Genomic DNA, 57248 nt, shown 5'->3' with positions numbered 1-57248 from the left:
TTCGCCCAAAGTCGACCAGGCCGCGCATTGCTTCCTCGCGGGTGATCTGCATCAGCAAGTGGTCAGGATCGTATTTCAGCAGCGTGTCATAAAGGATATCCGATGAAAACGTGGCCTGACGACCGCTTTTGCGTTGCCCGCCTGTATTACGTTCGATCAGGCCTGCTATGGTCGCCGACGCGCGAAAGGTACGTTTCATGACTGCGTTGCCCGCCAACCACGTCCCAAGCCCGTCACGCAGCGCGTCCAATTGAAACAATGGGCGCGGGTCGGTTACGGCATCCAAACCCCAAATCAGCGTCGCGTAGTCGGTGGCAACGAAGCCCAGCGGGGCCAGACCGGTTTCTTCCATTCGTTTGGTCAGCAAAAGGCCCAAGGTCTGTTGTGCATTGCGTCCGGCAAATCCGTAAACGCATAGATGTTCGCGGCCATCATTGGGAAAGCTCTCGATCAACAAACGGTCGCGTTGCGGCAGTCGGGACATATCCCGCTGCAGCGCCAACCACTCGGCAGTGTGGGCGGGCAGTTGCGGCCAATCGGGTTGCGCGAACATGCGCAGAATGCGGTCGCTGAGTTGGGTCGAGGTAGCGAATTTGGTGCCCGAGAACGTGGCTATCTTGGGTTTCTTGTCTGCCCGGCGGGTAACCTCGACCACCATTTCACGCAGGCCTTCATAGCGCACGATTTGCCCGCCGATCAGGAACGTGTCTCCGGGCGTCAGAGAGGCCGCGAACGCCTCCTCCACCTCGCCTAAAGGCTTACCCCCGCGATTGCGTTTCAGGCGGACCTTCAGCGTGTCTGTGTCCTGTATTGTGCCCAGGTTCATGCGAATACGCTGTGCCGCACGGGGATCCCTTAACTGCCATTTCCCGTCTGGCCGCCGCAACAGCCGATTCCAGCGATCGTAGGCGCGCAGCGCGTAGCCACCTGTTGCGCAGAAGTCCAGGCAAGCGTCGAATTCCGCACGGCTGAGATCGGTAAATGGCCCGGCAGTTGTCATCTCGGCGAAAAGGGCGTCTGCATCGAATGGTCCAGCCGCGGCGGCGATAAGCACGTGCTGGCACAGTACGTCTCTCGGACCCGGCCCACGCTGTTCGCCGTCCAGATCATGGGCCTTTGCGGCCTCAAGCGCGGCGACGCATTCGACCACTTCAAATCGGTTCGCCGGTACCAAAAGGGCTTTGGACGGTGCGTTGTAGCGATGGTTGGCACGACCAATCCGCTGTACCAGGCGCTTGACGTTCTTAGGCGCACCAATCTGGATCACCAGATCCACATCCCCCCAGTCGATGCCCAAATCCAGACTGCCCGTACAGACAATTGCGCGCAGGTCACCGCGAACCATCGCGGCTTCGACCCGTTCACGCTGTTGCCGGTCTAAGCTGCCGTGGTGGATTCCAATTGGCAGTCCTTCGTCATTGGCAAGCCAAATATTGTGAAAGAAAATCTCGGCTTGGGCGCGGGTGTTGTGAAAGATAAGCGTGGTTCTGTGCCGTTTGATCTGCTCAAGCACCGCAGGGATCGAATAGGCCGCGCCGCCGCCGGACCAGGGTGGCATTTCCTGTGTCTTAAGCATTCGAATGTCAGGATCGGGGCCCGGGTCTGCCTGAATGATCTGACACGGATCAGGGTTGCGGGCCAGAAACTGTGCGATGGCTTTCGGGTCTTCAACTGTGGCTGAAAGACCGACCCGGCGAAGTCCAGGACATAAACTTTGCAAACGGGCCAGCGCCAGCATCAACTGATCGCCACGCTTGCTTTCGGCCAGGGCGTGAATCTCGTCCACGATCACGCGCTGTACCCCTGCAAACATCCTTGGCGCGTCCTCGTACGAGGTAAGCAAAGCCAGGCTTTCAGGCGTAGTCAGCAGGATATGCGGAGGATCCACGCGCTGCCGCTTCTTTTGCGTGGCCGAGGTATCACCAGTGCGGTCTTCAATACGAATGGGCAGGCCGATTTCATCCGCTGGCGCGCGCAGGTTTCGGCGGATATCGGCGGCCAAAGCCTTGAGCGGCGAAACATAGAGAGTGTGCAGGCCGGGGCGATCGTTTTGCGCCAGTTCGGCCAACGTCGGTAGGAAACCGGCCATTGTTTTGCCGCCGCCGGTTGGCGCAATCAGCAATGTGGCCGGATCCAATGCCCTGTCAAACATTTCTTGCTGATGTGGGTGGATGGACCAACCTTTGGCGTCAAACCAATCCGTGATCCGGGCGGGAATCTGCGTCATGAATGCAGACTACCCGGCCTGTCCCGGAAATGGCACGGCGTTATTTTACGATTGTCTCGTCTTTAACGAACATGTTTGCCCAGGCTCTGTCGATCAGGTCGGGGCTCATCTGATAGGGGATGCCTTCAAATTCGCAGATCGAAATCATCTGGTCGATCAGGAAGATCGGCTGATAGTTGGCATAGACGTTGTTGATGGTCGGGTATTTGACCTTCAACAAATGCACCAGAGCGGCCTCGTCCAATGGCATGCCGCGCTTGCGGGCAACCATTGCAAAGATTTTCAGGAAGTCTTCCTGAACGGGGCCACCGATCTTGATCTTGAAGAAGATCCGGCGCAGGGCCGCTTGGTCGAAGATCTCGTTCGGGTGGAAGTTGGTCGAGAAGATGACCAAAGTGTCAAAAGGTACTTCGAACTTTTCGCCCGATTGCAGGCCAAGAATGTCCTTGTTTTCTTCCAGCGGAACAATCCAGCGGTTGATTAGCGCCTGTGGCGGTTCTTGCTGACGGCCAAGGTCGTCCACGATGAAGATGCCGCCGGTCGATTTCAATTGCAGCGGCGCCTGGTAGGTCCGCGCGGTCGGGTTATAGACCAGATCCAGCATGGAGAGCGAAAGTTCACCACCCGTCACAACGGTCGGACGTTCGCATTGTACATAGCGTGTGTCAAAACGCTTGCGACGGCGCAGGCTGTTGGGGTCGTCGGCCTCCTGTTCGATCGCGGTGTGCACGATCGGGTCATAGACCGTGATGACCTGACCGGCATATTCGATGGCACGGGGCACATAGACGTTGTCCCCTAGTGCATCGCGAATCCCGTTCGAGATCGAGGATTTACCGTTACCCGGAGGGCCATACATCAGAATGGATCGGCCAGCACTGACCGCGGGGCCAAGGTGATCCAGCAGGCTGTCGGGAAGAACCAGATGGCCCATTGCACCGGTCAGCTGGTCGCGGGTCACCTGAATATTACGGATCGACTGACGCTTGACCTGTTCACGGTAGACGTCCAGCGGCACCGGCATAGCGCCAAAGTACTCAGACTGGCTCAGCGCGTCCAATGCACGGGCTTTGCCGGCATCGGTCAGCTGATAGCCCATTTCATTGCCACTGTTGGCGTTCAGGGTGCCGGTCGCTTCGATCAGTTTCTGCTCACGGGCAATGTCGACAAGTTCCTGCGTTACCGAACCCGGCAAACAGACCGCATCAGCAATTTCTGAGACTGTATCTACGTTCTTTCGGAAAATCGTCTTCAGCAGAATGTCCCGCATCATCACGATGGGCAGTTTCATTTCGCCCATACCCTTAGGGGCAGGGGGGGCCATAACCGAGGTCGTTTGCATATTCATAAGCGTTGCCCGTCTATCCACTAATCACGCCAAAAGCCCCACAAGGGCCGCTTGCAGAAAATCTTAACCCGCTTTGTGGCAGTACCAAGGCGGGGACAAGGCGGGTTAATGATAGTTTACGAGCCGTAAACAGTGCCCAGGATCAGATAGGCGGTAAGGCTGCCACCCAGAGAAAGACCCATCGGGATGTGTCTTTTGCGGTTCCAGCTTTCCCAATCAGGCGCGAAATTCTGCAAGGCCGAGGCGCGCGCCAACCGATGGGTGGTCCATGCGGCCACGTTCATCGTTGCGAGAACAAGCAGGATCAAAAAATAGTCGCCGGGCCAGATAAAGGGCGAGGCTGCGGTCATAAACTTGACGTCTCCGGCCCCCATTGCGCCCATCACGTTGAATAGGATGCCCACAAAAAAAACGGGCACGATATGCAGCAAATGCCAGACATAGAGCGGCAGATTGATGGTCAGCGGACCTATCGTGACCGCCGACCATTCAGTGGACCACGGCGGCAACACAAACAGGCCGACTACAACGAACACCGCAAGCAGGGCGCTCACCGCGTGGTTCTTAATTTTCATTTCACGCAGATCAGTGAGCGCCACATAAAAGCAGATCGGCAACACAAACGGCAAAAACCAGACGGCCGCCGTCGCGGGGATGTTCATAGATCAGGCCTCTTCAAGTGCGCGTAGTGAGCGAACTGCTTCCTCATAGTGCTGGGGATGCGTGGCGATGGCTTCGCGGAACAGGTTCTTCGCAGTTGTGATGTCACCCTGTTTGACCGCAGAAATACCCATCGTATTCAGCAACATGGCCCGTTCCACCTGCGTCAAAGGAACAACCGGCATGCTATAGTTGCCCTGTGCGGCCCGGGCCAGCACAAGGTTGTTCTTGGCTGTGAACAGCGATTTGTCCTGACGGATGGCTTCGGAAAACAGCCTTTCTGCGTCTGCGTAATCACCGCGCGACAGTTTGGAGTAGCCCCAGTTGTTCATAACGCCGCCTGGGCGTGTGGTTAGTCCGACGGCTGTTTCATAAAAATGATCCGCGCGTTTCCAGTCATTTCGGGAGTCCGCGACGACAGCCTCCAGGCGGTAACGTTGGAACGTCTCATAGGTTGGGGGAATGGAATCCAGCGTTGATTTGGCTGTTGCCCAATCTCCGGCGCGGACCGAAGCGGCGGCATATTCGACCCTGTCAACGTTGCTGGCACCTTTCATGGACGACACTTTTTTCCATGCTGAAGCGGCCTCGGTTGTGCGTTTAGCGCGCGTCAGGGAAATCGCGAGGCCCCGCTGTAGGTCGATCCGGCCAGGGTTCTTTGCGGCTGCGCCCTTAAAATAAGTTACAGCCTCGTTCGGATCAGCAGCGGTCAGGAGCACTTCGTTCAGGTTGGTTTCGTCAATGACGTTCACCTCCTGATAGGTGCGCTCGACCTTTTCTTCTTCGGTTTCTTTTTCACAGGCGGCCAAGACCATCCCGCAGATTACCATCGTCGGAATCAAGAATTGTTGGCGCATTTTTTTGCGTCCCTTACTGCTCTTGCCAATGTTACGGGAGCTTGCGCAGCTTGAATTGCCCGTCGCCTTGCTGCTCCAGTGTATATTCTTGTTTTTCCGGGCTAGTATTAACAGGATTTTCCATTTTTGCGAGTGCTAAGCGCAGATTGTCGAGGATTGCGTCACTTTCGCCATTGTCCAAAGCAAAGGCGCGCCTGAACATCTGTGCCGCCTCGGGGTATTCGCCCTTTTCCATCAGCACAACGCCCAGGTTATTCCACGCGACGGGCCACTCGGATTCATCCGCTACCGCACGACGCAGTAGTTCCTCTGCCTGACCCAGGCGCCTGAGACCCAGATTTGCAGTGCCCATCGATGCGAGGATCTGCGTTGTCATCCCCTGATCCAGAGCGGCGCGGGAAAAGGACGTCAGGGCCAGCTCGTATTCGCCCGACGCCATGAGCCGGTTTCCGACGGTCATCGGATCAACGCCTTCGGCTCTGGGGTCAATGCCAGGCGCATCCAGATCGTTTGAAAGGCCCGTTTCTGTGCAAGAGGCCACCACGGCGAGAACCATGGTGGCCTGAAACATGCGGCGCAGCCTGAAACTGGTACACCTGAGATTTAATTCCATCGGACGCTATCCACCGGATCCACTTTTTGCAAAGTCCGCGATACCTTTTGCCGACGGGCCTACGAGAATAACCAGCAACGGCGGTACCGTCAGCATCATTGTGGCAAGTGTCATTTTGGTTGGCAATTTATTCGCGGCTTCTTCGGCTCGCATTACGCGCTTGTCGCGCATTTCACTGGCGTAAACCCGCAGGGCTTCGGCGATTGATGTACCGAAGGTGGCGGATTGGATCATCACCGTTACAAACGAACTGACGTCCTGAACGCCGCAACGTGTACCAAAGTCTCTGAGGACGTTGTCTCTGTCCTTACCGGCTTTCAGTTCGTGCGCGACAACTTCGAACTCCGATGCGATGTCCGGGTAAGAGACCTTCATCTCGGCCGCGACGCGAACAATCGCCTGATCCAGAGACTGACCCGCTTCGACGCAGACCAACATAAGGTCCAGAGTGTCGGGGAAACCCGCAACAATGGCTTCTTGCCGTTCTGCAACGCGCCGTGTGATCCAATAGCGTGGGAGGAAATAGAACGCACATGCCGGGATCAAGACGCGCATACCCAACTGTGCCGGGGTAAATTCCTGATCACCGGCAAAAACTGTGACCAACAGCACACCAATTGCGACGCCGATCAAACCAAGTGCAAACTGGGCAAAATGGAAAAAGCGAACAGAGTCTTTGGACTGATATCCCGCCTGGCGCAGCTTGAGCTCCATCGCGGACAGTTCTTCCTTGTTCTGGGGTTCCAGGAAGTTCGCAAATTTCTGAAGTTGCTCGTTGCGACTTGCTTGCCGCAGTTTTTCTTTGTTGCCCTTCTTGCTTTCTTTGGGCGCCGCATTCGAACGCTGGAGCTTCTTAAGGGGATCCTCTGGCTGGTTCAGCATCAGTGGCAGGGCCACAAGGATCATGAACAATCCCAAAACCCCGACGACGATAAGTGGCCCGAACGGCCCCAAATTCTCGGTTAGGACTGCATTGATTTGGGAAAGAAATTCCATACTCGAGCCCTCAGACTTTGATGTTCGTAAGAACGCGCATGACGATAAGGTTCAAGGTCAGCATGATGCCGACAAAGAAACACAACGGAATGAACCATGGATGGTCAAGAACTTCGTCATAGTAGTTCGGAGACTTCACCAGAATGAACAACAAGCAGAACACGGGGAAACCAGATAGAAACTTGCCGGACCACTTGGCCTCGGCCGTGATCGCATTGACACGGCGGAATAGCCGGAACCGCGCTCTGATCACCTGGGCCAAACCAGCCAAAATTTCGGCTAGGTTACCACCAGCCTGCTGCTGAATACCAACCGCTACAGACAAAAAGCGCAAATCCTGCATTCCCAGACGTTCGGCCAAGTCTTTCAGGGCTTCACCGACGTCACGGCCATAGGCGCATTCGTCTGCGATGACGCCAAATTCAGTCCCAAGCGGATCCTGCACCTCATTGGCAACAATCTGAATAGTCGAGACAAATGGGTTGCCGACACGAAGCGAACGAACCATCAGTTCAACCGCGTCTGGTAGTTGCTCTTCCATTAGGCTCATGCGCTTCTTGGCTTTGCTACTCACCCACGCATACACACCGCCCACGCCAATCGCGATCGAAAGCGCAATCCGTAAAACGATCTCAGTTCCTGTGCCGATGCTCAACCCGACATAGGCAAAGCCAGAAACCAGCATCATGATCATGATCAGCTGGCGCGGCGAAAAGGCAATAGCAGCTTTTTGCGCCTTATCGGCCAACAGCGAATAGAGCGGAATGCTCTGGGACTTCATATGCTGCTGCATTTCTTTGCGCAGCTGTTCCAGAACCTGTTCGCGCCCGACGCCTTTCTCAAGCATATCCAGACGCCGGTTCACTCGGCTGTTCAGACTGATGGACTTGCCAAATGCCACAAGATAAATGCCCTCGACCAGGAGAAGAACTCCGACGAAGATTACAACATAGATTAGAGCCTCAACGGGCAGTTGCATATCCGGGTCTCCTTAAACGGCCGTAGGTTCGTAGATGGATGGAGGCAGATCAAAGCCCCACAGACGGAAGCGTTCGGAATAGTGGCTGCGAACACCGGTTGCCGTGAAATGGCCAATAATTTTGTTGTCCGGTGTCAATCCAACGCGTTGAAATTTAAAGATTTCTTGCATCGAGATCACATCGCCTTCCATACCGGTAATTTCGGTAATCGATGTCATTCGACGCGAACCATCCTGCAAGCGGCTGGCCTGAACGATCAGGTTCACAGCTGATGAGATCTGGCTCCGGACCGCCTTGATCGGCATCTCGATCCCGGCCATTGCGATCATGTTTTCAAGCCGCGAAATACCATCTCGGGCCGAGTTGGCGTGGATCGTGGTCATCGAGCCATCGTGGCCAGTGTTCATAGCCTGCAGCATGTCGATCACTTCGGCACCACGCGTCTCGCCCACGATGATGCGGTCAGGGCGCATACGAAGGGCGTTTTTCAGACAGTCGCGCGGGCTGACCTCACCTTTGCCTTCCACGTTGGGCGGACGGCTTTCCATTCGGCCTACATGGGTCTGCTGCAGCTGAAGTTCCGCGGTATCCTCAATCGTCAGGATGCGTTCGGCGTCGTCGATGAAGCTGGACAAAGCATTTAGCGTAGTCGTTTTACCGGAACCCGTACCACCCGACACGATAATATTCAGCCGGGTGGAAACTGCGGCCTGAAGGTAGGCGGCCATTTCCTCGGTAAACGCGCCGAAATTGACCAGATCGTCAATGCCGAGCTTGTCTTTCTTGAACTTACGAATGGAAACCAACGACCCGTCAACGGCGATAGGTGGCACCATTGCGTTGAAGCGCGACCCGTCAGCCAGGCGGGCGTCAACATAAGGGTTGGATTCATCGACCCGACGACCCACAGCGGATACGATCTTGTCGATAATCCGCATCAGGTGCTTTTCGTCCTTGAACGTAATGTCACTGATTTCAAGCTTGCCAGCCCGCTCGATAAAAATCTGCTGAGGGCCATTTACCAAGATATCGTTGACAGTATCGTCTTGCAGCAATGTCTCAAGCGGGCCCAAACCGGTGACTTCGTCATACAGTTCTTTGTTTAGCTGTGACCGGTCTTCGCGGTTCAGCACGATGTCGCGGGATTCGAGAATCTCGCTAGAGATCGCGCTGATTTCCGCTCTAAGCTCGGCTTCGCCCGCCTTTTCAAGTGCCGCTAGGTTCAGGTTTTCCAGCAGTTCCCGGTGCAGCTCGATTTTGATTTCACCCAACCGTTCTTTGCGCTTGCGGTCACGGTCCGAAGCGACCGGCTCGGCGGCCTTCTTTTGAAGTGGGCGACGGGCGACGGCGGTCGCTGTGGCCTTTTTTTCCGGGGCAGGCGTTTGCGCCGCAGCTTGGGGCGTTGGGGCAGACTCTACCGGCTGCGCTCCTGGCTGTTTCTTATATCTTGAAAACACGACGGCTACCCCTCTGAAATACTGTTACGCGGCCTCAGCGTTGCTGCTGCCCAAGCTGTGAAGCGATTTTGCAAGTTTCGCGATTTCTCGACGCAACGGATTCTTGGCGGCAGACTTTGCCAGCGGTAATCCGTGATCGCCGCTTTGCATGACGGGCTTTCCACCATCCGGCAATTGCAGATCGATTGAAATGCCCAGACTTTCGCCCATCCGCTTGACCCGACCTTTGCCGTTCAGATCAGTGAATTTCGGTGCTCGGTTCAGAGCGAACCGGAGCTTATTGAATGGCAGTTCCTCGGCTTGCAGGGCACGTTTCAAACGCAATGCGTTCTGAGCGGATCGCATATCCAGCTCGATCATTGCAAAATATACATGCGCAGCCTGCAGTACCGTTTCCGACCACTGAACAAGGGTCGTCGGCATATCGACAACGACGTAGTCGAACCGTCTGCGGGCCACCTCGATCACTCGCTCAATGTCCTCAGGCGTGATCAGGTCCAACGGAACCATGTCGGATGGCGCAGTCAGGACCTCAAGCTTTTCCTCATAGGTTTGAAGCGCCTGCGAGAATACATCGTCGTCCATCAAAGAGGTATCGGACAGCATCTCAAAAACAGTTTCCCGTCGGGGAAGGTCCAGATAGGTCGACACGCTGCCATATTGCAGATCCAGGTCGATGACGCATACGGAAGGTGCTTCTTTATCGGACGCGGTTGCCAGTTCCCAAGCTAGGTTGACTGCCATAGTCGTCGACCCTACGCCGCCCGCCAAACCATGGACGACAAACAGCGCGCCTTCCTTCGAATCACCCTGCGCTGCCGGAGCTGCCACCGCAGTGGTCGCTACCGGATCAGGTTTGTTCATGCGCTCAATGGCTTCCTGCAGTTCGCCTTCGGGAAGAGGGTAGGGGACAAACTCGTCGGCGCCTTTGCGAAGCAGCTGGTGCAAAGACGCAGGTGTAACGTCCTCGGCGATCAGAACGATCTTGATCTTTTTCTCTTTCGCCTGAGAGATGATTTCGCCCATCAGGGAAAGGTTGTCTTCATCCTCGCCGTCAATGGCAAGCGCAACGAATTCAAGACTTTCTGCCTCAGGCTGGCTGAAAAAAGCCAGGGCTTCGGCAAAGCCGAGGTCGCCCCAACGTTCGCCCAAAATAGTTTCCATGTCTTCGATCAGAAGATCGAAGTTTTGGACGTCACGGCTGATCGTGCAGGCCAGAATGGCAGTTCCGTCATCATGCGTTTTGGCGCTTGTCATTCACACAATCCTCGTCGTCAGAGCGTGCTTACTGTCCGAACATGTATGTTTCGGTTCAGTTCGCTGTTGCCCGGTCGCGGCCAATTCGGGCCACACTTCACCTAATTGTTGAAAAGATGTCTTGGAACTTAGGCAAGAATTTGGCGCAAAAGAACCAATTGTAGGGAAATGGGCGACGATGCCGCCCATTTCTTATGATTATTCAGAATCGCTGCCGCCAACATCGTCACGCTGGACGTAGCTTTCTCTGGTGGCGCTGTCGACGTATTCCCGGTACACGATCTCGGCGTATTTACCATCAAGTATCAACGGGTTGCGATCCATGAAGCCCGACACTTCTGTAACCGTGCGCCTGTTGCGGCGATCTCGGTTTGGAGTGTCGATCAGAGGTCGTGTTTTCCCAAAGGAAACAACAGCTTCCAAGCGGGATCGTGAAATCCCCTGTCGCGTCAGGAATGCAACGGCTGCGTTTGCACGGCGTTGCCCAAGCGACTGGTTATACGCAGTAGAGCCTACGGCGTCAGTATGTCCGTAGACGCGGAACCGCGCTTCGGGGAACTGCTTGATCCATGCCGCTTGCCGCAACAAGACGCGCTGCGCCGAAGCATCGAGCTGAGAGCTGTTGAACGCAAAATTGATCTGCGTCGGCACTTCAGCTGCGAACCGCCGGCCCAGGATTTGGGCGTATGTCAGCTCACCGTTCATGACCTGAACGTTGTTTAGCGTTGCGTTGCCAAAGGCGCCTTGGTCAACTTCGTACCCCGCTTCACGCGTACACGCGGCAACGGCGACTGACAGACCCAGTGTTATTATCCACTTCTGCATTGGTCCTATCCTCTCAATCATTCCAGGATGTAGCCGTATGAGCTGCCAAAGTCCTGTTTGGCGACTTCAGACGCAGCACCGGAACCAACGCGTGTTGTTCGCGCCGTTTTCCCGTTCAGGAACAAGTCAAACTCGGTAGGCGGTTTAACACGGTCAGTCGGTAGAGCCAGAGCTTCGCCACGTGTGGGTGATACCAGATGTGCTGTGACGATGACGACCAGTTCAGATTGCTCGCGCTGGTATTCCGCGCTGCGGAACAAAGCACCCAGCACAGGAATGTCGCCGACCCATGGGATTTGGCTGTTCAAGTCCGCGAAGTTGTCCTGGATCAGCCCTGCAATTGCAAAGCTCTCTCCGTCTCGCAATTCAACTGTTGTCTTAGTCTGACGCGAAATGAATGTCGGCACGTTGTTGCCTGCAATCGAAAAGTTGGAGTTCGGGTCAATCGTTGACACCGATGTTCCCAACTCGAGGTTGATCAGATCACCATCCACCACGCGGGGCGTAAAGAGAACCTGCACACCAAAATTCCGGTATTCAATTGCAATTTGGCCGTCATCGGCCGGAACCGGGATCGGGACTTGGCCGCCCGCCAGGAATTCAGCTTCCTGACCCGACAGGGCTGACAAGTTGGGCTCCGCAAGAGTTCGGGCAAGCCCTTTGGTTTCAAGCGCTTCCAACAGAAGACGTACTTGCGTTGAACCGGCGCCAAAGCCAAACAGGATGGCACCTGTATTTGTCTGTTGGATCGGAATGTTATTGTTAAGCGCGTTCGCCAACGAACCGGCATTGTTCAGTGTGTTGAAACCGCCGGTCACGTCGCCGCCGCCAAAGCCCAATGATGTGGTCAGGCTTTTAGCAACTGACCTGTTCATTTCGGCAAAACGCACTTTCAGCATGACCTGCTGAACGCCGCCAACCGACATCAGGTTCGATACGCGCTCGGGGGCGTAACGTTCTGCTAGTTCCAGAGCGCGGGCCAATTTGGCCGAGCTGGAAAGTGTACCGGAAAGAACGATGCCGTCATTGGCAGTGCGTACTTCAATGGGCTCGCCCGGCAGGATTTGCCGCAGTCTCTCTTTGAATTCAGACACATCAGGCGATACACGGACCCGAACATTGGCCAGCAAGTTGCCGGCCCCGTCGAACAAAGTCAGTGTAGTCAGGCCAGGTGCCTTACCCAAAACATAGATAGTGCGATCCGAAAGCGACGAAATGTCAGCGATGCCTGCGTTGGCGATGCTGAGTTCCGCAAAAGGGGTCTCGCTTTCAACGACAATTGCGCGGTTCATTGGAACGTCCAGCGTTTCCGCTGTACCGTTTTTAACCACGCGAAGGGTTTCAGCCTGGACAGCTGTGCTGGCCGAACTGATAACTAACGCCAACCCCAGAAGGGTTGCGCTGATCCAAGATTTTATTTTCATGTGACCTGCCTCTCCGATCACGCCTCGTTTTAGGTCTAATGCCTTATGTGCGATTACACTGCGCGAATTACGATTTTATTGCAATAATCAATGGTTTCTGGAATTTTCCTTATGTGGGTAATGGGCAACATCCAAAACGAAACAAGCCGCGCTGATCGCGCGGCTTGTGGCTTTAACGTTTTGATTTTACGTTAGTTTGTGCAGGGAGTTATTATTCCTGTATCGACAATCTCGCCGCCGCGGCGCGCCTTTACTGTGCAGACCTCTCGCTCGACTTTGACGGGCGCGGGTGCGGCCTCTTCGATTCCCAGCAGTTTTCTCTGGTCCACCTCAATCGCGGTCGCGATAGTTTCATCCTGCGCACCAACCAGCGCCAGTGACAGCCGCCCTGTGTTTTGGGCTTGGGCGAGGGCGGCAACCTGTTCCGGAGTAATGGCAACAGTTACCGTCCTGGCAATTGTTGTGCCAGTCACATCCGATCCGGCGGTCTGATCGATTGCGATCAGTTCAATGTTAGTTTGGATAAGACGCGTGATCTCTCCTTCGCCACCGGCACCTCTCAGGGATCCAGTCCAGTATACGTCGACATTGTCACCCGGTCGCAGAAAACCGGACACACCCGATGCTACATCAACGCTGATTGCAAAGGCACGCATGCCTTTCTTCAGGCGCGAGGTAAGTCCAGCTGATTCGCCAGGTTGCGTAACTTTGACTTCCAGAAGGGCTTCATCTTTTTCGATTGTACGAAGGATAAAGCGATCTCCTTTACCGTCCTCCGGGAACAAAACGGCCAAGTCCGTAAAGGTTCCTTCAGGAATCGCGTCCTCGGGCCACTGTACGAGTCGCACATCTTCTTCGGTGAGGCGCTCTCCATACTTCATGGGCCGGTTAACGACCGCGACGTCCACGGTCGGAATTGTTTTTACATTTGCCAAAGCGTTTTGGGTAGCCAGCCGCTCCCGCTCAAGTTCCGCCTGCGTTTGACTGATATAGTCTTTTGCCAAGTATACGGCACCACCGGCTAGAGCGACTCCAATAATCAGAACAAGTCCAAATACCGCACGCATCCAAGTCCCCTCACGTTACTCTATTCTGGTTTTGCGTCGCACAGAATACGACAACATTTGACCCCGGTGTAAATGTAAATTGTGTCGAAAAGGGGGACAATGTTGGATTTTATTCGTGCCCGTTGCGTGGGGTCGAATGGGTATCCAACTCGAACAGCTCTTAGTCGCTGAAACTTACCGTGATTTCCATAGTGTCAACTTGATCGGCGACTGTAAGCATCGCAGCACCGTTTTTTGTGTCGATATCTCTGACCGGGCCCGAAATGTAGATGGCTACTACGCTGGCCATAAATGCAACAAACGCCGTCAACACCACCCAGTCAATAGTCACAGCCCCGTCTTCACATTTGCAGAAATTTGAGATTGTTCTAAACATGGGAGCACCACGGCAAGTGTTTGAAAAGTTTCGGGGCCAAGTTTTACAACCCAGCCCCGTTACGTCTCGTCAAAACGATCAGACGCGTACTACGCCTCTGTCGGGTTGGCTATTAGTCAGCCGCCGCTGTTGGGTTGATTTTAACATCGCTCACAACGTTGCCTGCTGTGGTGGTCAGCGCACCACCGACACTGTCCGCAACACCTTTGGTGCCGTCACCGATTGCGGTGTATGCAACTGCGGCCAGGCCAACAACGGCTGCGGTCAGAACGACCCAGTCTACTGTTACGGCGCCGTCTTCGTCTTTGCGGAAGTTCTTGATGAACTTGATCATGTTACGTCCCTCCTAAAGGATCAAAAAAGTCAATTAAACCTCGGCGTCTATCAGAGCTTTCTCTCTCAGTCCGCTCCCGATCGTCTCGGTATGGCACTATGATTGACTGCTGTGCGTGGCAGGAATTGGGCCAAACCCTATTTTTTTTCGACGAAGTTTAACTTTTTGACAGGTTTTTATTTAAGCACATGAAAATAAAGGTAAAAAAATTTTTCTATAGAGAGGTTGCTTGGTTGGCCCGATGCAAATTTGCGGCAAATGAGGCGAAATTGCCCCATTTCATATTGTTTTTCTGGCCTTACGGGTGGAATCGCGGTTCATATCAACCAAAAGAAAATACATGAGGCAGGCAAATGAATCTCCGGTTAGCAATGACTTGCGCTGGTTTGGCGGCAATTATGCTGTCTGGCCCTGTGCCCGTCGTGGCAAACGAGGTCGAGCCAAGAGGTGTTTACAAACGCGTCAAGGCCCCCAAGCCTGGTACACGGCCGCGCGTCACGGTCCAGATCACGCCGGATGAGCATGCTAAGGCTCCGTCGGCTCCTAGTACCGGGGTAGAAATAATTGAACCAGAAATCATCGCACGCACGCGAGTCGTACCGCCAACCCTTCCTGGTGCGGGCAAGAAAAAGCCGGTTGGCTCTTACAAAGCCTTCTGGGAGCGGGTTTCGCCTTCATTGGCCGAGGCGGGATCCGGAAGGTTGAACGATGCAATGAATGCGTTGGCTGCGATCAACGTTGCGTCGCCCCGATTGCAGACCTTGCAGAACATCGCCAAACAGCGCCACGTAGATATTCTGCGTTCGACAGTTGGAACAAATGTTTCACCAGCATTGGTTCTGGCGGTCATTTCCGTCGAATCTGCCGGGCGCACTGATGCGGTAAGTTCGGCCGGTGCGCAGGGATTAATGCAATTGATGCCCGCAACCGCCAAACGGTTTGGCGTACAGGACAGTTTGCAGCCGTCGCAGAACATTGCGGGCGGTGTAAAATATCTGAACTGGCTAATGGAAGAGTTCGGTAATGACCCGATCCTCGTTCTGGCCGGATACAACGCTGGGGAAGGGGCCGTGCGCAAGCATGAGGGCGTCCCACCTTACGCTGAGACCCGCGACTACGTTCCCAAGGTTCTCGCGGCGTTTCAGGTGGCGCGGGCGTTGTGCTCGACGCCGCCTCAGCTGATCTCGGACGGTTGCGTGTTCCAAACGCAGAACTGAAAAAGGCCCACCCGGATCAGGTGGGCCTTTTCAATGGATCAGTTCAGTTGACGATATTGGCCTCGGTCGCGGCCCGGATTTCGTCTTCGTTTACGCCTTCGGCGATCTCGATAATCTTCAGGCCGCCATCTACCACGTCCAGAACACCGAGGTTGGTGATAATGCGATTCACCACCTTCTTACCGGTCAGCGGCAGAGTGCATTTCTTCAGCAGCTTAGATTTGCCGTGTTTGTTGGTGTGGTCCATCACGACGATCACGCGACGAACACCTGCAACCAGGTCCATCGCGCCGCCCATGCCCTTAACCAGCACGCCCGGAATCATCCAGTTGGCCAAATCACCTTCTTCATCGACTTCCATCGCGCCCAGAACAGCTGCCGCAATTTTGCCGCCGCGGATCATCGCAAATGAGGTCGCGCTGTCGAAATATGAGGTGCGGGACAGTTCCGTGATCGTCTGCTTGCCAGCGTTGATCAGGTCTGCGTCCTCTTCGCCCTCGAAAGGGAAGGGCCCCATGCCCAGCATGCCGTTCTCGGACTGAAGGGTGATGTCCTTGTCACCCACATAGTTCGCCACCAGCGTCGGAATACCGATGCCGAGGTTCACATACATGCCGTCTTCCAGTTCTTGCGCCGCACGTGCGGCCATCTGATTACGATCCCAGGGCATTATGCTTCCTCCTTCTTACGGGTGGTGCGTTGTTCGATGCGCTTTTCGTGCTTCCCCTGAATAATGCGGTGCACGTAGATGCCGGGCAGGTGGATCGCGTCGGGGTCCAGCGAGCCGCGCGGTACGATCTCTTCAACCTCGGCGATGCAGATCTTGCCGCAGGTTGCGGCGGGCACGTTGAAATTGCGTGCGGTCTTACGGAAGATCAGGTTGCCGGTGTCATCGGCCTTCCAGGCTTTGACGATGGCCAAATCAGCAAAGATGCCTTCTTCTAGGATGTAAGTCTCGCCGTTGAAGTCTTTGTGCTCTTTGCCTTCGGCGATCACAGTGCCCACACCAGTCTTGGTATAGAAGCCGGGGATACCGGCGCCGCCGGCACGCATACGCTCGGCCAAGGTGCCTTGCGGGTTGAATTCCAGCTCCAGCTCACCGCTCAGGTACTGACGCATGAACTCGGCGTTTTCGCCAACGTAAGAGCTGATCATCTTTTTGACCTGCTTGGTCTGCAGCAGGATGCCGATGCCGAAATCGTCGATACCGGCGTTGTTCGAGGCAAAAGTCAGATCTTGTGCGCCCGAGTCCTTGATCGCCTCAAGCAACAGTTCGGGAATACCGCACAGGCCAAAACCGCCGGCTGCGATTGTCATGCCGTCCGAGATCGCTCCATCGAGCGCCTCAGAGGCATTGGCATAGACTTTCTTCATGGAAAACTCCCCCAATGACATGGTGATTGCGCAGGTTGTGCCGCCACGTCACGGGGAAGTCAATAAAACCAAGGGGTAGGTGGTATTTCTACCTAACTCCCCTCAGGTGGCCGCCTTTTTGGCTGTTTTCTTGGCGGTAGCTTTCTTCTTGGGGGCTGCTTTTTTCTTACTGCCCTTTTTGGCCGCGCGTTCGTTAACCAGTTCAATGGCCATTTCCTGGGTCACGTCTTCGGGCTTGATGTCCTTGGGAATTGTCGCATTAACCTTTTCCCATTTCACGTAGGGCCCATAACGCCCGTCCAGTACCTGCATCGCGCCGCCATCGGGGTGCTCACCCAATTCCTTTAACGGTTTGGCCGCCGCGCGACGGCCCCGCCCAGGGTTGGCGCGCTTTTCGGCCAGAAGCTCGACCGCGCGGTTCATGCCAATCTCGAACACGTCGTTGGGATCTTTGAGGTTGGCGTAAACCGGTTTGGCCTCATCTGCCAACTGATGCATGAGATAAGGACCAAACCGCCCGAAATTCGAACTAATCATACCGCCGTCCGGATGTTCACCAATCTGGCGCGGCAGGCTGAGCAATGTCAGCGCCTTGTCCAGATCCATGTCATCTTTGCTCCACCCGCGTGGCAGCGAAGCGCGCGGGGGCTTTTTGTTCTCAGGCGTCGGCTCGCCACGCTGCACATAGGGGCCAAAGCGGCCGGATTTCAGCCAGATCTCATCGCCTGCATCTTCACCCAGAAGGCGTTCATCACCCTCGGCACCCTCACCGGCAATAGGGCGGGTATAGGTGCACTCAGGATAGTTGCCGCAGCCGACGAAACCGCCGGTGCGTGAAGTTTTCAGGTGCAACTGGCCCACCCCGCATTTCGGGCAGACACGCGGGTCGGACCCATCTTCGCGCGGAGGATAGAGCTGCGGCGCCAGCGCCTCATCCAGCTTGTCCAGCACTTCGGAAATGCGCAGTTCAGAGGTTTCGCCAATCGCGGCAGAGAAATCGCGCCAGAACTTGCCCAACAGGTCCTTGTAGTCCCGATCACCGGCACTGACGTCATCCAGCTGTTCTTCCAGATTGGCGGTGAACTCATAGCCGACGTACTGGCGGAAGAAATTCAGCAAAAAGATCGTGACGATCCGGCCCTTTTCCTCGGGGATCAGCCGGTTCTTGTCTTTGCGAACATATTCCCGGTCCTGAATCGTGGTTACAATCGAGGCATAAGTCGAAGGGCGCCCGATCCCCAACTCTTCCATCCGCTTGACCAATGTAGCCTCGGTATAGCGCGGCGGCGGCTGAGTGTGGTGCTGCAGGGCAAGCACAGATTCGTTTTCGGAAAGTATCGCCTGTTTCGCCGCCCTGTCGGAACCTTCGCTCGTTGCCTTCGCAAATTGATCGCGCAGCGAGGTCTTGGCGAAACGTGCCGGATCGCCCTGCATGATTTGGGGCAGGCGCTTCTCGTCGTCATCGGCGACGTCGTCGCGGCCTTCTTCGTAAACGCGCATGAACCCGTCGAACAGCACCACCTGACCGGTGGCGCGCAGGCCGACCTGACCATCATCGCTACCGATCTCGACCGTGGTACGTTCCAGCCGTGCCGCAGCCATCTGGCAGGCGATTGTACGCTTCCAGATCAGGTCATACAGTTTACGCTGATCCTCGTCTGTGACCTTTAGAGCCTTGGCATCGCGCGACATGTCCGTCGGGCGGATACACTCGTGCGCTTCCTGTGCGTTCTTGGCCTTGTTCTTATAGATACGCGGGCTGTCCGGCACGTATTCCGAACCATAGCGATCGGTGATTGCGTCGCGTGTGGCTGCAACGGCTTCGGGCGCCATATCAATGCCGTCGGTTCGCATATAAGTGATGTAGCCTGCCTCATAGAGGCGTTGTGCAACCTGCATCGCGTGACGAGCACCCATACCGAATTTGCGGCTGGCCTCCTGCTGCAGGGTCGAGGTCATAAACGGCGCGCTGGGATTTCGCGCAGCTGGCTTCGCCTCGACCGATGTGACGCTCAGCGCGCGGCTGGTGATGGCCTGCACCGCCAGTTCTGCCTGCGTAGCGTTGGCCAGATCATGCTTGTCCAGTTTCTTGCCAGCCAGGGTAACGAGCCGCGCCTCATAAGTCTGTCCGCGCGGAGTCTCGAACACAGCTTTCACAGACCAATATTCAACGGGCTTGAAAGCTTCGATCTCCATCTCGCGTTCGACGATCAGGCGCAGGCAGACAGATTGCACCCTGCCAGCGGATTTCGCGCCGGGCAGTTTGCGCCACAAAACCGGCGACAGGTTAAAGCCCACCAGATAGTCCAGCGCGCGACGGGCGAGGTAGGCCTCGACCAGTGGCATGTCGACCTCACGCGGGTTCTGCATCGCCTCGGTCACAGCATCCTTAGTGATGGCGTTGAATGTCACGCGGCTGACGGGCGTGTCTTTCTTGATCGAGCGGCGCTTGGTAAGCGCTTCCTGCAGATGCCAGCTGATGGCCTCGCCCTCACGATCGGGGTCGGTTGCAAGAATCAGTGCGTTGTCTTCTTTCAGGGCGTCGGCGATGGCTTTGACGTGTTTGCGACTGTCATTGCCCACCTCCCATTTCATCGCAAATTCATGCTCGGTATCAACAGATCCGTCCTTGGGCGGCAGGTCCCGGACATGGCCGTAGGACGCAAGAACCGTGTAGTCAGGGCCAAGATATTTGTTGATTGTTTTGGCCTTGGCAGGAGATTCTACAACAACTACAGGCATTTAAGGGAAAACCTCGCTCGACATAATGTGCGCCTTCTATGATCGTGCAAAATGTGGAGGGCAAGGGCGAATTGTCAATGAGTTCCTTTGAACACAGAAGTTATGTTGTTATTTCAATCACGTAGCCTGTGCACAAAAAGGGCTTGGGCAGGAACCGCTCGTCAGAGTTGGTATTTATGCGGACAATGACAGAAGTCCGCCGGGCTGCCGCTGGATCTGTCCTTCGAGTTCCAGATCAATCAGCGCCGGTCCTATTTCTCCGGCCGTTGCAGCAATGTCGCGGATCAACTGATCTTCGGCAATCGGGGAGGGGCCTAACCGTGACAAAATCGCACTATGCAACGCGGCACCTGTGATTGCTGGTTCATCAACTGCGATGGGTGGGGCGGGGGCCTCAACCTGAGGCGCTGTTACCTGTTTCGGAAGCGCTTCAATGATGTCTTCCGCGGTTCGCACCAATATCGCGCCGTCCCGGATCAACATGTTGCACCCCGCAGCCCGCGCATCGAAGGGGTGGCCGGGCACGGCCAGAACCTCGCGCCCTTGGTCCAAGGCATCCCGCGCCGTAATCAGGCTGCCGGACTTTGCTGCCGCTTCGACGACGACAACCGCTTGTGCCAGACCTGAGATAATTCTGTTTCTGCGCGGGAAATGGCGCGCCTGCGGCGTGACGCCCATAGGCTGTTCGGACACGCGCAACCCGGTTTCAGTTATCTTTTCTGCCAGTGCTGTGTTTTCGGCAGGATAGACAACATCCACGCCGCCCGCCATCACCGCGACAGTACCCGTTTCAAGCGCGGCCATGTGGGTCGCGGTATCTATCCCGCGTGCCAACCCGGACACAACGACGTATCCCTGCTTTCCAAGATCCGTGGCAAGCCCCCTTGCCATCCGAGCACCCAGCGATGAACAGTTGCGCGCGCCGACCATCGCAATCGACTGACGCTGCAGCAGGGAAGTATCTCCAATCGCCCAAAGCACAGGCGGCGCGTCGGACAGATCGTTCAAAGCAGCAGGAAAATCGGCGGACCCAAGGCACAAAAGCTTCGCGTTTGCGACTTTTGCGGCCCTGAGTTCCGCCTCAATCAAGCCGGGCGGGCAAACTTCATAACCATCGATTCCGGCAGCACGCGCCATTTCGGGCAGTGCGGTCAGCGCGTTCTGCGCCGAACCATGTTCCCGCATCAGCCGACGAAACGTCGCCGGACCAACCTTGCGAGAACGCAACAGGCGAAGCCAGGAAAACTGATCCTCTTCCGTGGTGGGTGGGAGTGTGGGGTGATAGGAAGAATGTTGCTCTTCGGTCATCCGATGCTCCGCCTGATTGCAGAACTGGTTTACGATTGCCGGGGTTAACAGCTTGTGAATCTGTTCAAATTATTCGGATAATTTTCGACGTCTGCAATCGATATCTGTCTAGCTAATTGAAATGTATGGGATAAAAATCCTCGCTTCTAACGCGACTACCCGCCAGCACGTTTAGGCGCAAATGCGTAAAAGGCGCAGTGTTAACCCCGCGCCTTCAGATTCCACGAAGCGATTCCCGGTTAAGCGGCCGATCCCCCGACTGTCAGACCGTCCATTAGTACAGTTGGCTGACCTACGCCCACCGGGACCCATTGGCCGTCTTTACCGCAAGTACCCATACCTGGATCCAGCGCCATGTCGTTGCCCAGCCCCCGAATACGGTTAAGAGCAGACGGGCCGTCTCCGATCAGGGTCGCGCCTTTCACAGGTGCGCCGATTTTACCGTTTTCAACGCGGTACGCCTCGGTGCAGGAGAACACGAATTTGCCGTTGGTGATATCCACCTGACCGCCGCCGAAACCAACCGCCCAGATTCCGTCTTTGATATCTGCCACCAAAGAGGCAGGATCGGCCTCACCGCCTAGCATCACTGTATTCGTCATCCGCGGCATGGGTTTGTGCGCATAGCTTTGTCGCCGCCCGTTTCCGGTGGGTGCGACGCCCATCAGACGCGCGTTCTGACGATCCTGCATATAACCGGTCAGGATGCCGTCTTCGATCAAAACCGTCCGCGAACTGGGCGTACCTTCATCATCCAGAGAGATCGAGCCACGACGATCCGGTATCGTACCGTCATCTACGACGGTCACGCCTTTGGATGCGATCTGCTGCCCCATCAATCCGGAAAATGCGGAGCTTCCCTTGCGGTTGAAGTCGCCTTCCAACCCATGCCCAATTGCTTCGTGCAACAGGATACCTGGCCAACCGGGGCCCAGCGCGACTTCCATCACGCCAGCTGGGGCGGGGATCGCGTCGAGATTGACCAGAGCGATCCGGAGCGCCTCGCGCGATTTGTCCTGCCAATCTTTCGGATCGATCAACCCATCCAGCCCGACACGCCCGCCGCCGCCTGCCGAGCCGCTTTCGCGGCGGCCGTTCTGTTCCACGATGACAGAGATATTGAGGCGGGTCATTGGCCGCACATCACGGACCAGAACTCCGTCCGGGCGCAAAATCTCGACCTCTTGGACGGCCGCGGCGATTGTGGCGCTGACCTGTACGACACGAGGGTCCAGATCGCGGGCATAGGCGTCGATTTCGCGCAGTGTTTCGATTTTGACCGGAAAATCAGCGGATTCAATCGGGTCTTCGTCGGTATAAAGGCGGGTATTGGTGGCGCGAGGGCCGTCAGCGAGCGTACCGCCACCGTCTCCGACCGCAAGGCGCGCGGTCTCAGCCGCCCGTTTCAGGGCCGGAATAGAGACATCAGTGGAATGCGCATACCCGGCAACTTCACCTTGCACGGCCCGCAGGCCAAACCCTTCGGAGGCATCGTAGGATGCGGTCTTCAGGCGCCCGTCATCGAAGACCAAAGCCTCGGATTTTCGCCGCTCGACAAACAGCTCTCCGTCTTCTGCCCCGTCGGTGGCAGATTGCAAAACTGCAAGTGCTTCGTCCTGCGGAATAGCGCTTTCAAATGGGCGAAACGGGTCATTGGACATCTGTTGGGACCTTCCGAGTTTGATCCAGATCAAAAATAGCGTCTGTTTGACGCAAGCATTTTGCTTTATCTACCCGACGGAATATGGTTTTTAACGCGGCCAAAGACAACGGGAGAGGTGCGACTGATTCACACCTTTTCGCCAGAGAAGCAAAGATCAGACGATCAGGACAGAAAATGAAGAATGCTTTGATGCTTTCGGGGCTGATGACAGCCCTCTCCAGCCTTCCCGCAATGGCTCAGGAGCTTGAGATTATTGGTAAGCCGGTTGATGGCGGCCTTGGGTTCCAGCCCGCGGCCACCAGCCTGGCTTCGGGGATTCATCGGCTGGATGCGATGATTCTGGTGATCATCACCGTGATCTGCCTGTTCGTTGCCGGTCTGCTGGTCTACTGCATTGTGCGCTACAGTGCGCGTAACAACCCTGAACCAGCGCGATTCTCGCACTACACGCCGGTTGAGATTGCATGGACCTTAGGCCCGATCCTGATTCTGGTCTTCATCGGTGCATTCTCGTTGCCGGTTCTGTTCAATCAGCAGGAAATCCCCGAAGGCGACATCACCATCAAAGTCGTCGGAAACCAGTGGTACTGGACCTACGAATATGTCGATCACGACTTTGCGTTCGACAGCTATCTGTTAGGTCACCCGGCGACATTGGATGAAGGCGCACGCCCGGCCGATGCGGACGTAACCCCGTTTGTTCTGGATGACGCGATGCGCGCCAAACTGGCAGATGCAGGCTACAGCGACGACGAATGGCTGCTGGCCACCGACACCGCCGTAGTCGTGCCTGTTGGCAAAATCGTAGTCATGCAGGTTACCGCCTCTGACGTGATCCATTCTTGGACCATCCCGTCCTTCGGCGTAAAGCAGGACGGTGTTCCTGGTCGTCTGGCCGAACTGTGGTTCGAGGCCGAAAAGGAAGGCATCTATTTCGGTCAGTGTTCCGAACTGTGCGGCAAGGATCACGCTTACATGCCGATCACCGTCAAAGTGGTTAGTGAAGAGGCGTATGAGCAGTGGCTGCAAGGCGCACTGGAAGAGTATGCAGGTCAGCCCGCAGCCTATCAGGTTGCATCCAAGTGATGACCCGCGCGGGCTGAAAGCTCGCGCCAAAGGTAATGCAGGCTGCGCGGTATCCGCGCAGCTTTCGCCCCAGAAGGACCGGAAATGAGCGACGCAAGCATCAATGCCAGCACTGTAAGCGCCCAATCCCACGCGGATGAGGCTAGCTTTGGCGATTTCTTTGCCTTGCTGAAGCCGCGCGTGATGTCGCTGGTCGTGTTCACCGCTTTGGTCGGACTTCTGGCGGCACCGGTACCTGTTCACCCATTTGTCGGCTTCTGCGCCATCCTGTTCATCGCCATCGGTGGCGGCGCATCCGGCGCTTTGAACATGTGGTGGGACGCCGACATCGACCGCGTGATGAAGCGCACCAAGGGTCGCCCAATCCCCTCTGGCAAGGTTCAGGAGGGTGAGGCGATGGCAATCGGGCTGGCCCTGTCGGGGCTGTCCGTCATCATGCTGGGTTTGGCAACCAACTGGTTCGCCGGTGCTTTCCTAGCCTTCACGATCTTTTTCTACGTCGTCATCTATACGATGTGGCTTAAACGCTCGACACCGCAGAACATCGTCATTGGCGGAGCAGCAGGAGCCTTTCCGCCGGTTATCGGCTGGGTTGCTGCAACCGGGTCGATGTCGATTGAGCCGTGGCTGATGTTTGCCCTGACCTTCATGTGGACCCCGCCGCATTTCTGGGCGCTGGCGCTGTTCATGCGCTCGGATTACGACGATGCTGGGGTTCCGATGCTGACCGTTACACATGGTCGCCGCGCGACACGCTGGCATATCCTTGTTTACACGGCGCTGCTGGCCTTGCTGGCCGTCGGCACCGCGTTCTCGGGCATTGGTGGTCCGATTTATCTGACCGTTGCCGTGGTGCTTAACGCGCTGTTCCTGCGCGGAGCTTGGCAGATATCGCGCCGCGATGAGGACGATTCCGAAGCCGACAACTTCAAGGTGGAACGCTCGTTCTTCAAGCTGTCGCTGCTGTACCTGTTCCTGCATTTCGGTGCTATCCTGACCGAAGCACTGCTGAAACCCTATGGGCTGGGAGGTTGGTCATGAGCCTGCGCAAGAGCCACGAACTTCACCAACGCCGATTCAGCCGTAACCTTGGGGTCGGCCTGACGCTGGCCGCCTTTATTGTGATCATATTCGGTCTGACGGTCGTAAAGGTTTCAGGCACGGATTTCAGCTTGGCGACGCAAGAGGTACAGAACTGATGGCGCTGACAGGTCCTCAGAAAACTGTTGCGCAGACAGTTGGCGTGGTTGTCCTTATGGGCAGCCTGGCCTGGGCATCCGTTCCGTTTTACGATTGGTTTTGCCGCGTCACCGGTTTTGGTGGCACCACCGGTGTTGCCGCGACCGCGCCGGAAGACATTCTGGATCGCAAGGTTACCGTCCGCTTTGACGCCTCGAAGGCAAAAGGCATGGAATGGGAATTCAAACCGGTCGCTCGCGAGATGGAAGTGCGTATCGGCGAAACCGGACTGGCCTTTTATGAAGCTTACAACCCGACCGACCGCCCCATCGCGGGACAGGCGTCCTATAACGTGACTCCGTATTCAGCCGGCGGGTACTTCCAGAAAATTGCCTGTTTCTGCTTTGAAGAGCAGGTGCTGCAACCGGGTGAACGTGTTGAGATGCCGGTCACCTTTTTCGTCGACCCTGAAATGGTCGAGGATCTTGAAGCTAAGTATGTTCATACGATCACGCTGTCGTATACATTCTACGAAATTGACCTGCCCGAGGGCGTTGCCGCCCTTGAGACGCAGGCTGATATAACAACGAACTAACGCCTGTAGGTGAGGGACGCTGATGGCACACGCAAAAAACCATGATTATCACATTCTGGCCCCGTCGATCTGGCCACTGATCGGCGCGATCGGGGGCTTTGTGATGCTGTTCGGAGCCGTCCTGTGGATGCACGGCGTTACCTCGTTCATGTTCTGGGCGGGTCTTGTCGCTGTGCTTTATACCATGTTCGCGTGGTGGTCCGAGGTTGTGGTTGAAAGCCGTCAGGGCGATCATACACCGGTTGTTCGCATCGGTCTGCGCTATGGCTTCATCCTGTTCGTGATGTCCGAGGTGATGTTCTTCTTCGCCTGGTTCTGGTCGTTCTTCAAACATCGTATGTACCCGATGTACGACTATGCCGGCACCGAGTACATCCAGCCGGACATTCACGCGGTTGACCCGTTCCACCTGCCGCTAATCAACACCCTGGTCCTGTTGCTGTCGGGCTGTGCGATCACCTGGGCGCACCACGCACTGGTGCATGGAAATGACCGCAAGGCACTGGTACAAGGGCTGGCCATCGGTATCGCGCTGGGTATCGCGTTTACCTTCCTGCAGGCCTTCGAATATTATGAGCTGCTGGCCCACGAAGGTTGGGAGTTCGGCGGTGATCAGTTCTATTCGAACTTCTTCATGGCTACAGGTTTCCACGGCGCACACGTTCTAATCGGTACCATCTTTCTGTCGGTCTGTCTGATCCGGGCGTTGAAGGGTGACTTTACCTCTGAAAAACACGTCGGGTTTGAAGCAGCAGCATGGTACTGGCACTTCGTTGATGTTGTCTGGCTGTTCCTGTTCTTCGCGGTATACATCTGGGGCCAGGCGCCGCTGATGTAACGTCGGACAGGTGATCAAATTGCAAAAGCCGCCCAAAGGGGCGGCTTTTTCTCTATTCCGGGCGCATTATTGCGCCCCATACAATTGCACAGTTGCCTTTCCGCGGGTGTAGCCCTTAACAAGACGCCGGCTCTTGCAGAGCCTTCGAACAAAGCAACCTGGTTCTGACATGCGACGCATTCTCTTTCTGCTGATCTTTGGCATTGCCGGGCTGGCGATCCTTGTGTCGCTGGGCGTGTGGCAATTGCAGCGTTTGGCGTGGAAACAGGGCGTGTTGGCCGAGATTGAAAGCCGGATTTCCGCGGACTCGGGCGGGCTACCCGACAGTGTATCACCGGATGCCGACAAGTATCTGCCTGTCACGATCACGGGCGAGATGGAGCCGGGCGAGATCCATGTTCTTGTTTCGGTCAAGCAGGTCGGGGCGGGGTATCGTATCATTCAGTCCTTTAGTACCGATGATCGGACCATTTTGGTGGATCGGGGCTTTATTCCTGTGACCGCCAAGCAGGACGAACGCTTGAATGGTCCGATGGAAGTCACCGGTAATCTGCATTGGCCGGACGAAATCGACGGGTATACGCCTGAGCCGGATATCGACAACAACATCTGGTTTGCCCGTGATGTTCCGAACCTGGCTGCTGCCTTGGGAGCCGAGCCATTGTTGCTGATCGCTCGGTCGCAAACCGATCCGGGTGTTACGCCTTTGCCGGTCGACACGGCGGGCATACCGAATGATCACCTGCAATATGCAATCACCTGGTTTGGTCTGGCCTTGGTATGGGCTGCGATGACCGGATACTTCCTGTGGCGCAGCCGCGCCCCTTCTGAGAGTGACGCGACATGAAATACATCTCGACCCGCGGGCAGGCGCCCGAACTGACGTTTGAAGAGGCAATGCTGACCGGATTGGCTCGTGATGGCGGTCTTTACCTGCCTGCCGAGATCCCGGTGATGACGCAGGACGAGGTCGCAGCGCTAGCAGGTTTGCCGTACGAGGAAATCGCCTTCCGCGTGATGTGGCCTTACGTAAACGGGTCTTTTGGTGAGGGTGAGTTCAAAGAAATCATTGCCCGTGCTTATGAGGGCTTCGGCCATGATGCACGCGCGCCTTTGAAGCAATTGAACGAGAACCACTTCCTGCTGGAGCTGTTCCACGGGCCCACGCTGGCATTCAAGGATTTTGCGATGCAGCTGATTGGGCAATTGTTCCAGGTCGCCTTAAAGCGTCGCGGAGACCGTGTGACCATCGTCGGCGCGACCAGTGGCGACACTGGCTCGGCGGCGATTGAGGCGTTCCGGGGGCTGGATGCGGTGGACGTGTTCATCCTGTTCCCGCACGGTCGTGTCTCTGAGGTGCAGCGCCGCCAAATGACGACGCCTGCGGATAGCAACGTGCATGCGTTGGCCGTGGATGGCGATTTCGACGATTGTCAGGCTGCGCTGAAGGACATGTTCAACGATTTCGATTTTCGCGATGGCGTGAAACTGGCCGGAGTGAACTCAATCAACTTTGCCCGCGTCTTGGCGCAGATCGTTTATTACTTTTCGGCTGCAGTTTCCCTTGGCGCGCCGGATCGCAAGGTCAGCTTCACAGTGCCGACCGGAAATTTTGGGGACATCTTTGCGGGTTATCTGGCCAAGCGTATGGGCTTGCCGATTGACCGGTTGGTGGTGGCCACGAACCAGAACGATATTCTGCACCGATGCCTGTCGGGTGAGGGGTATATCAAAGGTGACACGATCCCCTCGATCAGCCCTTCGATGGATATCCAAGTCAGCTCGAACTTTGAGCGGGCACTTTACTATGCCTATGACGAGGATGGTGCGGCTATTGCGCAGTTGATGGATGAGCTAAAGAACGGCGGCTTCAATGTAAGTCAGGGCGCAATGGAAGCGCTGCGCGAGAGCTTTGACTCAGGGAGGGTCTCCGAGGATGAGACCTTGGCAACGATCAAGTCCACGCTGGTCCACAGCGCCGAGTTGGTATGCCCCCACACGGCCGTCGGCATTAAGGTCGCGGAAGAGCATCGCGCCGCCAATGTGCCGATGATCACGCTGGCCACCGCGCACCCCGCGAAATTCCCGGCCGCAGTTGAGGAGGCAAGCGGGGAACATCCGCCTCTTCCCTCTCGCATGTCTGATCTGTATGAACGTCCGGAACGGGTGACCCGCATTGCAAATGATCTGGGTGCCCTCGAGGATCATATCAAAAGGCATATTGCTGAGTGACTGTCAGACAAGACCAACTGAAGAACGGATTTCGTATCGTCAGTGAACAAATGCCGGGGCTGCAATCTGCGGCCATCGGCATCTGGGTAACCGCCGGCGGGCGGCACGAACGGATCGAACAGAACGGCATCGCCCATTTCCTTGAGCACATGGCGTTCAAGGGAACTGAGCGTCGTTCGGCATTGCAAATCGCCGAGGCGATCGAGGATGTGGGCGGATACATCAACGCCTACACCTCGCGCGAAGTGACGGCTTATTATGCCCGCGTCCTTAAGGACGACGTAGCGCTGGCTATGGATGTGATCGGCGACATCGTTCTGAACCCGGTTTTTGACCCGCGTGAGATCGAGGTCGAGCGCGGCGTTATCTTGCAAGAGATTGGTCAGGCCTATGACACGCCCGACGATGTGATTTTTGATTGGCTGCAAGAGCAAAGCTATCATGATCAACCTCTGGGTCGGACCATTCTGGGGCCGACCGAACGCGTCAGCGCCTTCTCGCGTGAGGACCTGTCAGGGTTTGTCGCCGAGCATTACGGCCCGGAACAGATGATCCTTTCGGCGGCTGGTGCGGTTGACCACGACGCGCTGATGAAAGCGGCGGAAGAGATGTTTGGTCACCTGCAACCATGCGAGGGCCTGATCCCGGAAACCGCACGCTTTACCGGTGGAGAGGCGCGGCAGGAGAAAGAGCTGGAGCAGGCCCATTTTGCGCTTGCGCTGGAAAGTCCCGGCTATCGGGATGACGCGATCTATACCGCGCAGATCTATTCTACTGCTTTAGGCGGCGGAATGTCTTCGCGCCTGTTCCAGGAAGTGCGCGAAACGCGCGGGCTTTGCTACACCATCTTCGCTCAGACCGGTGCATATGCTGATACCGGCAGCACGACGATCTATGCTGGTACGTCGGCAGACCAAGTTGGTGAACTGGCAACCATCACCATCGACGAGATGAAGCGCGCCGCCGAAGACATGAGCGCGGAAGAGGTTGCGCGTGCCCGTGCCCAAATGAAGGCCGGGATGTTGATGGGGCTGGAAAGCCCGTCGAACCGGGCCGAACGTCTGGCGCGCCTCGTTCAGATATGGGACCAGGTTCCCTCGCTAGAAGATACGGTTGCTAAGATCGATGCCGTAAGCACCCAAGATGTTCGTGTATTCGCCGAACAAATGGCCGTGCAGGCACGGGCAGCGCTGGCGCTTTATGGCCCGGTCTCGGGCGCACCTACGCTGGCCGAATTGCAGGAGAGGCGTGCGGCGTGATGCTGTTGGGCAGACGCAAGCTGAAACTCGAAACCGAGCGCCTTAGCTTGCGCCCGCCGGTGCATTCCGACTTTAACGACTGGGCGGCGCTGAGGCGCGCGTCGCAGCAATACCTGACCCCGTGGGAGCCGGTCTGGGCCAAGGATCATCTGAGCCGGAAGTCCTTTACGAACCGAGTCTACTGGGCCCAGCGGTCCGTAGCCGGAGGAACTGCGATCCCACTGTTTCTGTTCCGGCGCACTGACGATGTACTTCTGGGTGCCATCACGCTGGACAATGTTCGCCGCGGCCCAGCGCAGGCGGGGACACTGGGGTATTGGACGGGCCAGTCTTTTGCCCGTCAGGGCTATATGCGCGAAGCCATCGGTGCCGTCGTGCATCACGCCTTTACCCGATTGGACCTAAGCCGGATCGAGGCCGCTTGCCTGCCGGAGAACAAACCGTCCCGTGGCTTGCTGGAAAGTTCGGGGTTCAAATACGAGGGCGTGGCTCAGTCGTACCTGCAGATCAACGGGCGGTGGCGGACGCATGTGCTGTACGCCAGCCTACGGTCGGACCGGCGCGGGAAGACCGACGCGGGGTAGGTCAATGGCGCGGGCAAAACAGCCAATGATTTGGATCAGTGGGGCGATGGTAAGCGTTTCGAGTATTAAGGGGTTTGATCAAGACAACTATCTCGAAAACAACGAACTTGCCGTCGATGCTATGAAGCGAAACAATGTTGGGGAGCCCTTGGCGGCAGATCGTTTCCCCACGGAAATGTATGCGGAATACAAAGACAAAAAGGAAAAGAAACAGCCTGATCTTTTCAATGCCGGCGGGACTTGTAGCGTTTCTACTGCCTGTGCGGCAGTTCTGCGCCAGTTTGATCTCGGTGAAGGCAACCTTTATCCTGTCAGGCTGTTCCAGCATGATCGCACCACACCGGTCGAAGGCGAGTACTTCTGTTTGAACTTCGGTGCGCAAAAGACCGCCGTGCTGACAGAACAATCTCCGCGCATCACAAAGCCATACCCAAATTATGCTATCTGGCAGCCGCCTGGGGCAATGCAAGACAAGGATATTGCGGTCAGCGCTTCGGCCCTGGATGGTCCTGACATCTGGATAGACACACAAATGCGCCACGCGTTTTTTGTGAGTGATCCGTTGGCACAAGCGTTACGTGTGGCGAAAGTCTCACGTCCCTTCAAGCTGCGGAAGTGCATCGTTCTCTGAACTGCTCCTAGAAAATGCCAATTCCGTGATTTCACCCACGCGATATCTGCAGGCGTGACTTACCTGTGTTCTGCGCTACACTCCGGACATGCGCTGGGTTGTTGCGGTATTGATGGTGATCTCGGGTGGGGCTTCGGCACAGGAACGGCGGCCGAGCCATTGCATTGCCATCGCGGATGCCGCACCGGGGATTGAGTATATTCACAAAGCAGCCTGGCAGGATCCGGTGCCGGAGTTCTCGGTTCGGATTAGCTATATTGCTCACGCGTCCTTTCTGATTCAGACCCAGGGCGGGTTAAACGCGGTGACGGACTTCACCGGCTTTATCGGCAGTGCCGATCTTATCCCGGACGTGGTCACAATGAACCATGCCCACAGCACCCATTGGACCGCCCACCCGGACCCGGCCATTCCGAATGTATTGCCGGGGTGGGGCGAGTTCGGGCAGGGGATCGAACACTATCTTGATCTGGGAGAGATGTTGGTGCGCAATGTATCAACCGACATCCGATCCTCGTACGGCGGCTATGAAGAGCGCGGGAATTCGATCTTTGTGTTCGAAGTTGAAGGGCTGTGCATAGGCCATCTGGGTCATCTGCATCATGTGCCGTCGGATGAACAATTTGCTGCACTTGGGCGTTTGGACGTTGTGATGGCCGCGGTGGATGGCGGAACGACGATGCCGTTGCCGGAAATGATCACGGTTTTGAAGCGGCTGAAAAGCTCGGTCATTATTCCGATGCACTGGTTTTCCAGCTTTTCGCTGGACAGGTTCCTGGTCGATATCCGAGAAGATTTTCCGGTTGAGCGCAAAGGCGTGTCCGAGATCACGGTGTCCTTGCGCACGTTGCCCGATCGCCCGACTGTTGTTGTGCTTGAGCCTCAATACCTCATTGAGCTGGAATAGGGCTTGTGGGAACGCGGTTGCTTGGGCAAGGAAAGGGTATGAAACTGAACCCTGCCGATGACAATTTTGCCCAATCAATCCGCACTGCGCTGGGCGATGATATTCTGCACCCTGTCGAGGAACGATACCTGGAAGAGCCGCGCCGCAGGTTCGCAGGCCGTGTCGGCGTTCTGGCGCTGCCGAAGTCGGTAGAACAGGTTTCGACGCTCGTTCGGCTCGCCTCGGATGCTTTGGTTCCCGTCGTGCCTTATGGTGGCGGCACCGGATTGGTTGGCGGGCAGGTGATGACCGACGGCCCGGCTCCGTTGCTTGTTTCACTGGAGCGGATGTCAGCCATCCGCGCGGTTTATCCGACCGAGAACATTCTAATCGCCGAGGCCGGTGCCATTCTGGCCGATGTTCAGGCTGCTGCGGAAGAAGCTGATCGATTGTTCCCGTTGGCATTGGCGGCGCAAGGGTCTTGCCGGATTGGAGGAAATCTTGCGACGAATGCGGGTGGGGTCAATGTATTGCGCTATGGGAATGCGCGCGATCTGTGTCTTGGGTTGGAAGCAGTTCTTCCGAATGGTGAAATCTGGCACGGCCTCAGCCGTTTGCGCAAGGACAACACTGGGTATGATCTGCGCAACCTGCTGATCGGGGCGGAAGGTACACTGGGGATCATCACAGCCGCGTCGTTGAAGCTGTACCCGCGCCCGACCGAAACCGGCACTGCGATGTTCCAGGTGGCCTCTCCGGATGCTGCCATTGAATTGCTGGCGCTGGCACGCGATCAGGTGGGCGAGGGGGTCAGCACCTTTGAGCTGATCCACAAGCAAGGCCTGCAATTCCTGTCCGAGGTTTTGCCCGATATCCGCCAGCCCTTTGACGTCCAGCCTGAATGGATGGTGCTTGTTGAATTGGGGCTTTCTGGGGGTGCGTCACCGTCAGACGCGCTGATGGCGTTGTTCGAAACAGCGGAGACGCGTGAGCTTGTAGGTGACGCGGTCATAGCCCAAAGCGAAGCGCAACGAATGGAGCTTTGGGCCGTACGTGAACTCATTCCCGAAGCCAACCGGTTGGTCGGTTCGGTCTCGAGCCATGATATCTCGGTTCCGATCTCGCAAATCCCCGAGTTCATACTGCGAGGGTCCGAAATCGTGCGCGGGTTGGGAGATTTCCGGATTAACTGTTTTGGGCATCTTGGTGACGGCAACCTTCACTACAACGTGTTCCCGCCGCAGGGGCATAGCCGTTCAGAGTATGACGCACAGCGGCAAACGATAAAACACGTGATGCATAATCTGGTGCATGAGTTCGGTGGATCGATTAGCGCAGAACACGGTATAGGGCGTTTGAAAACGGATGATCTTAGCCGCTATGGCGATCCAGTAAAGCTTTCGGCGATGCGCTCGATCAAGGCCGCGCTTGATCCAAAAGGGATCATGAATCCGGGTGCCGTTCTAAAGGCGTAGGCGCGGCCCATTTAATTCAGGCCGCGCGCTGGGTTCACGATGCGGGCAGAATAACTTTGTCAATCACGTGGATGACGCCGTTCGATGTCTCGATGTCTGCCTGAACAACGTTCGCGTCGTTGACCATCACGCCGTTATCAAGGTCAATCTTGACTTCTCCGCCTTGTACGGTTGCGGCTGTCATGTCATCGGACAGATCGCCTGACATCACTTTGCCGGGCACCACGTGGTAGGTCAGGATGGCAACCAGTTGATCTTTGTTCTCGGGCTTCAGAAGGGTTTCAACTGTGCCTTCGGGCAGAGCGGCAAAGGCGTCATCAGTGGGGGCAAAGACGGTGAATGGGCCTTCACCTTTGAGCGTATCGACAAGCTCTGCGGCCTGAACGGCTGCCACGAGAGTTTCAAAGCTGCCTGCGCCGACGGCGGTGTCGACAATATCCTTGGAGTGACCATCTGCATAAGCGGCCGTTCCTACGAGAAAGCTTGCGACACCGGCAATTGCGAGTTTGCGAAACATGGTATGATATCCCTTGTTGGAATGCCCTTGGTGGCATCAATCTGGATACGGGGCGGCATCAAAGGGAGATCACTGAATATGTCGATAAGTTCGGGTTGATCCAAAGAAAAACCGCGCTAAGCCAGCGCGGTTTCAGGTTTCCACTCACGATCTTGTGAATGCGCAGCCTGTCAAAGACCTTCGAATTCGCACAGGACGTGGACGTCCATGCCCATATCTTCCAAAGCCTTGCGCCCACCCAATTCGGGCAAGTCGATAATGAACGAGCATGAGACGATCTCGCCGCCCAGTCGTTCGATCAGTTTGATTCCGGCAGCTGCGGTGCCACCTGTTGCCAGCAGATCATCGACCACGAGGATTTTTTCGCCCGGTTGAATGGCGTCATCATGGATCTCTACAATCGCCTCGCCGTATTCCAGCTTGTAATCTTGGCTGATCGTAGTTCCCGGCAGCTTGCCTTTTTTGCGGATCGGCACAAAGCCGACACTCAGCTGGTGCGCGATGGCGCCGCCAAGGATGAAGCCGCGCGCCTCGAGACCTACAACCTTGTCGATCCTTTCACCGGCGTAAGGGTGCAGCATCTGATCAATCGCCATGCGGAAGCCGCGCGGATCCGCGAACAGGGTCGTGACGTCCCGGAACATGATCCCCTCATGTGGGAAATCCACGATGGTGCGAATGTAATCCTTGACCGATTTGTTCCTGGACATGGCCATCCCCTCTGGCGTCAAAACACGCTGGGGTGTTTGGCTTATCGGTGCCAGTCATGCAAGGAAAGATTGCCGCCAAGCTTCTTGTGATGCTTCAGCGTTGCTTTCGACAGCCCGCAGCAGCGGCACAGCACAGCAAGCCATCATGGCGGAACCGAGCTACGCCCTTTGTGGTGATCTTTCCGAAGAAACGCCAGAGCAGCATGAAGGTTCATTGCCATAATCTTCTTTTGTTGTTAGGTGATCGAGAAATACAAACTCTATGCAATGTATATACAAGGGCCGGCCGATGGAGCAAAAATCTTGTTGAGTACAGGACGCGCGGAAGCAAAAGACGGCAAGGTTTCGACCAAGAAAAATAGCCAGTTGGTCTTGCGTCTGGACAAGGATGAGCGGGACGCGTTCGTTCAGCTATGCAAAGAGCTGGACACGTCAGCTGCACGAGAAATTCGTCGGTTCATTCGCGCTTTCATGAAAGAACACTCCGAGGACTGAGCCATCAGGCCGGGCGGCGCAGGACAGCCGTGGCCACACCCATCCCGATCAACGTCACCCCTCCGAACCGTGTCATAGCAGTGATGACGCCCGAACGACCTATCATCTGTCGCAAGCGGTCTGCCAAAAAGGCATATGCCAACGCATTCAACCATGCCAGACCCACGAAAGTTGCGATCAGGATGAAGAATTGCGGCCCAAGTGGGTCAGCCGGGCGCAGAAACTGGGGGACGAAGGCGATAAAGAATGCAATGGATTTTGGGTTCAGTGCGGTGACCGCGGCGGCATGGCCAAATACGCTGCGGGCGGTGACATCGCGTCCGGTCTCCACAGTCTCCAGACCACCCGATGGCGCGCTGCGCAACAATTTGATCCCCAGCCAGACCAAATAGGCCGCCCCGACCCATTTAAGGGCCGTGAACATCGTAGCTGATGCTAGAACCAATGCGCCCAGTCCCAATAGCGAGGCCGTCATGGCCACCAGATCCCCAACAGCTACGCCCGTGGCCGAGGCCACGGCCACGCTGCGCCCTTTGGACAAAGCATAGCTGAGCACCAGCAAGACAGTCGGGCCCGGGATTAGCAGGAGGGCGGTGGAAGCAGCGACAAAAGCGAGCCAAAGATCAAGGGACATTGGAAATCCTGTTAATGCGTTTTTCGCAGCAAGCCCGGACCGGCGCGCAAGGTCAAGCCCGGCGTGTCTGTGTGGTCAAACGCATCAAAGCTTCTAGCGGGCCGCTTTTGAACTTTCGAGACCACAAAATCGCAAAGCCCGAGGATGCCGCGCAAAACGCAAACGCGCAGCCCACGATTTGAGGGGCGTTCAGTGATCCGTTCAGCAAACCTGCCTCTTCTAATATGCCCATGCCGATCAGGATGTGAGCCATATAGAGCGTCAGGCTCTGCCGACCGGGCGCAGTCAGGGCGGGGCCGATGCGCAGCTTTTCGATCTTTGGCCACAGTTTCAGCAGTAGTCCGATCACAACACAAGCCGACCCTGTACCGGCAATGATGTAGAACGGCCCCGGCGGGATGGATTCAGTCCCCAAATAGGCGGCCAGATCAGGATCCGTGACCAGCATTTGCGGGAAATGGGCAAAAACAGCAGCTCCGAACCCCCACATGATCAGCCTGTGTTGAATGCAAATCGTGTGCAGCTCTGACCGCCCGATGGCCATGCCGATCAACAGGAAAGCTGTCCAAGGCAGGACCGGGTGCCAGCCGTTGAAGAAAAGGTTGCGCAAGAAGCCGGGCAGGGTCCAAAGGTCGGTGTATGTCAACGTGTCCCAATCCCAGCCAAGGTCATAGTTGAATATCATGACCGCCAGAACCGCCAATGCCATCACACTGACAGAACCCAGCCACAAACCGCCAGTTGGTGCCGCCAGGAAAGCTGCGCCGACAACAAAGTACACCGCATAAAAATGCAGGATGTCGGCGTCAAATACGGTCATGTTAATCAGACCCAGCACGAACAGAAACGCTGCCCTCCGCAGTAGCATTGAGGCAGAAACAGAAGACAATCCAATTCCGATTCCGGCCAGGATCACAAACAACGCGGCCGCGCGGCCTTCGAGCGCATCGATCAGGATCGACGCCCAGTCATTACCAGGTGCGACCTGAGCTGCGATGCGGAAATTCACCAAAACCATTCCGCAGAATGCCAGAAACCGGGCCGCGTCCAATGCCTCAAGTCGCTTCATTCCATTTCTCTGCTTTGTCAGTGTTCTGGTGGTGTGTCCGAACCACAGATCGGTGCAATGCATGCGCAGTTTCAAGATGTTGCGCCAAAAAGAACCTTGGTCTTGCAACGCGGCAACAAGTTTTAAGATTGAATTAAGTGTTCGCCGTTTCGCTTGAAACAAGTTCTTGGGCCACCAACGTTGGAACGGAGCCAATGCTTCGGAGAGACTGATGATTCAAGCAGATCAAACCAGCGCACCTGAAACCAACCACTCGCGGCTTGCTCGTGTAAAGGGCGTGCTGATCCTTTTGGTGCCGGTCCTTGCAGTAATCTACGCGGGCATCGTGGGGTACATGTATGTGAACCAGCAATCGCTTTTGTTCAAACCCGAGGGTGAATTGCCCGCGCCCAATTCCGTGGGGTTGGCCGATGTTGATCCTGTTTCCCTAACGATGTCCGATGGTGTCACGTTGACAGCGTGGTCCGCCCCGCCTGCGACCGATGGTGCGCCGACGGTTTTGTTCTTTCACGGCCAAACCGGCAATCTGGGAGATCGGGCCGACCGGATGAGAGAGATCCTCAACAGTGGATTTGGCCTGTTGGCCCCCAGCTATCGCGGCTACCCGGGCAGTGAAGGCGAACCGTCTGAGATGGCGCTGATTTCCGATGGCATCCAGATGTATGACCAGTTGGATCGCCAGGGAACTCAGGTTGTGTTGCTTGGCCAAAGCCTTGGAACGGGCGTTGCCGCGGCGGTTGCGGAACAGCGCCCGAATGCGCAACTCCTGGTGCTGGAGGCGCCCTTTACGGCGACTGTGGACGTTGCGGCGGAAAGATACCCATTGCTTCCTGTGCATGCTTTGATGCGAGATCAGTTCGCGACCCGTGATTTGATCGAGAACGTCACCGTTCCGACCCTGATCTTTCACGGAACCGATGATGAAACGGTTCCGCTGCATCATGCAGAAGCCCTGGCTGTGATGGCTGGGGATACGGCGCAGATCCATGTCATCGAGGATGGCACCCACAACGACCTCTGGTCACATGGTCTGTGGGATCAGGTCCAACAATCTCTGCCTGCAAACTGAGGGTGCGGGTCAGAGAACGCGGCCCGCAACCGCATCCAGCTTGGCCAACAAGGTAGGATCACGCTTTTCCGGCGCAGTCAGGATGGCGAACTCCAGCGCCCGGTCGCAGCCATGGGGGCAGGGTGCGCGTTCAGCACCCAGCAGATCGGGTAGGCCTTTGACCAGCGCGCGGCCCTTCTCGGCATTTCCCGTCAGCGTGGCGATAATGGCGGTGACGTCTACTTCGCCGTGATCCGGGTGCCAGCTGTCGTAATCGGTGACCATGGCAATCGAGGCATAACAAAGCTCGGCTTCTCGGGCGAGTTTTGCCTCGGGCATGTTGGTCATGCCGATCACATCACAGCCCCAGTGTTCGCGATACATCTTGGATTCCGCCAGTGTCGAGAATTGTGGCCCCTCCATTGCCAGATATGTGCCCCCGCGATGGATCGTGATCCCGGCAGTCTTTCCGGCAGTCTCACATGCGTCCGACAATCGCGGACAAGTGGGGTGCGCGACGCTGACATGGGCCACGCATCCGGTGCCGAAAAAGCTTTTATCTCGCGCAAAAGTCCGGTCAACGAACTGATCGACGATTACGAAATCCCCCGGCGCCATATGCTCGCGGAACGAACCACAGGCCGAGACAGAGATCACGTCTGTCACACCAAGCCGTTTCAATGCATCGATATTGGCACGATAAGGCACCTCGGTCGGGGAATGTACGTGACCGCGCCCATGGCGGGGCAGGAATGCCATGCCCACGCCATTCAGCGATCCGGTCAGGATCTGGTCCGAGGGATCGCCCCACGGCGTCTCAACGGTGACCCATTCCGCATTTTCCAAACCATCGATATCGTAAATTCCTGATCCACCGATGATTGCGATTTTGGTCTGAGTCATGGCTGCTCTCCGTGAAAAACTGGTGAAAGAGTTCTGCTTGGCGACCGCTGGTTTGGCAAGTGGCTTCAAGGGTTTGTGTATGGTGTCTGTTAGCTATGCGTCCTGCGCATATCAGGGTCCCGCTGGGTGCAGTATCTAAGACTGGACATGACAGGTAAAAGGCCCCTTTCGCGCGAACAAACAAACCCACAGGACGTTCTATGCCCCGAGCCATGCTGGCAAGCTTTGCCAATCGTATAGCCAAACCCGATCTCCGCTGGATGCCGGACGAGGGGCTGACGGTCTCGCGCCTGCGCATTGAACTGTTGTCCGGCTTGACCGTGGCGCTGGCCCTGGTCCCCGAGGCGGTGGCTTTTGCCTTTGTCGCAGGTGTGCACCCATTGGTCGGGCTTTATGCTGCGTTCATGGTGGGTTTGATCACCGCGCTCATCGGCGGTCGTCCAGGCATGATTTCGGGCGCAACAGGTGCGCTGGCCGTTGTCATGGTGGCGTTGGTGGCTGAACACGGGGTGGAATATCTGTTCGCCACTGTGGTTTTGATGGGCGTTCTGCAGGTTATTGCCGGCGCAATGCACTGGGGTCGATTCATCCGATTGGTGCCACATCCGGTGATGCTGGGCTTTGTAAATGGTCTGGCCATCGTGATCTTTCTGGCTCAGATGGGTCAGTTCAAGGTTCCCGGCACCATGGAGAATACCGGCCACGGTGTCGGTGGCGGCGAATGGCTTTCCGGGCTGCAACTATACACGATGCTGGGTCTGGTTGCCCTTACCATGGCGGTGATCTGGATCATGCCGCGCATAACCCGCATCGTTCCCGCGCCGCTGGCCGGTATCGTCGTAGTGGCCGCGCTGGTGATTGGTTTTGGACTGGACGTGCCGCGCGTTGGCGATCTGGCCTCGATCGAGGGTGGTCTGCCTCAATTCCACATCCCGATGGTGCCGCTGAACTGGCAAACCTTTGAGATCATTCTGCCTTACGCCGTCATTCTGGCCGCCATTGGTTTGATCGAATCCCTTTTGACCCTGAACCTAGTTGGCGAGATCACCGGAAAACGCGGAGGTGCCTCGCAGGAGTGTATCGCGCAGGGTGTTTCTAACGTGGCCACTGGTTTCTTTGGGGGCATGGGCGGCTGCGCCATGATCGGTCAGTCGATGATCAACGTGAAGTCCGGCGGTCGTACCCGTATCGCCGGCATCGCTGCGGCCCTGTTCCTGCTAATCTTTATCCTGTTCGCCTCGCCATTGATCGAGCAAATCCCACTGGCCGCGTTGGTTGGTGTAATGTTTATGGTGGTGATTGGCACCTTCGCGTGGAACTCGTTCAAGATCATGCGCAAAGTTCCTCTGATGGATGCTTTCGTCATTGTTCTCGTGACAGTTGTAACGGTGATGGAGGACCTTGCAGTTGCCGTCGTTGTTGGCGTGATCGTGTCGGCACTGGCCTATGCTTGGAACAACGCCAAACGTATCCATGCGGTCACACGGGACTCGGAAACGGAACAGGGCGCAAAGGTCTATGAGATTCAGGGGCCGTTGTTCTTTGGTTCATCCGACGGCTTCATCGAACTCTTCGACGTGCCGAGTGACCCCGACACCGTTATCGTCGACTTCGCTGAAAGCCGCGTCGTGGACCAGTCCGCGCTTCAGGCTATCGAGAATATCGCCGCCAAGTACGAGGCCGCAGGCAAGCGTGTCATGCTACGTCACCTCAGCCGCGATTGTCACAAGCTGCTGAACAAGGCTGGTCACCTGATGGTCGACAGCGATGACGACCCGGATTACGAACTGGCGGTGGATTATTCGGTCCGCACCGGCATTCTGGGTGGACACTGACACGAAAAAGGGCGGCCAAATTGGTCGCCTTTTTACTTCCTGGCAATGCGTTCCAGCATTTCGATATCACCAGACAGCAAGGCGTCTTCAGCATCGGCCACGGCTTCGGCGGGCCAATCCCACCAGGACAAAGCCTGCAAACTTTCAATCACTTCGGGGGTAAACCTAAAACGCCGAACTTCTGCTGGATTGCCGGTGACAACGGCATAAGCCGGAATATCTCCGCGCACGACCGAGCCTGCGCCGATGATGGCTCCGTTCCCGATCCGGACACCCGGCAGGATCATCGCGCCATATCCGATCCAGACATCATGACCGATGACTGTATCGCGGGTATCCGGCTGAAACTCCGTCATCTGTTCTGTGTCAAAAACCGGAAATGGAAAGCAAGTCAGCCCGTCCATCGCGTGATTGGCGGAGGACGTGATGAAGCGAACCCCATGGGCGATCTGACAGAACTTTCCTAGCACCAGTCTTTCTCGTGAGAATGGAAAAAGATAGGGGGCCAACCGTGAAGCCCAGTCTTCGGGTGCTTCGAAATCTGACGCATAGCTGAACGCCCCGGCCTGAAACCGAGGGTGATCGATCGCCTGAGACAGGAAAACCGTTCCCTTGTGATCGGAACCATCGGGGAGCGTGATCGGGTATCTGCGCGAAGGGTCAGGCAATGGCATCAGTCATCTGGTCTTGAAAGGCTGAAGAGATCGGTAACGACCGAATAATCACGGTACCCAAGACGTGCCAGCGGATTAAAGGAAGTAACGTCAAACTTCCCGTCGCGGATATGATCGTCATGCAAATGAACACCAGTCACCTCGCCAAACACCACTCGGTTAGCTTCGCCCGGCAGGGTTACGATCTGCGTGAGCTTGCATTCCAGCGCAGCTGGAGCCCCTTCGATACGGGCGCAAGAGATGGTTTCGCATTCCACCGGTGACAGCCCGGCATGGCCAAACTCATCAACGTCTTTTGGTAGGCCAGCCGAGCTGGCATTCATCGCATCCCGATGCGCATGGGCCACAACATTGACGCAGAATACGCCCGTGGCCTCGATATTGGCGAGACTGTCCTTCGTGCCGTCCTGGTCGTGTTTAGTTCCTGTCGAGGCAAACATGACTTGCGGGGGCGTGTAGGCGACCCCATTAAAAAACGAGTAGGGTGCCAGATTGTTGATGCCATCTTGGTCGCGTGTGGAAATCCAGCCGATGGGCCGCGGCGTAATAATGGCGTTGAATGGATTGTGCGGCAGGCCATGGCCGTCTTCGGGGCGATAGAACATATAATCTCCAAGCGTTTGCCCAAGGCGTACCGAAGTGCTAGGGCGATTGCCAGCAAGGAAAAGAGGGCAGGGTGCAGCAGTTCGTGATCAGGCCGGAAGAGCCGGATGATTGGTGGGAGGTCGAGGCCCTTTATGACCTGTGCTTTGCGCCCGGGCGCGAGGCGCTGTCCTCCTATCGTTTGCGCGACGACGTACCGCCGGTTTCGGGCCTGTCACTTGTTGCGCGCGACGGACAGGGCATTCTGGCCGGTGCGATCCGGTTCTGGCCTGTGCATGTAGGCGATCATGACGCATTGTTGCTTGGCCCAGTGGCGGTACACCCAACCCATCAGGGTGAAGGTCTGGGCGGTTTTCTGATCCACCAGGGGCTTGAGGCAGGTCGCGAAATAGGCTGGCAAAGGGCGATGCTGGTGGGCGATGCGCCGTACTATGCCCGTTTCGGGTTTACCCGGCTTTCCGGCGTAGAAATGCCCCCGCCAACAAACCCCGACCGTGTATTGGGCGTGGAATTGAGCCCAGGTGAATGGTCAGGCGTAAGCGGCGTGGTGACCCGCTGGATGCGCTGAACTATTGAAACACCGGCATTCAACCCCGATGTTTAACGGCAGGAGGGTTTTCATGCAGGACGTGCTTCTTGTCGAAAAACTGGATACCGAAGCCGAATTGGATCGGTTGGCCAGGCACTACAGATCTGCCGGGGGGCCGGGCGTCAAACTATTGAACAGTTTGGGCGGATCCGCAGAATCGTTGTTGGACCAACTTCCGGCATCTGTACGGCAGGGCCTGACTGGGGCCACAGAACAGGCGCTTTGGCTTGCAATGCACGCAGCCGAGGGGTCGCGACGGGCCGTTCCTGATCAAAAGCCCTGGGTCAACACCGCTGTCGCAACGGCGATGGGTGCTGCAGGTGGTATGGGTGGCGTGTCAACCGCACTGATGGAATTGCCAGCTACGACCGCCATGTTATTGCGCGCAATTCAGGGGGCGGCGTTCCGCGAAGGGTTCGATCCATCGGAAGAAGGCGTCAAGTTTGACTGCGTTCGAGTTCTGAGTGCGGCCGGACCGTTGTCATTTGACGATGGTGCCGATTTCGGCTTTTTCTCAGTTCGCCTGACATTGACTGGCCCTGCAATGCAAAAGCTTATTGCGGCGGTTGCACCACGCCTGTCCATTGTGCTGGGCCAAAAGCTGGCGGCACAATCGGTCCCGGTCCTGGGGGCAATCGCGGGGGGCGGTACGAACTACGTCTACACCCGTTACTATCAGCAGGTGGCTCGGGTTCATTTTGGTCTGCGGCGACTGGCGATTGATGCCGACATCCCGCACGAAGATCTTGTTCGGAAACTGGCGTCGCGCCTTTGATTCCTGTCTGATGGCTTTAAAAAGGCCGCGCTATATGGTATCCGTGATTTATCCGACCGCTAAATATACGAAAAACTCAATGGTCGGTGAACGAGTGTGAGAGCAGTTGGAAAGGCAGCGCGGCGTGATCGATTCAAAGCGATCATCGTATCTGCAGGGAAACGTTCAGAACCTGCAGCTAAAGCATCAATCAGCGGCCTTGTGCTATCGCATTAAACACGGGCGGCTCAAGGTATTGCTGATTACAACGCGTAAGTCCAAGCGATGGATCATACCAAAAGGGTGGCTGATAAACGGCATTTCTTCATCGCAGACCGCTGGCAGAGAGGCATGGGAAGAGGCCGGCGTGAAAGGGAAGTGCGCAATCCAGCCAATTGGGCGTTTCACATACGTCAAAACCCGCGCCAGCAGAGGCCCCGTAGTATGTTTGGTGGATGTCTTTCCGCTCTGTGTTACGTCTGTTGCATCAGAATTCCCCGAACGGGCCCAACGAAAGCGAAAATGGCTTTCGCCCGGAAAAGCAGCCTCCCGGGTCAAATCACCAGAACTGTGCCAATTGTTACACAAACTTGACCCAATTCTACACTGACTCGCCATTCGAAGGGCTTGATCTTGCCATGTCTGTCGGTATCTATTTGGCTACCGGAAAATGGACGGACCATGATTCAATATTCGCTGAAATGCGGCCGCAACCATACATTTGACAGTTGGTTTCAATCGGCCGCCGCTTACGACAAACTCGCATCCGCTGGCATGGTGACCTGCGTGGTGTGTGGTGATGCGAATGTTGAAAAGGCCATCATGACACCTCGGGTTCGTCCGGCGCGCAATGCGCAAACGCCTGAGCAAAGGGACGATTCAATCGACACCGCGACCCCGTCACCAGATATTGAGAAGGTACTGGCCGATCTGCGCCGCAAGGTCGAGGAGAACTCGGACTACGTAGGCAAGGACTTTGCCAAAGAGGCACGCAAGATCCACTTGGGTGATGCGCCCGAACGCGCAATCTATGGCGAGGCCAAGCCCGATGAGGCAAAAGCGCTGATCGAAGATGGTGTCCCGGTTTCACCGCTTCCTTTTCTGCCCACCCGCAAAACGAACTGATCTATGCATATTGTCATTACCGGGGCCAATCGCGGAATTGGACAAGCTCTGGCAGATCGATATCGCGCGCAAGGGCATGACGTAACCGGAACTGCACGGGATACCAGTGCACAGGTTGTGCTGGATGTGACAGACCCGGCTCAGCACCGGCTCAGCAGGCTGATATGGCCGAGGGGCTTGTCGGTCGCCCGGTTGATTTGTTGATCTGCAATGCTGGAGTATACTTAGACAAAGGCCACGACATCGACGGCTTTCCGGCAGACATGTGGGCGCAGAGTTTCGCGACCAATGTGACAGGCGTGTTTCTAACCGTGCAGGCGCTTTTGCCCAATCTTCGGGCAGCGCAAGGCAAGGTTGTGATCCTGTCGTCGCAGATGGCGTCGCATACACGCGCGCCCGGTGGCAGCTATATTTATCGCGCGTCCAAAGCGGCAGCCCTGAATTTGGGGCGGAATCTTGCGACCGATCTGCGTGCTGATGGTATATCGGTGGGCATCTACCATCCGGGTTGGGTACAGACGGATATGGGCGGCACTCAGGCTGAGATCACTGTGGATCAAGCAACAGATGGGCTGCTTTGCCGCTTTGAGTCACTGTCACTGGCCACGACCGGGTGTTTTGAAACCTGGGATGGTCAGCCGCACGATTATTGACGTTTCAGCGCTGCCGTTGGGATTTCGTAAACTTCATCTGGGTCGATGAAGACCACTGTCAGGTCGCCCCGTGTTTCGTGACTGATCCGGGCAGGTGAGCTGCTGGAGGTCGGTACGCCATCAGTGAAATAGATGCTACGTACTTCGGCGCCGCCCAATCCGACAGCAAGGGTCGTGGTTCCGTCGTCATGGTGACGCAGCTCGGCGTGGCAGCTGCTCAGTGCTGCTCCGCCTTTGGCACAGGGCACCGTACCCAGTGCATTCTTGCCGTCGGTTGCAGCCAGGGTTGAGACCTGTGCAACGGCGGATGAGGACAAAAGAACGAGGGCTGCGGCAGCGCGGATCATGGGGAACCTCTGGGAATAAATTCGAGTTGCAGGCTGACAGCCTCTTGGTCGGTTGTAAAGCGATCAGGCGCGGCCATCCGACTGGTTTTGAACTCTTGCCCTTGCGGCCCCCCTCGCATAAGACGCACGGGACCAGAAATCCAAGGCGCGGAGACACTTGCCCCCATGCCCTTACTCGTGATGAAATTTGGCGGCACTTCGGTGGCCAACCTTGACCGTATCCGCCGCGCAGCCAAGCGCATCGGCGTCGAAGTGGCGAAGGGCTATGACGTGATCGTCATCGTGTCGGCCATGTCAGGCAAGACGAACGAGCTTGTGGGCTGGGTCGATGAAACTTCACCGCTTTATGATGCGCGTGAATATGATGCCGTTGTATCCTCAGGTGAGAATATCACGGCTGGTCTGATGGCGTTGACGCTGCAGGAAATGGATGTCCCGGCACGCAGCTGGCAGGGCTGGCAGGTTCCGCTGATGACCACGAGTGCCCACAGCCAGGCCCGGATCGAAGAAATCCCGACCGATAACCTGAACCAGAAGTTTGGCGAGGGCATGAAAGTTGCTGTTGTCGCAGGCTTCCAGGGCATCAGCCCTGAAGGTCGTATCACGACCCTTGGCCGGGGTGGGTCGGACACGACCGCCGTGGCATTTGCTGCGGCCTTCGGTGCCGAGCGGTGTGACATCTATACGGATGTTGACGGCGTCTATACCACCGATCCGCGCATCTGCGAAAAGGCCCGCAAGCTGGACCGCATTTCGTTCGAGGAAATGCTGGAACTGGCTTCGCTGGGGGCCAAGGTGCTGCAGACACGCTCTGTCGAACTGGCGATGCGCTACAAGGTAAAACTGCGCGTTCTTTCAAGCTTTGAGGAACAATCCGACGAGGCCGGTACGCTGGTCTGCGATGAGGAGGATATCATGGAATCCAATGTTGTGGCCGGTGTGGCCTATTCCCGCGACGAAGCCAAGATGACCGTTGTCTCGGTGGCTGACCGCCCGGGCATCGCATCGATCATCTTTACCGCGCTCAGCGATGCGGGCGTGAATGTGGATATGATCGTGCAGAACATCTCGGACGAAGGGCGCACGGACATGACCTTTTCCTGCCCTACCGATCAGGTGGCCCGCGCCGAACAGGCCTTGCTGGCGATCAAGGACGCGGGCGAGCTGAACTATGCCGAACTGGTTGCGGATCAGGATGTCTGCAAGGTGTCGGTCGTGGGAATCGGCATGCGTTCGCAATCGGGCGTGGCGGCCAAGATGTTCAAGGTGCTCTCGGATGAGGGGATCAACATCAAGGTCATTACAACCTCTGAGATAAAAATTTCCGTCCTTGTCGACAGGAAATACATGGAACTTGCTGTTCAGGCACTGCATGATGCCTTTGAATTGGACAAGGCAGCCTGAGCGTTTCAGCCAAAGGTTTCGCCTAACTCCGTAAATTGGGTGGGCTATGGCGGAAGGCACCGAAACAGAATCCCGCAAGCTGCTGGGTCGGCTGCGCGAAGAGATGGCGAGCGAAGCCGCCGGTCAGGAACGTCTTGACCGGATCACGCATCTGATTGCTGACAGCATTCGGGCCGAGGTGTGCTCGATCTACTTGTTCCGGGATTCCGACACGCTTGAGCTATGTGCGACCGAAGGGCTGTCGCCAGAGGCGGTTCACAAAACGCGTATGCGGTTGGGTGAAGGCCTTGTGGGTCGTGTCGCGCAATCCGGAAAAGTCGTGAACACCGCGGACGCGCCTTCGACCAAAGGCTTCCGGTATATGCCGGAAACCGGAGAAGAGAGGTTTTCGTCTTTCATTGGGGTGCCGATCCAGCGATTGGGTGAAAAGCTGGGCGTACTGGTCGTGCAATCCCGTGATGCGCGTGTGTACTCCGCCGACGAGGTATACGCGCTGGAAGTGGTCGCCATGGTTCTGGCCGAAATGACCGAACTTGGCGCTTTTGTGGGTGAGGGCGCGGCCTTGTCGCCCCGCCATCAGCAATCGGTGCAATTCGAAGGCGGGCCGGCACAAGAAGGATCCGCCGAAGGCCACGTCTGGTTGCATGAACCTCGTGTTGTTGTCACTAACCCGATTGCGGAAGACCCTCATCGCGAACGCGAACGTCTGAGCGAGGCAGTCGACGAGTTGCGCGTGGGCGTCGATAAGATGCTTGAGATTTCGCAGGGCGGGGACAAGGAGCAGCTTCAGGTTCTGGAAGCCTATCGCATGTTCGCCAATTCCAAAGGCTGGATGCGCCGGATGGAAGAGGACATTGCCCTGGGCCTCAGCGCTGAAGCAGCCGTGGAAAAGGAACAATCGCAGGCCCGCGCCCGTATGGGGCAGGTCACCGACCCCTATCTTCGGGAACGGCTGGCCGATCTGGATGACCTCAGCAACCGGCTTTTGCGAATCCTTACCGGTCAGGGCGCAACCAACGGGGCCGACCTGCCACCCGATCCGATCCTGATCGCCCGCAATATCGGACCCGGTGACCTTTTGGAGTATGGCCGCTCCCTAAAAGGAATTGTGCTTGAGGAAGGGTCTGTCGGTAGCCACGCAACCATTGTCGCCCGTGCCTTGGCAATTCCGCTGGTGGTCCATGTGGGGCACATTACGACAGAGGCGCTAAATGGCGACCAAATCTTGGTCGATGGCGATCAGGGCATCGTGCATCTGCGCCCTGAGGATACCGTTGTCACTGCTTTCCGCGACAAGATCGCTATGCAGGCCAAAGCGCAAGAACGATATGCCTCGATCCGCGATACCCCAACCGTGACACGCGACGGTGAGCGGATAAATCTGGTCATGAACGCGGGGCTGATGGCTGACCTGCCGTCGCTGGGCAATTCCGGCGCCGAAGGTGTCGGCCTGTTTCGGACCGAGCTTCAGTTTCTGATCCGCAATCAGATGCCCAAGCGATCCGAGCTTGTGACACAATATCAGCGTGTTATGGATGCCGCAGACGATAAGCGCGTGGTGTTCCGAACGCTGGATATCGGGTCGGACAAAGTTCTGCCCTATATGAAACATGTTGAAGAGCCGAACCCGGCCTTGGGTTGGCGCGCTATCCGCGTTGGTTTGGACAAGCGCGGCGTTATGAGGATGCAGTTGCAGGCCCTGATGCGCGCTGCAAACGGTCGCCCGCTGACATTGATGTTCCCCTTCGTCGCGCAAGCTGACGAATTCCGCGAGGCCAAGTGGGAGGTCAACAAAACCATCGAGCGCGAAAAGCGTCTGGGTCATGTACTGCCGCAATCGATCGAAGTCGGCGCAATGCTTGAGACACCATCGCTTGCTTTTGCCCCGCAGAAGTTCTTTGACGAGGTCGATTTTGTCTCGATCGGTGGCAATGACCTTAAACAGTTCTTTTTTGCCGCGGACCGCGAAAACGAATTGGTACGCCGACGCTATGACACTCTGAATGTCAGTTTCCTCAGCTTCATCGAGCGGATTGTTGAGCGCTGCAATATCTCGAACACGCCGCTCAGCTTCTGCGGAGAAGATGCCGGGCGACCGGTTGAGGCACTCTGTCTTGCCGCCATGGGTATTCGAACCCTTTCGATGCGACCGGCGTCGATTGGCCCGGTCAAAAGCGTGCTGTTGCGCGCCGACCTGCAATCTCTGCGCAAGATCATCGCCGACGCCCGCCATCGCGGAGAACAATCGGTTCGACCCGCGGTAATGGAGTGGCTGCGGAATCTGGGTTGATTTTCCGGCCGCGCTTCCCTATTCAGGGCTCAAATGTTAGCGGTAACAACGTCCGTATCACGTGATTTTGCAAGTTTTGCACCAATGTGATGCCAGCAAGATTTGAAGGAGCCCCTAGATGGTTTCACGCGTAATTCCGGTACACCCGTTCGATCTGGTGTTATTCGGCGCGACCGGTGATCTGGCGCAGCGCAAGATATTGCCGGGGCTTTATCATCGTTTCGAAGTCGGCCAGATGCCAGAAGACGCCCGGATCATCGGCACGGCACGGTCCGACATGGACAGCGAAGGGTTCCGCAACCAGATACGCGCCTCGATGAAAGAGTTTGCACCCGCGTTCAAAAAAGATGTTCTGGATCAGTTTCTGAGCCATGTTGAGTACGTTCCCGTTGACGCAATGGGGGAATCTGGCTGGACAGATCTTGCCAAGGCCCTGCGTCCTGATGTCGTGCGCGCATTCTACCTGTCGGTTGGCCCCAGCCTGTTTTCGGGCATCGCGCAGCGGCTAAGCGATCATGGCTTGGCAACGCCCGAAAGTCGTATCGTGGTTGAGAAACCATTTGGCCACGATCTGGCGTCGGCCAAGGCTCTGAACACTGGGCTCCGGGCCTGCTTTGAAGAACATCAAATTTACCGGATCGACCACTATCTGGGAAAAGAAACGGTGCAGAACCTGATGGCGCTGCGCTTTGCCAATTCCCTGTTCGAACCGCTCTGGAATGCGACCCATGTGGATCACGTTCAGATCACTGTCGCCGAGACCGTTGGCGTTGAAGGGCGCGGCGCTTACTATGATCAGTCCGGCGCGATGCGGGACATGGTGCAAAACCACCTTGTACAGCTGTTGTGCCTGACGGCGATGGAACCTCCATCCAAGTTTTCTCCAAACGCGGTGCGTGACGAAAAGGTCAAGGTGATCGAGGCGCTCGAGCCGGTTGCATCCACAGATATCGCACGTGGCCAGTATCGCTCGAGCAAGGGCGACGACGGTTATCTGGATCATGTTGGCAACCCCGCGAGCCGCACCGAGAGCTATATCGCGCTCAAGGTCCATCTTGGCAATTGGCGGTGGGCAGGCGTGCCATTTTACCTGCGAACAGGCAAACGGCTGCGGGCGCGGGAATCGGAAATCGCAGTGTTCTTCCGAGATCCGCCGCATACGATCTTTCCCAATGTCGGGCCCCTGCACGGCAACGTGTTGGTGATCCGCTTGCAACCGGACGAGGGCATTACCTTGCGCACAACGATCAAAGAGCCGGGGCAGGGCGGGTTCCGCCTGTCAGATGTTGCCCTGGACATGAGTTTTGCCGAGGCGCTGGGGGATGAGGCGAAATCGCCGGATGCATATGAGCGTCTGGTGATGGATGTTATCCGCGGCGACCAAACCTTGTTCATGCGCGGGGACGAGGCCGAAGCGGCCTGGGCCTGGGTTGATCCCATCATTCAAAGTTGGGAAGACCGTGGCGACCGCCCGGCGAAATATGATCAGGGCAGTTCCGGCCCTGAAGAAGCACTGATGCTGATGCATCGCGATGGGCGCCGCTGGCGTCAGATCGGAGGGTAATCATGGTCCATCCTGTCATCACCGACGTCACTCAACGTATCATCGACCGCAGCGCCGACCTGCGCGGCCCTCATATTGAACGCATGGAACATGCCCGATCCAAGGGGCCGGCGCGCGCGCATTTGTCGTGCAGCGGACAAGCCCACGCATATGCTGGCGCGGGTGAGGATCAGCAGTCGATGGCGACCGGTTCCGCCGGCAATCTGGGTATTGTGACGGCCTATAATGATATGCTGTCCGCCCATCAGCCGTTTGAGCGTTATCCCGGTCTGATCCGCGACGCGATCCGCGCAGCGGGCGGAACCGCACAGGTCGCGGGTGGCGTGCCGGCCATGTGTGACGGGGTTACCCAAGGCGAAGCTGGAATGGAGCTGTCTCTGTTCTCCCGCGACGTGATTGCCTTAGCGACCGGAGTGGCGCTGAGCCACAACACATATGATGCGGCCGTTTTCCTTGGCGTCTGCGACAAGATCGTTCCCGGTCTGATCATCGGAGCACAGGCCTTCGGACATCTGCCCGCCGTCTTCTTGCCAGCTGGTCCGATGACCAGCGGTCTGCCCAATGATGAAAAAGCCAAGGTTCGCCAGAAATTCGCTGCCGGTGAAGTGGGCCGCGACGAATTGATGAAGGCCGAAATGGCTGCCTATCACGGACCTGGAACCTGTACTTTTTATGGCACTGCAAACACCAATCAGATGCTGATGGAGTTCATGGGCCTGCACCTGCCGGGGTCGAGCTTCGTCAACCCCAACACGCCGCTGCGAGACGCGCTGACCGAGGAAGGGGCGCGCCGCGCCCTGTCGCTGAGCGCGCTGGGCAATCACTACACGCCGGTCTATCAGGTTTTGGATGAGCAGGCGTTTGTGAACGGTATTGTGGGTTTGATGGCCACGGGCGGCTCGACCAACCTGCTGATCCATCTGATCGCTATGGCGCGCGCAGGTGGTATCGTGCTGGATTGGCAGGATTTTTCCGACATTTCCGCCGTGGTGCCTTTGGTTGCTCGGGTTTACCCGAACGGCCTGGCGGATGTGAACCACTTCCACGCGGCGGGTGGTCTCGGATATTGCATCGGCACCTTGTTGGAAGACGGGTTGCTGCATCCCGACACGCTAACTGTCGCTGGGCAGGGCCTGCACAATTACACCAAAGAACCCAAGCTGAAAGACGGTGAATTGGTCTGGGAAGACGGGGCAGGTCATAGCCTGAACGAAAAAATCGTTCGCTCGGCAAAGGATCCGTTTCAACCCACCGGCGGACTGTCTCGCCTTACGGGTAATCTGGGTACCGGCGTTATGAAAGTCTCGGCCGTTGCCCCGGAACATCAGATCGTCGAAGCGCCGGTGCGCGTGTTCCATGATCAGGACGAAGCGAAAGCTGCGTTCAAGGCAGGAGAGTTCACAGGCGACGTTATCGTGGTTGTTCGATTTCAGGGACCAAAGGCCAATGGCATGCCTGAGCTTCACTCGTTGACGCCGATGCTGTCGATTTTACAGGGTCGCGGCCAAAAGGTGGCTCTTGTAACCGACGGCCGTATGTCCGGCGCGTCCGGGAAAGTCCCCGCTGCGATCCATATTTGCCCAGAGGCGCTGGATGGCGGGCCGATCGCATATCTGCAGGATGGTGACATCCTGCGTGTTGATGCCGTGAAGGGAGAGCTTGAGATCCTGACCCAGGGGGTCTTGGACCGTGCACCTGCCACCGCTGATCTGTCGGCCAATCAACATGGCTTAGGGCGCGACCTATTCGGTGCCTTTCGCCAAAACGTCGGATCTGCAGACGCCGGCGCCAGCATATTTGGAGCGTGATCCATGTCTAAAACCCACCGTACGCGTGAAATCTGCGCTCTTGCGCCTATCGTTCCGGTCCTTGTTGTCGATGACGCCGCCAAGGCGCGCCCTTTGGCAGAGGCACTTGTCGCAGGTGGCTTGCCCGCGCTTGAGGTTACCTTGCGTACCCCCGCCGCGCTGGACGCGATCCGCGCAATGGCGGATGTGCCGGGAGGTGTTGTCGGCGCAGGCACTTTGGTCACGCCGGAAGATGTGCGCGCCGCCAAAGAAGCCGGCGCTCAGTTTGGTGTCTCGCCCGGTGCCACTGACGCGCTGATCGCAGCTTGTGAGGCGGTGGGCCTGCCCTTGCTGCCCGGCGCCGCAACTGCCAGCGAGGCGATGCGCCTTTTGGAACATGGCTATGACATGCTCAAATTCTTTCCGGCCGAGGCCTCGGGTGGTGCGCCGGCATTGAAAGCAATCGGCGCCCCGCTGCCGCAAATCAAATTCTGCCCGACGGGTGGCGTTTCACCCGAAAATGCGAAAGATTACCTGTCTTTACCCAATGTGGTCTGCGCGGGCGGAAGCTGGGTTGCGCCAAAACAGATGGTCAGTGATGGGGACTGGGCCGGTATCGAGAGTCTTGCACGCGCGGCGTCCAAGCTGATGGATTGACGCCGCACAAAGCTGCGCTAGGGTGGGCGTCAATTCATACAGGTTGATCCCATGACAAACTCCATTTCGCTGGCGCAAGGGCGCGAATATCTGGCGATTCCAGGGCCCTCGGTTATCCCCGATGCGGTGTTACAGGCCATGCACCGTCCATCGCCCAATATATACGAGGGCGAGCTGATCGAGATGATGCCCGCGTTGACACGCGATCTGTGCCGCGTGGCCCGGACCGAGCATAGCGTCGCCATCTATATCTCCAACGGTCACGGAACGTGGGAGGCCGCGCTATCCAACGTCATCGCGCCAGGTGAAACCGTTTTGGCACCGGCATCTGGCCGGTTCACCTATGGTTGGGCCGAGATGGCCGAGGGAATTGGCGCCAAGATCGAACTGATTGACTTTGGCACATCCTCAGAGTGGGATCTCAACCAAATTGCTGAAGCTCTACGCGCGGATGTAGCGTATCAGATCAAGGCTGTTCTGGCAGTTCACGTGGACACTTCAAGCTCGATCCGGAACGACATTCCCGCGCTGCGCACCTTGTTGGACGATCTGGGGCACCCGGCGCTGCTGATGGCAGATTGCATTGCTTCGTTGGGCTGTGATCGGTTCGAGATGGACGCCTGGGGTGTCGATGTTATGGTAACGGCCTGCCAGAAAGGGCTGATGACACCAGCTGGCACGGGTTTTGTTTTCTTCAACGACAAAGCACGGGCCAAGCGCGCTTCGATGCCGCGTGTTTCGCAGTATTGGGACTGGCAGCCACGGGCCAATCCAGAACTGTTCTATCAGTATTTCAACGGCACGGCGCCAACCCATCACCTTTATGGATTGCGTGCGGCTTTGGACATGATCCATGCCGAGGGAATGGAACAGGTTTGGGCGCGTCATGAGCGTCTTGCCACGGCGATCTGGGAAGCGTGTGAAATATGGGCGCAAGGTGGCGCGCTGCAACTGAATGTCGCTGAACGTCACCATCGCAGCCGCGCTGTCACCGCATTGCGGCTCACCGAGGGACGCGGGACACCGGTGCGTGAGTTCTCCGAAAACCAACTTGGGTTGACCCTTGGTATTGGCCTGGGGATGGAAGACTGGGACGGGTGCTTTCGCCTTGGTCACATGGGTCATATCAACGGCCAGATGGTCATGGCCATGTTAGGCGGCGTGGAAACGGCTATGACCGCGCTGGACATCCCGCGCGGCAAAGGTGCGCTGGAGGCTGCGGCTGCGGTGCTTGCTTCGAAAGGTTAACGCCGCGCCTCTGCAAGCGCTTTTGGCAAGGCTTCGGCAAAGGCATCCAGATCGGTTGTGTCACCGCAGCTGACGCGGATGCAGCGATTTTGAGGAGCAGCAAAGGGCATACGAACGAAGATGCCGTGGGCAACTAGCGAGTCCAGAACCGCCTTGGCAAAGGCAGCGTCCTGCCCGCAATCAATAGCGACGAAATTGGTGGCCGAGGGCAGGGGCTCTAGCCCGTTTTCTCGGGCTATCTGACCGATCCGATCCCGTGCCTCGGCAATCTTGGTTTGTACGTGTTCCAGCCACCCGGAATCCTTCAAGGCCGCCAGCGCACCGGCTTGCGCAGCGCGGTTCATGCCGAAATGGTTGCGCACTTTGTTGAAGGCCGAAATCAAGTCCGGCGCACCGATGGCATAGCCAACCCGTGCGCCAGCCATGCCGTACACCTTTGAAAAGGTCCGCATCCGGATTATACGCGGATCATCGGCCGTCACCGGTGCGGCGGTGCCTTCGGGCGCGCATTCTACATAGGCTTCGTCAAGAACCAGCAAGCAACCGTCGGGAAGTCTGTCCATCGCGGCCAGGATATCCGCGCCTGAATGCCAGCTTCCCATCGGGTTGTCGGGGTTAGCCAGATAAACCAGCTTGGCATCCACTTCACCCGCCTTTGCAAACAGCGCAGCGGGATCTTCGTGGTCATCTTGGTACGGAACTTTGTGAAGCACTCCGCCGAACCCCGCCACATGGTAATTGAAGGTCGGGTAAGCCCCGTCTGACGTGACAACCGCGTCGCCGGGCCCGACCAATAACCGCACCAGGTAACCTAACAGCCCGTCAATCCCTTCGCCAACCACAATGTTTGCCGGTCTAACGCCTAGGTGTTCCGCCAACGCGACGCGCAGATCGTGGTTTTCCGGATCGCCATACATCCATATCCCCGTTTCAGCCATTGCCGCGATGGCCTGCGGAGAAGGTCCAAAAACGCTTTCATTTGCGCCGAGGCGCGCCACGAATGGCGCGCCGCGCTGGCGTTCCTGCGTTTCGGGGCCGACAAATGGCACGGTTGCGGGCAGGGATTGGGCAAGTGGGGTATAGCGCAGCTTTGTCATGGGGGCAGATAAACGCAAGGTCACAAGACAGGCAAGCTTGCGTTACAGCGTGCTGCTCCGCATTGTTTGCGTAACAATAAAGGGAGGAGCGTTCATGCGCATCGTTTTGGGCCTGTTGATCGTAGGTCTCGCCTATCTGGTTTTCTGGCCGGTTCCGGTTCAACCGGTGGCATGGACACCGCCCGAAGCACTGGGTTTTACTGGTGACTTTGTCGAAAACAACGCGTTGGACAAACTGGAATTGGTCTCGCTGCCTGATGGAGAGATAGGCCCCGAAGACATCGCAATCCTGCCTGACGGATCTGTTTACACGACCGCTTTGTCCGGGGCCTTGTACCGGATAGACGGCCCGGCTCCGGTCAAAATCGACGACCTTGGCGGCAGGCCACTGGGCCTGAAGGCCGGACCGGACGGCGCACTCTACATTGCCGACAGCTTCCGGGGAATTATGCGTTGGACTGGCCCCGGAACGCTTGAGACAGTGGTGACCGAGATAGGCGGCGCGCCGGTGGTCTATGCCAACCAACTGGATGTGGCAAAGGATGGGACGATCTATTTCTCAAACTCGTCCGACCGGTTCGACCCTGAAACGATGGGTGGAACCAAACCGACCTCGGTTCTTACTATCTGGGAGCAATCGAACACAGGATATGTTGCCCGACACTCTCCCGACGGGACGACTGACAAACTGGCCGAAGGTTTTGTCTATACGAACGGCGTTGCGTTGTCGCCGGATGAGGATTTTCTGCTAATCGCCGAAACGGGGCGTGCACGTGTGCACAAACTCTGGCTGACAGGCGCGAAAGCGGGACAGCAAGAGGTGTTGATGGATAACCTGCCGGGCTACCCTGACAATATTGAGGCGCAGGGCGATGGCACCTATTGGATGGCATTTGCCAGCCCGCGCGTGCCAAGCGAGGCGCTGATGCCATACCCTTTCCTGCGAAAGGTGATCTGGCGACTGGGGCCGATGGTTCGCCCGGCACCGATCCATCGTGGGATGATGGTGCATTTCGACGCTGACGGGAACATTCTGAAGACCCTGCAAGACCCCGAAGGCCGGTTAGGCATTACCACGGGCGGTAAGATCGCCGGGGATCAGTTCTATGTCATGACGCTTGATTCACCCTGGTTTGGGCGCATGCCTGCGGCAAATCTGCCCTAACGTTGTGGTGGAACTGTCCGAACCATCGGGGCATGGTACCACAAACCGGAATTAAGAGGGCTGAGATGTCACGCGTATCCATCGAATACAAAAATCACATTGCCCACGTTACTCTAACGCGCGGCGACAAGATGAACGCGTTGGATGATGCGATGATCAAAGCCATCATTTCCGCCGGGCAAGAGGTCGCCGCCTCGGACGCCCGCGCGGTGGTGTTGTCGGGCCAAGGCAAAAGTTTTTGTGCGGGGCTGGACATGGCCAGCTTTGCCAGCATGGCCCAAACGGACCCGACCGAATGGCTGATGGAACGCAGTCACCACGATGCCAACGAGGTGCAGGAAGTTGCCTTGGTTTGGCAGCGAGTACCCGTTCCGGTCATTTGTGCGATCCAGGGGGTCGCTTATGGCGGCGGGCTACAACTTGCGTTGGGTGCCGACATTCGTATCGCCCACCCCGAGGCCAAACTGTCGGTGATGGAGATGAAGTGGGGCCTGATACCCGACATGGGCGGCATGGTGCTGCTGCCAAAACTGGTCCGGTCAGACGTCCTACGCCTGTTGACCTACACAGCCCGTCCTATTGGCGCGACG

General features: G+C 56.9%; 56 protein-coding genes and 1 pseudogene (2 of these 57 cut by a window edge). 29 read left to right on the top strand and 28 right to left on the bottom strand.

Annotation, left to right across the window (positions count from 1 at the left end; genetic code table 11):
• The 14 genes from GOW92_RS13045 to GOW92_RS12980 all read right to left on the bottom strand — a co-directional run.
• A protein-coding gene (locus GOW92_RS13045; protein ID WP_170561034.1) for a ligase-associated DNA damage response DEXH box helicase crosses the window boundary here: on the bottom strand, positions 1-2227 show its 5' portion. The gene continues 185 nt to the left of window position 1, outside the view; only the first 2227 of its 2412 coding nucleotides appear in the window; its start codon is at positions 2225-2227; the stop codon falls past the left edge of the window.
• A gap of 40 nt (positions 2228-2267) precedes the next feature.
• Positions 2268-3575, bottom strand: a complete 1308-nt coding sequence (locus tag GOW92_RS13040; RefSeq protein WP_170416722.1) for an ATPase — start codon at positions 3573-3575, stop codon at positions 2268-2270.
• 116 nt (positions 3576-3691) lie between these two features.
• Complete coding sequence (locus tag GOW92_RS13035; protein ID WP_170561033.1) at positions 3692-4237, bottom strand: prepilin peptidase; 546 nt, start codon at positions 4235-4237, stop codon at positions 3692-3694.
• A 3-nt stretch (positions 4238-4240) separates the two neighbouring features.
• Entirely contained in the window at positions 4241-5092 is an 852-nt protein-coding gene (locus tag GOW92_RS13030; RefSeq protein WP_170561032.1) for a tetratricopeptide repeat protein, read from the bottom strand.
• 31 nt (positions 5093-5123) lie between these two features.
• A complete protein-coding gene (locus GOW92_RS13025; protein WP_254453023.1) occupies positions 5124-5663 on the bottom strand; it encodes a tetratricopeptide repeat protein in 540 nt (179 codons plus the stop codon).
• A gap of 48 nt (positions 5664-5711) precedes the next feature.
• On the bottom strand, positions 5712-6701 hold the full coding sequence (locus tag GOW92_RS13020) for a type II secretion system F family protein (RefSeq protein WP_170561031.1): 990 nt from the start codon (positions 6699-6701) through the stop codon (positions 5712-5714).
• A gap of 10 nt (positions 6702-6711) precedes the next feature.
• The gene (locus GOW92_RS13015; protein ID WP_170561030.1) at positions 6712-7680 is read right to left on the bottom strand and encodes a type II secretion system F family protein; all 969 of its coding nucleotides are present in this window, start codon (positions 7678-7680) and stop codon (positions 6712-6714) included.
• Positions 7681-7692: 12 nt separating this feature from the next.
• Positions 7693-9138 (bottom strand): CpaF family protein, encoded by a 1446-nt coding sequence (locus GOW92_RS13010; RefSeq protein WP_170561029.1) that lies wholly within the window; start codon positions 9136-9138, stop codon positions 7693-7695.
• A 24-nt stretch (positions 9139-9162) separates the two neighbouring features.
• Positions 9163-10395 carry an AAA family ATPase gene (locus GOW92_RS13005; protein WP_170561028.1) on the bottom strand — a complete coding sequence of 411 codons (1233 nt, stop codon included), beginning with the start codon at positions 10393-10395 and terminating at the stop codon, positions 9163-9165.
• Between the two features lie 198 nt (positions 10396-10593).
• Entirely contained in the window at positions 10594-11220 is a 627-nt protein-coding gene (locus GOW92_RS13000; protein WP_170561027.1) for an OmpA family protein, read from the bottom strand.
• Positions 11221-11237: 17 nt separating this feature from the next.
• Positions 11238-12644 (bottom strand): type II and III secretion system protein family protein, encoded by a 1407-nt coding sequence (locus GOW92_RS12995; RefSeq protein ID WP_170561026.1) that lies wholly within the window; start codon positions 12642-12644, stop codon positions 11238-11240.
• A gap of 191 nt (positions 12645-12835) precedes the next feature.
• On the bottom strand, positions 12836-13711 hold the full coding sequence (cpaB, locus tag GOW92_RS12990; protein ID WP_170561025.1) for a Flp pilus assembly protein CpaB: 876 nt from the start codon (positions 13709-13711) through the stop codon (positions 12836-12838).
• A 160-nt stretch (positions 13712-13871) separates the two neighbouring features.
• Complete coding sequence (locus tag GOW92_RS12985) at positions 13872-14042, bottom strand: hypothetical protein (RefSeq protein WP_368040282.1); 171 nt, start codon at positions 14040-14042, stop codon at positions 13872-13874.
• Between the two features lie 157 nt (positions 14043-14199).
• Entirely contained in the window at positions 14200-14421 is a 222-nt protein-coding gene (locus GOW92_RS12980; protein WP_170561023.1) for a Flp family type IVb pilin, read from the bottom strand.
• A 353-nt stretch (positions 14422-14774) separates the two neighbouring features.
• On the opposite strand from GOW92_RS12980, the gene GOW92_RS12975 reads away from it, so the two are divergent.
• On the top strand, positions 14775-15638 hold the full coding sequence (locus tag GOW92_RS12975; RefSeq protein WP_170561022.1) for a lytic transglycosylase domain-containing protein: 864 nt from the start codon (positions 14775-14777) through the stop codon (positions 15636-15638).
• A 43-nt stretch (positions 15639-15681) separates the two neighbouring features.
• Here GOW92_RS12975 and GOW92_RS12970 read toward each other — a convergent pair whose 3' ends face one another.
• From GOW92_RS12970 to tldD, 5 genes are all read right to left on the bottom strand, one after another.
• Positions 15682-16308 carry a CoA transferase subunit B gene (locus GOW92_RS12970; protein ID WP_170561021.1) on the bottom strand — a complete coding sequence of 209 codons (627 nt, stop codon included), beginning with the start codon at positions 16306-16308 and terminating at the stop codon, positions 15682-15684.
• The gene (locus tag GOW92_RS12965; protein WP_170561020.1) at positions 16308-17012 is read right to left on the bottom strand and encodes a CoA transferase subunit A; all 705 of its coding nucleotides are present in this window, start codon (positions 17010-17012) and stop codon (positions 16308-16310) included. The genes GOW92_RS12970 and GOW92_RS12965 overlap by 1 nt, the downstream gene beginning before the upstream one ends.
• Before the next feature lie 102 nt (positions 17013-17114).
• Positions 17115-19754, bottom strand: a complete 2640-nt coding sequence (topA, locus tag GOW92_RS12960; protein ID WP_170561019.1) for a type I DNA topoisomerase — start codon at positions 19752-19754, stop codon at positions 17115-17117.
• 174 nt (positions 19755-19928) lie between these two features.
• Positions 19929-21062, bottom strand: a complete 1134-nt coding sequence (dprA, locus tag GOW92_RS12955) for a DNA-processing protein DprA (RefSeq protein ID WP_170561018.1) — start codon at positions 21060-21062, stop codon at positions 19929-19931.
• A gap of 239 nt (positions 21063-21301) precedes the next feature.
• On the bottom strand, positions 21302-22723 hold the full coding sequence (tldD, locus tag GOW92_RS12950) for a metalloprotease TldD (RefSeq protein WP_170561017.1): 1422 nt from the start codon (positions 22721-22723) through the stop codon (positions 21302-21304).
• 176 nt (positions 22724-22899) lie between these two features.
• Here tldD and coxB point away from each other — a divergent pair, with 176 nt between their 5' ends.
• The 12 genes from coxB to GOW92_RS12890 all read left to right on the top strand — a co-directional run bounded on the left by coxB (position 22900) and on the right by GOW92_RS12890 (position 33490).
• Positions 22900-23811 carry a cytochrome c oxidase subunit II gene (gene coxB, locus GOW92_RS12945; RefSeq protein WP_170561016.1) on the top strand — a complete coding sequence of 304 codons (912 nt, stop codon included), beginning with the start codon at positions 22900-22902 and terminating at the stop codon, positions 23809-23811.
• An 84-nt stretch (positions 23812-23895) separates the two neighbouring features.
• Complete coding sequence (gene cyoE / locus GOW92_RS12940) at positions 23896-24852, top strand: heme o synthase (RefSeq protein ID WP_170561015.1); 957 nt, start codon at positions 23896-23898, stop codon at positions 24850-24852.
• On the top strand, positions 24849-25010 hold the full coding sequence (locus GOW92_RS12935) for a hypothetical protein (protein ID WP_170561014.1): 162 nt from the start codon (positions 24849-24851) through the stop codon (positions 25008-25010). Before cyoE ends, GOW92_RS12935 begins: the two co-directional genes overlap by 4 nt.
• Positions 25010-25585 carry a cytochrome c oxidase assembly protein gene (locus tag GOW92_RS12930; protein WP_170561013.1) on the top strand — a complete coding sequence of 192 codons (576 nt, stop codon included), beginning with the start codon at positions 25010-25012 and terminating at the stop codon, positions 25583-25585. The genes GOW92_RS12935 and GOW92_RS12930 overlap by 1 nt, the downstream gene beginning before the upstream one ends.
• Before the next feature lie 22 nt (positions 25586-25607).
• Complete coding sequence (locus GOW92_RS12925; protein ID WP_170561012.1) at positions 25608-26423, top strand: cytochrome c oxidase subunit 3; 816 nt, start codon at positions 25608-25610, stop codon at positions 26421-26423.
• 169 nt (positions 26424-26592) lie between these two features.
• On the top strand, positions 26593-27270 hold the full coding sequence (locus GOW92_RS12920; RefSeq protein WP_170561011.1) for an SURF1 family protein: 678 nt from the start codon (positions 26593-26595) through the stop codon (positions 27268-27270).
• On the top strand, positions 27267-28655 hold the full coding sequence (thrC, locus tag GOW92_RS12915) for a threonine synthase (RefSeq protein WP_170561010.1): 1389 nt from the start codon (positions 27267-27269) through the stop codon (positions 28653-28655). The genes GOW92_RS12920 and thrC overlap by 4 nt, the downstream gene beginning before the upstream one ends.
• The gene (locus GOW92_RS12910; protein WP_170561009.1) at positions 28652-29914 is read left to right on the top strand and encodes a M16 family metallopeptidase; all 1263 of its coding nucleotides are present in this window, start codon (positions 28652-28654) and stop codon (positions 29912-29914) included. The genes thrC and GOW92_RS12910 overlap by 4 nt, the downstream gene beginning before the upstream one ends.
• The gene (locus tag GOW92_RS12905; RefSeq protein ID WP_170561008.1) at positions 29914-30498 is read left to right on the top strand and encodes a GNAT family N-acetyltransferase; all 585 of its coding nucleotides are present in this window, start codon (positions 29914-29916) and stop codon (positions 30496-30498) included. The genes GOW92_RS12910 and GOW92_RS12905 overlap by 1 nt, the downstream gene beginning before the upstream one ends.
• A gap of 4 nt (positions 30499-30502) precedes the next feature.
• Positions 30503-31129 (top strand): hypothetical protein, encoded by a 627-nt coding sequence (locus GOW92_RS12900; RefSeq protein ID WP_170561007.1) that lies wholly within the window; start codon positions 30503-30505, stop codon positions 31127-31129.
• Between the two features lie 88 nt (positions 31130-31217).
• On the top strand, positions 31218-32036 hold the full coding sequence (locus tag GOW92_RS12895) for an MBL fold metallo-hydrolase (protein WP_170561006.1): 819 nt from the start codon (positions 31218-31220) through the stop codon (positions 32034-32036).
• Positions 32037-32074: 38 nt separating this feature from the next.
• Positions 32075-33490 carry an FAD-binding oxidoreductase gene (locus GOW92_RS12890; RefSeq protein ID WP_170561005.1) on the top strand — a complete coding sequence of 472 codons (1416 nt, stop codon included), beginning with the start codon at positions 32075-32077 and terminating at the stop codon, positions 33488-33490.
• A gap of 34 nt (positions 33491-33524) precedes the next feature.
• Here GOW92_RS12890 and GOW92_RS12885 read toward each other — a convergent pair whose 3' ends face one another.
• Positions 33525-34007 (bottom strand): fasciclin domain-containing protein, encoded by a 483-nt coding sequence (locus tag GOW92_RS12885; RefSeq protein WP_058272260.1) that lies wholly within the window; start codon positions 34005-34007, stop codon positions 33525-33527.
• Positions 34008-34177: 170 nt separating this feature from the next.
• The gene (locus GOW92_RS12880; protein WP_058272309.1) at positions 34178-34717 is read right to left on the bottom strand and encodes an adenine phosphoribosyltransferase; all 540 of its coding nucleotides are present in this window, start codon (positions 34715-34717) and stop codon (positions 34178-34180) included.
• A 303-nt stretch (positions 34718-35020) separates the two neighbouring features.
• Between GOW92_RS12880 and GOW92_RS12870 the strand changes: the two genes are divergently transcribed.
• Positions 35021-35212 carry a hypothetical protein gene (locus tag GOW92_RS12870; RefSeq protein WP_254453022.1) on the top strand — a complete coding sequence of 64 codons (192 nt, stop codon included), beginning with the start codon at positions 35021-35023 and terminating at the stop codon, positions 35210-35212.
• A 4-nt stretch (positions 35213-35216) separates the two neighbouring features.
• Here GOW92_RS12870 and GOW92_RS12865 read toward each other — a convergent pair whose 3' ends face one another.
• Both GOW92_RS12865 and GOW92_RS12860 read right to left on the bottom strand, forming a co-directional pair.
• A complete protein-coding gene (locus GOW92_RS12865; RefSeq protein ID WP_170561003.1) occupies positions 35217-35846 on the bottom strand; it encodes a LysE family translocator in 630 nt (209 codons plus the stop codon).
• Positions 35847-35898: 52 nt separating this feature from the next.
• Positions 35899-36915 (bottom strand): DUF418 domain-containing protein, encoded by a 1017-nt coding sequence (locus GOW92_RS12860; protein WP_170561002.1) that lies wholly within the window; start codon positions 36913-36915, stop codon positions 35899-35901.
• Between the two features lie 211 nt (positions 36916-37126).
• Here GOW92_RS12860 and GOW92_RS12855 point away from each other — a divergent pair, with 211 nt between their 5' ends.
• The gene (locus GOW92_RS12855) at positions 37127-37984 is read left to right on the top strand and encodes an alpha/beta hydrolase (RefSeq protein ID WP_170561001.1); all 858 of its coding nucleotides are present in this window, start codon (positions 37127-37129) and stop codon (positions 37982-37984) included.
• A 9-nt stretch (positions 37985-37993) separates the two neighbouring features.
• Here the strand turns inward: GOW92_RS12855 and GOW92_RS12850 are convergent, their stop codons facing one another.
• Entirely contained in the window at positions 37994-38866 is an 873-nt protein-coding gene (locus tag GOW92_RS12850; protein ID WP_170561000.1) for an S-methyl-5'-thioadenosine phosphorylase, read from the bottom strand.
• Between the two features lie 200 nt (positions 38867-39066).
• Between GOW92_RS12850 and GOW92_RS12845 the strand changes: the two genes are divergently transcribed.
• A complete protein-coding gene (locus GOW92_RS12845) occupies positions 39067-40701 on the top strand; it encodes a SulP family inorganic anion transporter (RefSeq protein WP_170560999.1) in 1635 nt (544 codons plus the stop codon).
• Between the two features lie 32 nt (positions 40702-40733).
• On the opposite strand, the gene GOW92_RS12840 is transcribed toward GOW92_RS12845, so the two are convergent.
• Positions 40734-41375, bottom strand: coding sequence for a CatB-related O-acetyltransferase (locus GOW92_RS12840; protein WP_170560998.1), 642 nt, complete (start codon positions 41373-41375; stop codon positions 40734-40736).
• Entirely contained in the window at positions 41375-41980 is a 606-nt protein-coding gene (locus GOW92_RS12835; RefSeq protein WP_170560997.1) for a flavin reductase family protein, read from the bottom strand. The genes GOW92_RS12840 and GOW92_RS12835 overlap by 1 nt, the downstream gene beginning before the upstream one ends.
• A gap of 71 nt (positions 41981-42051) precedes the next feature.
• On the opposite strand from GOW92_RS12835, the gene GOW92_RS12830 reads away from it, so the two are divergent.
• The 5 genes and pseudogenes from GOW92_RS12830 (at position 42052) to GOW92_RS12810 (ending at position 45099) form a co-directional block, all read left to right on the top strand.
• Positions 42052-42546 (top strand): GNAT family N-acetyltransferase, encoded by a 495-nt coding sequence (locus GOW92_RS12830; RefSeq protein WP_170560996.1) that lies wholly within the window; start codon positions 42052-42054, stop codon positions 42544-42546.
• A 52-nt stretch (positions 42547-42598) separates the two neighbouring features.
• The gene (locus GOW92_RS12825) at positions 42599-43342 is read left to right on the top strand and encodes an EcsC family protein (RefSeq protein ID WP_170560995.1); all 744 of its coding nucleotides are present in this window, start codon (positions 42599-42601) and stop codon (positions 43340-43342) included.
• Between the two features lie 124 nt (positions 43343-43466).
• Positions 43467-43931 (top strand): NUDIX hydrolase, encoded by a 465-nt coding sequence (locus GOW92_RS12820; RefSeq protein ID WP_368040293.1) that lies wholly within the window; start codon positions 43467-43469, stop codon positions 43929-43931.
• A 71-nt stretch (positions 43932-44002) separates the two neighbouring features.
• Positions 44003-44446, top strand: coding sequence for a DUF1178 family protein (locus tag GOW92_RS12815; RefSeq protein ID WP_170560993.1), 444 nt, complete (start codon positions 44003-44005; stop codon positions 44444-44446).
• A gap of 3 nt (positions 44447-44449) precedes the next feature.
• Positions 44450-45099, top strand: a pseudogene (locus GOW92_RS12810) (SDR family oxidoreductase).
• On the opposite strand, the gene GOW92_RS12805 reads toward GOW92_RS12810, so the two are convergent.
• A complete protein-coding gene (locus GOW92_RS12805; RefSeq protein WP_170560992.1) occupies positions 45093-45446 on the bottom strand; it encodes a hypothetical protein in 354 nt (117 codons plus the stop codon). The pseudogene GOW92_RS12810 and the gene GOW92_RS12805 overlap by 7 nt on opposite strands.
• Before the next feature lie 165 nt (positions 45447-45611).
• On the opposite strand from GOW92_RS12805, the gene GOW92_RS12800 reads away from it, so the two are divergent.
• The 6 genes from GOW92_RS12800 (at position 45612) to GOW92_RS12775 (ending at position 54396) form a co-directional block, all read left to right on the top strand.
• On the top strand, positions 45612-46850 hold the full coding sequence (locus GOW92_RS12800) for an aspartate kinase (RefSeq protein ID WP_170560991.1): 1239 nt from the start codon (positions 45612-45614) through the stop codon (positions 46848-46850).
• Between the two features lie 46 nt (positions 46851-46896).
• On the top strand, positions 46897-49140 hold the full coding sequence (ptsP, locus tag GOW92_RS12795; RefSeq protein WP_170560990.1) for a phosphoenolpyruvate--protein phosphotransferase: 2244 nt from the start codon (positions 46897-46899) through the stop codon (positions 49138-49140).
• 118 nt (positions 49141-49258) lie between these two features.
• Positions 49259-50704 carry a glucose-6-phosphate dehydrogenase gene (gene zwf / locus GOW92_RS12790; protein ID WP_170560989.1) on the top strand — a complete coding sequence of 482 codons (1446 nt, stop codon included), beginning with the start codon at positions 49259-49261 and terminating at the stop codon, positions 50702-50704.
• Between the two features lie 2 nt (positions 50705-50706).
• Entirely contained in the window at positions 50707-52512 is a 1806-nt protein-coding gene (edd, locus tag GOW92_RS12785; RefSeq protein WP_170560988.1) for a phosphogluconate dehydratase, read from the top strand.
• 3 nt (positions 52513-52515) lie between these two features.
• Positions 52516-53148 carry a bifunctional 4-hydroxy-2-oxoglutarate aldolase/2-dehydro-3-deoxy-phosphogluconate aldolase gene (locus tag GOW92_RS12780; RefSeq protein WP_170560987.1) on the top strand — a complete coding sequence of 211 codons (633 nt, stop codon included), beginning with the start codon at positions 52516-52518 and terminating at the stop codon, positions 53146-53148.
• 51 nt (positions 53149-53199) lie between these two features.
• Positions 53200-54396: a pyridoxal-phosphate-dependent aminotransferase family protein gene (locus GOW92_RS12775; protein WP_170560986.1), complete on the top strand. Its 1197-nt coding sequence runs from the start codon at positions 53200-53202 to the stop codon at positions 54394-54396.
• Here the strand turns inward: GOW92_RS12775 and GOW92_RS12770 are convergent.
• Positions 54393-55493: a pyridoxal phosphate-dependent aminotransferase gene (locus GOW92_RS12770; protein WP_170560985.1), complete on the bottom strand. Its 1101-nt coding sequence runs from the start codon at positions 55491-55493 to the stop codon at positions 54393-54395. The two genes, GOW92_RS12775 and GOW92_RS12770, sit on opposite strands and share 4 nt — an antisense overlap.
• A 94-nt stretch (positions 55494-55587) precedes the next feature.
• On the opposite strand from GOW92_RS12770, the gene GOW92_RS12765 reads away from it, so the two are divergent.
• Together GOW92_RS12765 and GOW92_RS12760 are read left to right on the top strand one after the other, a co-directional pair.
• Complete coding sequence (locus tag GOW92_RS12765) at positions 55588-56658, top strand: SMP-30/gluconolactonase/LRE family protein (protein ID WP_170560984.1); 1071 nt, start codon at positions 55588-55590, stop codon at positions 56656-56658.
• A 65-nt stretch (positions 56659-56723) separates the two neighbouring features.
• Positions 56724-57248, top strand: partial view of a crotonase/enoyl-CoA hydratase family protein gene (locus GOW92_RS12760; protein WP_170560983.1) — the 5' portion only. The gene runs 258 nt beyond the window's last position; only the first 525 of its 783 coding nucleotides appear in the window; the start codon lies at positions 56724-56726; its stop codon lies off the right edge, out of view.

It is taken from the genome of Ruegeria atlantica, assembly GCF_013032505.1.
Lineage (GTDB): Bacteria > Pseudomonadota > Alphaproteobacteria > Rhodobacterales > Rhodobacteraceae > Ruegeria > Ruegeria atlantica_F.
The sequence above is the reverse complement of the archived record's forward strand: the minus strand, read 5'-3'. Positions and strand labels throughout refer to the sequence as shown.

Coding starts and splice junctions, on each gene's coding strand:
- GOW92_RS12860 (WP_170561002.1), bottom strand. CDS start 36,915: ATGAAGCGACTTGAGGCATTGGACGCGGCCCGGTTTCTGGCATTCTGC.
- cyoE (WP_170561015.1), top strand. CDS start 23,896: ATGAGCGACGCAAGCATCAATGCCAGCACTGTAAGCGCCCAATCCCAC.
- GOW92_RS12885 (WP_058272260.1), bottom strand. CDS start 34,007: ATGTTTCGCAAACTCGCAATTGCCGGTGTCGCAAGCTTTCTCGTAGGA.
- GOW92_RS13025 (WP_254453023.1), bottom strand. CDS start 5,663: ATGTTTCAGGCCACCATGGTTCTCGCCGTGGTGGCCTCTTGCACAGAA.
- GOW92_RS12975 (WP_170561022.1), top strand. CDS start 14,775: ATGAATCTCCGGTTAGCAATGACTTGCGCTGGTTTGGCGGCAATTATG.
- GOW92_RS12815 (WP_170560993.1), top strand. CDS start 44,003: ATGATTCAATATTCGCTGAAATGCGGCCGCAACCATACATTTGACAGT.
- GOW92_RS13020 (WP_170561031.1), bottom strand. CDS start 6,701: ATGGAATTTCTTTCCCAAATCAATGCAGTCCTAACCGAGAATTTGGGG.
- GOW92_RS12805 (WP_170560992.1), bottom strand. CDS start 45,446: ATGATCCGCGCTGCCGCAGCCCTCGTTCTTTTGTCCTCATCCGCCGTT.
- GOW92_RS12905 (WP_170561008.1), top strand. CDS start 29,914: ATGCTGTTGGGCAGACGCAAGCTGAAACTCGAAACCGAGCGCCTTAGC.
- coxB (WP_170561016.1), top strand. CDS start 22,900: ATGAAGAATGCTTTGATGCTTTCGGGGCTGATGACAGCCCTCTCCAGC.
- GOW92_RS12925 (WP_170561012.1), top strand. CDS start 25,608: ATGGCACACGCAAAAAACCATGATTATCACATTCTGGCCCCGTCGATC.
- GOW92_RS12775 (WP_170560986.1), top strand. CDS start 53,200: ATGACAAACTCCATTTCGCTGGCGCAAGGGCGCGAATATCTGGCGATT.
- GOW92_RS13035 (WP_170561033.1), bottom strand. CDS start 4,237: ATGAACATCCCCGCGACGGCGGCCGTCTGGTTTTTGCCGTTTGTGTTG.
- GOW92_RS12825 (WP_170560995.1), top strand. CDS start 42,599: ATGCAGGACGTGCTTCTTGTCGAAAAACTGGATACCGAAGCCGAATTG.
- GOW92_RS12970 (WP_170561021.1), bottom strand. CDS start 16,308: ATGCCCTGGGATCGTAATCAGATGGCCGCACGTGCGGCGCAAGAACTG.
- GOW92_RS12935 (WP_170561014.1), top strand. CDS start 24,849: ATGAGCCTGCGCAAGAGCCACGAACTTCACCAACGCCGATTCAGCCGT.
- tldD (WP_170561017.1), bottom strand. CDS start 22,723: ATGTCCAATGACCCGTTTCGCCCATTTGAAAGCGCTATTCCGCAGGAC.
- GOW92_RS12850 (WP_170561000.1), bottom strand. CDS start 38,866: ATGACTCAGACCAAAATCGCAATCATCGGTGGATCAGGAATTTACGAT.
- GOW92_RS12995 (WP_170561026.1), bottom strand. CDS start 12,644: ATGAAAATAAAATCTTGGATCAGCGCAACCCTTCTGGGGTTGGCGTTA.
- GOW92_RS13000 (WP_170561027.1), bottom strand. CDS start 11,220: ATGCAGAAGTGGATAATAACACTGGGTCTGTCAGTCGCCGTTGCCGCG.
- topA (WP_170561019.1), bottom strand. CDS start 19,754: ATGCCTGTAGTTGTTGTAGAATCTCCTGCCAAGGCCAAAACAATCAAC.
- GOW92_RS12840 (WP_170560998.1), bottom strand. CDS start 41,375: ATGCCATTGCCTGACCCTTCGCGCAGATACCCGATCACGCTCCCCGAT.
- GOW92_RS13005 (WP_170561028.1), bottom strand. CDS start 10,395: ATGACAAGCGCCAAAACGCATGATGACGGAACTGCCATTCTGGCCTGC.
- GOW92_RS12845 (WP_170560999.1), top strand. CDS start 39,067: ATGCCCCGAGCCATGCTGGCAAGCTTTGCCAATCGTATAGCCAAACCC.
- GOW92_RS12770 (WP_170560985.1), bottom strand. CDS start 55,493: ATGACAAAGCTGCGCTATACCCCACTTGCCCAATCCCTGCCCGCAACC.
- cpaB (WP_170561025.1), bottom strand. CDS start 13,711: ATGCGTGCGGTATTTGGACTTGTTCTGATTATTGGAGTCGCTCTAGCC.
- GOW92_RS12930 (WP_170561013.1), top strand. CDS start 25,010: ATGGCGCTGACAGGTCCTCAGAAAACTGTTGCGCAGACAGTTGGCGTG.
- edd (WP_170560988.1), top strand. CDS start 50,707: ATGGTCCATCCTGTCATCACCGACGTCACTCAACGTATCATCGACCGC.
- GOW92_RS13040 (WP_170416722.1), bottom strand. CDS start 3,575: ATGAATATGCAAACGACCTCGGTTATGGCCCCCCCTGCCCCTAAGGGT.
- dprA (WP_170561018.1), bottom strand. CDS start 21,062: ATGACCGAAGAGCAACATTCTTCCTATCACCCCACACTCCCACCCACC.
- GOW92_RS13030 (WP_170561032.1), bottom strand. CDS start 5,092: ATGCGCCAACAATTCTTGATTCCGACGATGGTAATCTGCGGGATGGTC.
- GOW92_RS12965 (WP_170561020.1), bottom strand. CDS start 17,012: ATGAAGAAAGTCTATGCCAATGCCTCTGAGGCGCTCGATGGAGCGATC.
- GOW92_RS12835 (WP_170560997.1), bottom strand. CDS start 41,980: ATGTTCTATCGCCCCGAAGACGGCCATGGCCTGCCGCACAATCCATTC.
- GOW92_RS12900 (WP_170561007.1), top strand. CDS start 30,503: ATGGCGCGGGCAAAACAGCCAATGATTTGGATCAGTGGGGCGATGGTA.
- GOW92_RS12865 (WP_170561003.1), bottom strand. CDS start 35,846: ATGTCCCTTGATCTTTGGCTCGCTTTTGTCGCTGCTTCCACCGCCCTC.
- GOW92_RS12800 (WP_170560991.1), top strand. CDS start 45,612: ATGCCCTTACTCGTGATGAAATTTGGCGGCACTTCGGTGGCCAACCTT.
- GOW92_RS12920 (WP_170561011.1), top strand. CDS start 26,593: ATGCGACGCATTCTCTTTCTGCTGATCTTTGGCATTGCCGGGCTGGCG.
- GOW92_RS12780 (WP_170560987.1), top strand. CDS start 52,516: ATGTCTAAAACCCACCGTACGCGTGAAATCTGCGCTCTTGCGCCTATC.
- GOW92_RS13015 (WP_170561030.1), bottom strand. CDS start 7,680: ATGCAACTGCCCGTTGAGGCTCTAATCTATGTTGTAATCTTCGTCGGA.
- GOW92_RS12895 (WP_170561006.1), top strand. CDS start 31,218: ATGCGCTGGGTTGTTGCGGTATTGATGGTGATCTCGGGTGGGGCTTCG.
- ptsP (WP_170560990.1), top strand. CDS start 46,897: ATGGCGGAAGGCACCGAAACAGAATCCCGCAAGCTGCTGGGTCGGCTG.
- zwf (WP_170560989.1), top strand. CDS start 49,259: ATGGTTTCACGCGTAATTCCGGTACACCCGTTCGATCTGGTGTTATTC.
- thrC (WP_170561010.1), top strand. CDS start 27,267: ATGAAATACATCTCGACCCGCGGGCAGGCGCCCGAACTGACGTTTGAA.
- GOW92_RS12765 (WP_170560984.1), top strand. CDS start 55,588: ATGCGCATCGTTTTGGGCCTGTTGATCGTAGGTCTCGCCTATCTGGTT.
- GOW92_RS12880 (WP_058272309.1), bottom strand. CDS start 34,717: ATGTCCAGGAACAAATCGGTCAAGGATTACATTCGCACCATCGTGGAT.
- GOW92_RS12890 (WP_170561005.1), top strand. CDS start 32,075: ATGAAACTGAACCCTGCCGATGACAATTTTGCCCAATCAATCCGCACT.
- GOW92_RS12855 (WP_170561001.1), top strand. CDS start 37,127: ATGATTCAAGCAGATCAAACCAGCGCACCTGAAACCAACCACTCGCGG.
- GOW92_RS12980 (WP_170561023.1), bottom strand. CDS start 14,421: ATGATCAAGTTCATCAAGAACTTCCGCAAAGACGAAGACGGCGCCGTA.